56 protein-coding genes (2 of these 56 running past the window's edge) are annotated in these 56,167 nt (G+C 67.7%); 40 read left to right on the forward strand and 16 right to left on the reverse strand.

The window, feature by feature from the left end; genetic code table 11:
- A protein-coding gene (locus G6N59_RS26720; protein WP_407665787.1) for an RNA degradosome polyphosphate kinase crosses the window boundary here: on the reverse strand, positions 1-1,012 show its beginning. 1,181 nt of this gene lie to the left of the window's left edge; 1,012 of the gene's 2,193 nt are visible here — the first part of the coding sequence; the start codon lies at positions 1,010-1,012; the stop codon falls past the left edge of the window.
- A 77-nt stretch (positions 1,013-1,089) separates the two neighbouring features.
- On the reverse strand, positions 1,090-1,755 hold the full coding sequence (gene cofC, locus G6N59_RS26725) for a 2-phospho-L-lactate guanylyltransferase (RefSeq protein WP_170212378.1): 666 nt from the start codon (positions 1,753-1,755) through the stop codon (positions 1,090-1,092).
- Between the two features lie 44 nt (positions 1,756-1,799).
- Between cofC and G6N59_RS26730 the strand changes: the two genes are divergently transcribed.
- The 3 genes from G6N59_RS26730 to G6N59_RS26740 all read left to right on the forward strand — a co-directional run bounded on the left by G6N59_RS26730 (position 1,800) and on the right by G6N59_RS26740 (position 5,101).
- On the forward strand, positions 1,800-2,798 hold the full coding sequence (locus G6N59_RS26730) for an NAD(P)H-dependent glycerol-3-phosphate dehydrogenase (RefSeq protein ID WP_234884171.1): 999 nt from the start codon (positions 1,800-1,802) through the stop codon (positions 2,796-2,798).
- 3 nt (positions 2,799-2,801) lie between these two features.
- The gene (locus G6N59_RS26735; RefSeq protein ID WP_138229921.1) at positions 2,802-3,914 is read left to right on the forward strand and encodes a cystathionine gamma-lyase; all 1,113 of its coding nucleotides are present in this window, start codon (positions 2,802-2,804) and stop codon (positions 3,912-3,914) included.
- A gap of 77 nt (positions 3,915-3,991) precedes the next feature.
- Positions 3,992-5,101 carry a D-alanine--D-alanine ligase family protein gene (locus G6N59_RS26740; RefSeq protein ID WP_138229922.1) on the forward strand — a complete coding sequence of 370 codons (1,110 nt, stop codon included), beginning with the start codon at positions 3,992-3,994 and terminating at the stop codon, positions 5,099-5,101.
- On the opposite strand, the gene G6N59_RS26745 is transcribed toward G6N59_RS26740, so the two are convergent.
- Positions 5,098-5,661: a DUF3515 domain-containing protein gene (locus tag G6N59_RS26745; RefSeq protein ID WP_138229923.1), complete on the reverse strand. Its 564-nt coding sequence runs from the start codon at positions 5,659-5,661 to the stop codon at positions 5,098-5,100. The two genes, G6N59_RS26740 and G6N59_RS26745, sit on opposite strands and share 4 nt — an antisense overlap.
- Positions 5,662-5,815: 154 nt before the next feature.
- Between G6N59_RS26745 and G6N59_RS26750 the strand changes: the two genes are divergently transcribed.
- Both G6N59_RS26750 and G6N59_RS26755 read left to right on the forward strand, forming a co-directional pair.
- Positions 5,816-6,778 (forward strand): thiamine-phosphate kinase, encoded by a 963-nt coding sequence (locus G6N59_RS26750; protein WP_138229924.1) that lies wholly within the window; start codon positions 5,816-5,818, stop codon positions 6,776-6,778.
- Between the two features lie 31 nt (positions 6,779-6,809).
- Positions 6,810-7,493, forward strand: a complete 684-nt coding sequence (locus G6N59_RS26755) for a uracil-DNA glycosylase (protein WP_138229925.1) — start codon at positions 6,810-6,812, stop codon at positions 7,491-7,493.
- Positions 7,494-7,681: 188 nt separating this feature from the next.
- Here G6N59_RS26755 and rpmB read toward each other — a convergent pair whose 3' ends face one another.
- Positions 7,682-7,876 carry a 50S ribosomal protein L28 gene (gene rpmB / locus G6N59_RS26760; RefSeq protein ID WP_138229926.1) on the reverse strand — a complete coding sequence of 65 codons (195 nt, stop codon included), beginning with the start codon at positions 7,874-7,876 and terminating at the stop codon, positions 7,682-7,684.
- A gap of 249 nt (positions 7,877-8,125) precedes the next feature.
- Between rpmB and G6N59_RS26765 the strand changes: the two genes are divergently transcribed.
- Genes G6N59_RS26765 through G6N59_RS26775 form a run of 3 tightly spaced genes read left to right on the forward strand, consistent with a single transcriptional unit; the run spans position 8,126 to position 12,757 of the window.
- Positions 8,126-9,799: a fatty acid kinase ATP-binding subunit FakA gene (locus tag G6N59_RS26765; protein ID WP_138229927.1), complete on the forward strand. Its 1,674-nt coding sequence runs from the start codon at positions 8,126-8,128 to the stop codon at positions 9,797-9,799.
- A gap of 2 nt (positions 9,800-9,801) precedes the next feature.
- The gene (gene recG, locus G6N59_RS26770; protein ID WP_138229928.1) at positions 9,802-12,021 is read left to right on the forward strand and encodes an ATP-dependent DNA helicase RecG; all 2,220 of its coding nucleotides are present in this window, start codon (positions 9,802-9,804) and stop codon (positions 12,019-12,021) included.
- A gap of 28 nt (positions 12,022-12,049) precedes the next feature.
- Positions 12,050-12,757 carry an HNH endonuclease family protein gene (locus G6N59_RS26775; RefSeq protein WP_138229929.1) on the forward strand — a complete coding sequence of 236 codons (708 nt, stop codon included), beginning with the start codon at positions 12,050-12,052 and terminating at the stop codon, positions 12,755-12,757.
- Between the two features lie 339 nt (positions 12,758-13,096).
- On the opposite strand, the gene G6N59_RS26780 is transcribed toward G6N59_RS26775, so the two are convergent.
- The 3 genes from G6N59_RS26780 to G6N59_RS26790 all read right to left on the reverse strand — a co-directional run bounded on the left by G6N59_RS26780 (position 13,097) and on the right by G6N59_RS26790 (position 15,652).
- Positions 13,097-13,609 carry a hypothetical protein gene (locus G6N59_RS26780; protein ID WP_138229930.1) on the reverse strand — a complete coding sequence of 171 codons (513 nt, stop codon included), beginning with the start codon at positions 13,607-13,609 and terminating at the stop codon, positions 13,097-13,099.
- Positions 13,610-13,955: 346 nt separating this feature from the next.
- The gene (locus G6N59_RS26785) at positions 13,956-14,792 is read right to left on the reverse strand and encodes an aldo/keto reductase (protein ID WP_138229931.1); all 837 of its coding nucleotides are present in this window, start codon (positions 14,790-14,792) and stop codon (positions 13,956-13,958) included.
- A gap of 5 nt (positions 14,793-14,797) precedes the next feature.
- Complete coding sequence (locus tag G6N59_RS26790) at positions 14,798-15,652, reverse strand: aldo/keto reductase (RefSeq protein WP_407665913.1); 855 nt, start codon at positions 15,650-15,652, stop codon at positions 14,798-14,800.
- Here G6N59_RS26790 and G6N59_RS26795 point away from each other — a divergent pair.
- From G6N59_RS26795 to mutM, 10 genes are all read left to right on the forward strand, one after another.
- Entirely contained in the window at positions 15,645-16,796 is a 1,152-nt protein-coding gene (locus tag G6N59_RS26795) for an alpha/beta hydrolase (protein ID WP_138229932.1), read from the forward strand. The two genes, G6N59_RS26790 and G6N59_RS26795, sit on opposite strands and share 8 nt — an antisense overlap.
- A gap of 58 nt (positions 16,797-16,854) precedes the next feature.
- On the forward strand, positions 16,855-17,688 hold the full coding sequence (locus tag G6N59_RS26800) for a DsbA family protein (protein ID WP_138229933.1): 834 nt from the start codon (positions 16,855-16,857) through the stop codon (positions 17,686-17,688).
- A complete protein-coding gene (locus G6N59_RS26805; protein ID WP_138229934.1) occupies positions 17,685-18,290 on the forward strand; it encodes a vitamin K epoxide reductase family protein in 606 nt (201 codons plus the stop codon). The genes G6N59_RS26800 and G6N59_RS26805 overlap by 4 nt, the downstream gene beginning before the upstream one ends.
- A gap of 34 nt (positions 18,291-18,324) precedes the next feature.
- On the forward strand, positions 18,325-21,708 hold the full coding sequence (locus G6N59_RS26810) for a pyruvate carboxylase (RefSeq protein ID WP_138229935.1): 3,384 nt from the start codon (positions 18,325-18,327) through the stop codon (positions 21,706-21,708).
- Complete coding sequence (gene rsmD, locus G6N59_RS26815) at positions 21,705-22,262, forward strand: 16S rRNA (guanine(966)-N(2))-methyltransferase RsmD (protein ID WP_138229936.1); 558 nt, start codon at positions 21,705-21,707, stop codon at positions 22,260-22,262. Before G6N59_RS26810 ends, rsmD begins: the two co-directional genes overlap by 4 nt.
- Positions 22,263-22,299: 37 nt before the next feature.
- On the forward strand, positions 22,300-22,776 hold the full coding sequence (gene coaD / locus G6N59_RS26820; protein WP_138229937.1) for a pantetheine-phosphate adenylyltransferase: 477 nt from the start codon (positions 22,300-22,302) through the stop codon (positions 22,774-22,776).
- Positions 22,777-22,865: 89 nt separating this feature from the next.
- On the forward strand, positions 22,866-23,603 hold the full coding sequence (gene sepIVA, locus G6N59_RS26825; RefSeq protein WP_138229938.1) for a cell division protein SepIVA: 738 nt from the start codon (positions 22,866-22,868) through the stop codon (positions 23,601-23,603).
- A 56-nt stretch (positions 23,604-23,659) separates the two neighbouring features.
- Positions 23,660-24,232 (forward strand): YceD family protein, encoded by a 573-nt coding sequence (locus tag G6N59_RS26830; protein WP_179970242.1) that lies wholly within the window; start codon positions 23,660-23,662, stop codon positions 24,230-24,232.
- Entirely contained in the window at positions 24,229-24,960 is a 732-nt protein-coding gene (gene rnc, locus G6N59_RS26835) for a ribonuclease III (protein WP_138229939.1), read from the forward strand. The genes G6N59_RS26830 and rnc overlap by 4 nt, the downstream gene beginning before the upstream one ends.
- Positions 24,953-25,813 (forward strand): bifunctional DNA-formamidopyrimidine glycosylase/DNA-(apurinic or apyrimidinic site) lyase, encoded by an 861-nt coding sequence (gene mutM, locus G6N59_RS26840; RefSeq protein ID WP_138229940.1) that lies wholly within the window; start codon positions 24,953-24,955, stop codon positions 25,811-25,813. The genes rnc and mutM overlap by 8 nt, the downstream gene beginning before the upstream one ends.
- A gap of 9 nt (positions 25,814-25,822) precedes the next feature.
- Here mutM and G6N59_RS26845 read toward each other — a convergent pair whose 3' ends face one another.
- The 3 genes from G6N59_RS26845 to G6N59_RS26855 form a co-directional block, all read right to left on the reverse strand.
- A complete protein-coding gene (locus G6N59_RS26845) occupies positions 25,823-26,620 on the reverse strand; it encodes an Rv0361 family membrane protein (RefSeq protein WP_138229941.1) in 798 nt (265 codons plus the stop codon).
- 95 nt (positions 26,621-26,715) lie between these two features.
- Complete coding sequence (locus tag G6N59_RS26850) at positions 26,716-27,444, reverse strand: Rv0361 family membrane protein (RefSeq protein WP_138229942.1); 729 nt, start codon at positions 27,442-27,444, stop codon at positions 26,716-26,718.
- A gap of 85 nt (positions 27,445-27,529) precedes the next feature.
- The gene (locus G6N59_RS26855; RefSeq protein WP_138229943.1) at positions 27,530-28,276 is read right to left on the reverse strand and encodes an Rv0361 family membrane protein; all 747 of its coding nucleotides are present in this window, start codon (positions 28,274-28,276) and stop codon (positions 27,530-27,532) included.
- 100 nt (positions 28,277-28,376) lie between these two features.
- Here G6N59_RS26855 and G6N59_RS26860 point away from each other — a divergent pair, with 100 nt between their 5' ends.
- The 7 genes from G6N59_RS26860 (at position 28,377) to G6N59_RS26890 (ending at position 38,716) form a co-directional block, all read left to right on the forward strand.
- Complete coding sequence (locus G6N59_RS26860) at positions 28,377-28,784, forward strand: OsmC family protein (RefSeq protein ID WP_138229944.1); 408 nt, start codon at positions 28,377-28,379, stop codon at positions 28,782-28,784.
- The gene (locus G6N59_RS26865) at positions 28,781-29,059 is read left to right on the forward strand and encodes an acylphosphatase (RefSeq protein WP_138229945.1); all 279 of its coding nucleotides are present in this window, start codon (positions 28,781-28,783) and stop codon (positions 29,057-29,059) included. Before G6N59_RS26860 ends, G6N59_RS26865 begins: the two co-directional genes overlap by 4 nt.
- A 110-nt stretch (positions 29,060-29,169) precedes the next feature.
- On the forward strand, positions 29,170-32,757 hold the full coding sequence (gene smc / locus G6N59_RS26870; protein WP_138229946.1) for a chromosome segregation protein SMC: 3,588 nt from the start codon (positions 29,170-29,172) through the stop codon (positions 32,755-32,757).
- Between the two features lie 106 nt (positions 32,758-32,863).
- The gene (gene ftsY, locus G6N59_RS26875; RefSeq protein ID WP_138229947.1) at positions 32,864-34,198 is read left to right on the forward strand and encodes a signal recognition particle-docking protein FtsY; all 1,335 of its coding nucleotides are present in this window, start codon (positions 32,864-32,866) and stop codon (positions 34,196-34,198) included.
- A gap of 253 nt (positions 34,199-34,451) precedes the next feature.
- Positions 34,452-35,816, forward strand: a complete 1,365-nt coding sequence (locus tag G6N59_RS26880) for an ammonium transporter (RefSeq protein WP_235678700.1) — start codon at positions 34,452-34,454, stop codon at positions 35,814-35,816.
- A 54-nt stretch (positions 35,817-35,870) separates the two neighbouring features.
- Complete coding sequence (locus G6N59_RS26885) at positions 35,871-36,209, forward strand: P-II family nitrogen regulator (protein WP_138229949.1); 339 nt, start codon at positions 35,871-35,873, stop codon at positions 36,207-36,209.
- A 17-nt stretch (positions 36,210-36,226) separates the two neighbouring features.
- On the forward strand, positions 36,227-38,716 hold the full coding sequence (locus tag G6N59_RS26890) for a [protein-PII] uridylyltransferase (RefSeq protein WP_163911792.1): 2,490 nt from the start codon (positions 36,227-36,229) through the stop codon (positions 38,714-38,716).
- A 7-nt stretch (positions 38,717-38,723) separates the two neighbouring features.
- Here G6N59_RS26890 and G6N59_RS26895 read toward each other — a convergent pair whose 3' ends face one another.
- Positions 38,724-40,898, reverse strand: coding sequence for a molybdopterin-dependent oxidoreductase (locus G6N59_RS26895; RefSeq protein WP_138230078.1), 2,175 nt, complete (start codon positions 40,896-40,898; stop codon positions 38,724-38,726).
- A gap of 107 nt (positions 40,899-41,005) precedes the next feature.
- Here G6N59_RS26895 and ffh point away from each other — a divergent pair, with 107 nt between their 5' ends.
- Both ffh and G6N59_RS26905 read left to right on the forward strand, forming a co-directional pair.
- Entirely contained in the window at positions 41,006-42,577 is a 1,572-nt protein-coding gene (gene ffh / locus G6N59_RS26900) for a signal recognition particle protein (protein ID WP_138229951.1), read from the forward strand.
- Between the two features lie 40 nt (positions 42,578-42,617).
- On the forward strand, positions 42,618-43,676 hold the full coding sequence (locus G6N59_RS26905) for an amidohydrolase family protein (RefSeq protein ID WP_138230079.1): 1,059 nt from the start codon (positions 42,618-42,620) through the stop codon (positions 43,674-43,676).
- Position 43,677: 1 nt separating this feature from the next.
- Here G6N59_RS26905 and G6N59_RS26910 read toward each other — a convergent pair whose 3' ends face one another.
- Both G6N59_RS26910 and G6N59_RS26915 read right to left on the reverse strand, forming a co-directional pair.
- Entirely contained in the window at positions 43,678-44,526 is an 849-nt protein-coding gene (locus G6N59_RS26910; RefSeq protein ID WP_138229952.1) for a D-alanyl-D-alanine carboxypeptidase family protein, read from the reverse strand.
- Positions 44,527-44,622: 96 nt separating this feature from the next.
- The gene (locus G6N59_RS26915; protein ID WP_138229953.1) at positions 44,623-45,501 is read right to left on the reverse strand and encodes a D-alanyl-D-alanine carboxypeptidase family protein; all 879 of its coding nucleotides are present in this window, start codon (positions 45,499-45,501) and stop codon (positions 44,623-44,625) included.
- A gap of 72 nt (positions 45,502-45,573) precedes the next feature.
- Between G6N59_RS26915 and G6N59_RS26920 the strand changes: the two genes are divergently transcribed.
- The 5 genes from G6N59_RS26920 to trmD all read left to right on the forward strand — a co-directional run bounded on the left by G6N59_RS26920 (position 45,574) and on the right by trmD (position 48,169).
- On the forward strand, positions 45,574-46,005 hold the full coding sequence (locus G6N59_RS26920; protein WP_138229954.1) for a nuclear transport factor 2 family protein: 432 nt from the start codon (positions 45,574-45,576) through the stop codon (positions 46,003-46,005).
- A gap of 205 nt (positions 46,006-46,210) precedes the next feature.
- A complete protein-coding gene (gene rpsP / locus G6N59_RS26925; protein ID WP_138229955.1) occupies positions 46,211-46,693 on the forward strand; it encodes a 30S ribosomal protein S16 in 483 nt (160 codons plus the stop codon).
- Entirely contained in the window at positions 46,690-46,932 is a 243-nt protein-coding gene (locus G6N59_RS26930; RefSeq protein WP_003881089.1) for an RNA-binding protein, read from the forward strand. Before rpsP ends, G6N59_RS26930 begins: the two co-directional genes overlap by 4 nt.
- Positions 46,933-46,934: 2 nt before the next feature.
- Positions 46,935-47,462 carry a ribosome maturation factor RimM gene (gene rimM, locus G6N59_RS26935; protein WP_138229956.1) on the forward strand — a complete coding sequence of 176 codons (528 nt, stop codon included), beginning with the start codon at positions 46,935-46,937 and terminating at the stop codon, positions 47,460-47,462.
- A gap of 5 nt (positions 47,463-47,467) precedes the next feature.
- Positions 47,468-48,169: a tRNA (guanosine(37)-N1)-methyltransferase TrmD gene (gene trmD / locus G6N59_RS26940; protein WP_138229957.1), complete on the forward strand. Its 702-nt coding sequence runs from the start codon at positions 47,468-47,470 to the stop codon at positions 48,167-48,169.
- Between the two features lie 30 nt (positions 48,170-48,199).
- On the opposite strand, the gene G6N59_RS26945 is transcribed toward trmD, so the two are convergent.
- Complete coding sequence (locus G6N59_RS26945; RefSeq protein ID WP_138229958.1) at positions 48,200-49,123, reverse strand: serine hydrolase; 924 nt, start codon at positions 49,121-49,123, stop codon at positions 48,200-48,202.
- A 320-nt stretch (positions 49,124-49,443) separates the two neighbouring features.
- On the opposite strand from G6N59_RS26945, the gene rplS reads away from it, so the two are divergent.
- The 5 genes from rplS to G6N59_RS26970 all read left to right on the forward strand — a co-directional run bounded on the left by rplS (position 49,444) and on the right by G6N59_RS26970 (position 52,484).
- The gene (gene rplS / locus G6N59_RS26950) at positions 49,444-49,785 is read left to right on the forward strand and encodes a 50S ribosomal protein L19 (protein WP_020103768.1); all 342 of its coding nucleotides are present in this window, start codon (positions 49,444-49,446) and stop codon (positions 49,783-49,785) included.
- Positions 49,786-49,828: 43 nt separating this feature from the next.
- Positions 49,829-50,680, forward strand: a complete 852-nt coding sequence (lepB, locus tag G6N59_RS26955) for a signal peptidase I (RefSeq protein ID WP_138229959.1) — start codon at positions 49,829-49,831, stop codon at positions 50,678-50,680.
- Between the two features lie 8 nt (positions 50,681-50,688).
- Positions 50,689-51,372 carry a ribonuclease HII gene (locus tag G6N59_RS26960; RefSeq protein WP_138229960.1) on the forward strand — a complete coding sequence of 228 codons (684 nt, stop codon included), beginning with the start codon at positions 50,689-50,691 and terminating at the stop codon, positions 51,370-51,372.
- Between the two features lie 83 nt (positions 51,373-51,455).
- The gene (locus G6N59_RS26965) at positions 51,456-51,761 is read left to right on the forward strand and encodes a DUF2469 domain-containing protein (RefSeq protein ID WP_003893809.1); all 306 of its coding nucleotides are present in this window, start codon (positions 51,456-51,458) and stop codon (positions 51,759-51,761) included.
- 3 nt (positions 51,762-51,764) lie between these two features.
- Entirely contained in the window at positions 51,765-52,484 is a 720-nt protein-coding gene (locus G6N59_RS26970) for a trimeric intracellular cation channel family protein (protein WP_234884172.1), read from the forward strand.
- Here G6N59_RS26970 and G6N59_RS26975 read toward each other — a convergent pair.
- A complete protein-coding gene (locus G6N59_RS26975) occupies positions 52,475-53,674 on the reverse strand; it encodes a cytochrome P450 (protein WP_138229961.1) in 1,200 nt (399 codons plus the stop codon). The two genes, G6N59_RS26970 and G6N59_RS26975, sit on opposite strands and share 10 nt — an antisense overlap.
- Before the next feature lie 141 nt (positions 53,675-53,815).
- Between G6N59_RS26975 and G6N59_RS26980 the strand changes: the two genes are divergently transcribed.
- From G6N59_RS26980 to G6N59_RS26990, 3 genes are all read left to right on the forward strand, one after another.
- Entirely contained in the window at positions 53,816-54,349 is a 534-nt protein-coding gene (locus tag G6N59_RS26980; protein WP_138229962.1) for a TetR/AcrR family transcriptional regulator, read from the forward strand.
- Between the two features lie 60 nt (positions 54,350-54,409).
- Positions 54,410-55,075 (forward strand): PadR family transcriptional regulator, encoded by a 666-nt coding sequence (locus tag G6N59_RS26985; RefSeq protein WP_138229963.1) that lies wholly within the window; start codon positions 54,410-54,412, stop codon positions 55,073-55,075.
- Positions 55,076-55,276: 201 nt separating this feature from the next.
- Positions 55,277-55,663, forward strand: a complete 387-nt coding sequence (locus tag G6N59_RS26990; protein WP_138229964.1) for a DUF2237 family protein — start codon at positions 55,277-55,279, stop codon at positions 55,661-55,663.
- 72 nt (positions 55,664-55,735) lie between these two features.
- On the opposite strand, the gene G6N59_RS26995 is transcribed toward G6N59_RS26990, so the two are convergent.
- Positions 55,736-56,167: the 3' end of a 3-ketosteroid-delta-1-dehydrogenase gene (locus G6N59_RS26995; protein WP_234884180.1), read on the reverse strand. 1,233 nt of this gene lie beyond the right edge of the window; the window shows 432 of its 1,665 coding nt (coding positions 1,234-1,665); its start codon lies off the right edge, out of view — the gene reads right to left on this strand; the stop codon is at positions 55,736-55,738.

Consider the following 56,167-nt stretch of genomic DNA (forward strand, 5'->3'; position numbering starts at 1 on the left):
GAACTTCGATGACGTCGCCCGGGTGCACGTCCAGCTCGCGAAGGAGCAGGTCGAGCATGTTCTCGGTCATGTCGGTGGCGACTTCGAGACGCACCGGGGAGCCGAACCGGCGGCGCGCCAGTTCGCGTTCCAGTGCCTGCAGCAGGTCCTCGTCGCGGTCCTCTTCGACTTCGAAGTCGGCGTTGCGGGTGATCCGGAATGCGTGATGCTCGACGATCTCCAGCCCCGGGAACAGCACCGGCAGGAACGCGGAGATGAGTTCCTCCATGGGCAGGAACCGCACCCGCGGTTTGACGCCGTCGGCCGTCGCGCCGGGCTCGTGCAACTCCACGAACCGATCGACGTTGTCCGGCACCTTGATTCGGGCGAAGTGCTGGGTGCCGTCCTCGGGATTGCGCACCGTGATGGCGAGGTTGATGCTCAGGCCGCTGACGAACGGGAACGGGTGCGCCGGGTCAACGGCCAGCGGTGTCAGCACCGGGAACACCTGATCGTGGAAATACGTGGACAGCTTGGACTGCTCGCTCTCGTCGAGCTCGCTCCAGTTCACGATGGTGATGCCCTGCTCGGCCAGCGCCGGACGGACCGATTCACCGAACACCGCGGCCTGCCGGGACGAGATCTGCTGGGTGCGTTCACCGATCCGACGCAACTGCTCGCGCGGGGACAACCCGTCCGCCGACCGCACCGAAAGGCCGGTCTCGTCACGGCGCTTCAGCCCGGCGACCCGAACCATGTAGAACTCATCGAGATTCGACGCGAAGATCGCCAGAAACTTGGCCTGCTCCAACAGCGGCAGCGACCGGTCGGCAGCGAGCGCCAACACCCGGGCGTTGAAGTCCAGCCAGCTCAGCTCACGGTTGAGGTAGCGGTCATCGGGTAGCGCGCCGTCAGTCGGATCCGCGGTGGCCGCGGGCAGCGGCTCCGGCTCGGAGTCGACAGCCGCCCGCGCAGGCGGGCCGTTGACTGAGGTCAGCTCGGGCTGCATCGATCGGGTGTCGGCTTCGCTCACCCAGACGATCATTCCCTATCGGCAGGGTGCGGGCCACATGGTTGGTGATCCTGGACCGTCAGACCGGGCGTCTGCCCTCACCGCAGGGCGCCGACGATCCGGGTCGTCGCGGGACCCACGCCGAGCCCGCGCGCCGTCTCCAGATCGTCCGGGGTGTCGATGTCGCAGCGCAGTCCCGGCCATTCGCCCGACAGTTCCACCGCACCCGAATCGGCATGGCGCCGTGCGGAATCGACACCGAACTCCGGGCCGAGCGGGGCGCCGAAGGCGAACAGTGCCGCAGTGCCGGTGCGGTGCCGGTCAGCGATGAAACTGCGGGCATGCCGACTGGCCCCGGCGATGGCGTCGGCCAGTTCCGCCGTGCGCAGCGCGGGCAGGTCGCCCTGCAATACCGCGATGTTCGTCACCCGGTCCCGCAAAGCCAGCTCCGTGGCGGCGAGCGCGTTGTTCAGCGGATCGGGGTGGCCGGCCGGCGTGGGGTCCAGCAGGACATCGGCGCCGAGCTCGCGTACCGCGGCGGCGGCGTCCGCATCCGGGGTGACGACGGTCACGGAACCCACGGCCGGCACCGCCAATGCGGCGGTGATGGTGTCGAGGAGCATCGCCAGGACCACCCGCTCGCGCAGATCGCCGACGAAAACCGGGGCCAGTCGGGTCTTCGCCGCGGCCAGCCTTTTCACCGCGATGATCAACCCGATATCGGCGGCACCGCCGGCCGTCTCCGCACTCGGGTCGCCGCTCATGACCGCCATACTGCCAAAGCCCCGGCGGGGCTAGTGTTGACGCCGTGGTGGAGGCAGCGGTGATGGGTGCCGGCGCGTGGGGGACGGCACTGGCGAAAGTCCTGGCGGATGCGGGCAGCAATGTGAGGCTGTGGGCGCGCAGCGCCGAGGTGGCACGCGAGATCAACGAGACCCACCGGAACTCGAAATATCTCGGTGACCGGGAGCTCCCGGCGTCCATCAAGGCAACCGCGGACCCCGCCGAGGCGCTGACGGGTGCGTGCACCGTGCTGTTGGCGGTGCCGTCCCAGACACTGCGCACCAACCTGAGTGACTGGACCGGATATCTCGGTGCCGACAGCACGTTGGTCAGCGTGGCCAAGGGCATCGAACTCGACAGCCTGTTGCGCATGAGCCAGGTCATCGTCCAGGTGACGGGCGCCGATCCGAGCCGGGTCGCCGTGCTCAGCGGGCCCAACCTGGCCAGCGAAGTGGTCGACGAGCAGCCCGCCGCCACCCTCATCGCGTGCACCGATTCGGGACGTGCGGTGGCCTTGCAGCGCGCGTTCGCGACCGGCTACTTCCGGCCCTACACCAACGCCGACGTGATCGGCGCCGAGATCGGCGGCGCCTGCAAGAACGTCATCGCGCTGGCCTGCGGGATGGCGGCGGGTGCCGGGTTCGGTGAGAACACCGCGGCCGCGATCATCACCCGCGGCCTGGCCGAGATCATGCGATTGGGAATTGCCCTCGGCGCCAAGGGGGTAACGCTGGCCGGGCTGGCCGGCGTCGGCGATCTGGTCGCCACCTGCACGTCGCCACAGTCCCGGAACCGGACGTTCGGTGAGCGTCTGGCTCGCGGCGGCACCATCGAGTCGGCGCTGGCCGCGGCCGGCGGCAAGGTCGCCGAGGGCGTCACGTCCTGCCAGTCGGTGCTGGCGCTGGCCGAGAGCTACGATGTCGAGATGCCGCTGACCGACGCGGTGAACCGGGTGTGCCACAAGGGGTTATCGGTGGACCAGGCGTTCGCGCTGTTGCTCGGCCGCAGCACCAAGCCGGAGTGACCGGTGGACGGCCAGCTCGGCGATTCCACCCGTAGCGTCAAAGCGACTGCATCGCAACGGGTTCCGGGACAGCCGGTGGCGCCGCCACCGGTTCCGGTGGCGGCCTATCACCTGTCCGACGACGAATCCGACGGTCTGGACTTCTACGGCCGCAACTCCAATCCAGCCTGGCGCCAACTGGAATCGGCCCTGGCGGAACTGGAAGGCGCCATCGCGGCGCTGACATTCTCGTCGGGGATGGCCGCCGTTTCGTCCGCGCTGCGGGTGCTGGCGACCCCCGGGACCACCCTGGTGGTCCCCGCCGACGGCTATTACCAGGTACGTAGGTACGCGGCCGAGCATCTCGCCGGCCGCGGCGTCACCGTCGTCGAGGCGAGCGCGGCGGACATCTGTGACGTAGCCGAGCACATCTCGCAAGCCGACGTCGTGGTCGCCGAATCTCCGGTCAACCCGACGTTGGACGTCGTCGACCTGCACCGGTTGTCGACGATCTGCCGGTCCCGCGGCGCGACCCTGGTGGTGGACAACACCGCCGCGACCCCGCTCGGTCAGCAGCCACTGTCGCTCGGCGCCGATCTGGTGGTGGCCAGCGCGACCAAGGGGTTGTCCGGGCACAGCGATCTGCTGGCGGGCTACGTCGCCGGATGCCATCGGGAATTGATGGCCGCCATCGAGCGCGAGCGGCTGCTGTCCGGCGCGATTCTCGGGCACTTCGAGGCCTGGCTGGCCCTGCGCAGCCTGGGCACCGCCGGTCTGCGATTCGAGCGGCAGTGCGGCAACGCCCTCGCGCTCGCCATGGCGCTCGATGCCCATCCCGCCGTCCGGGCCGTCCGCTATCCCGGGCTGCCGACCGACCCCGCACACGCGGTGGCCCGGGATCAGATGAGGCGTTTCGGCGGTCTGGTCTCGATCGAGCTCGCGGACGCCGCCGCCGTGCACGACCTGGTCAACCGCAGTCAGCTGCTGGTCGCCGCCACCAGTTTCGGTGGCATCCACACCTCGGTCGACCGGCGCGCACGCTGGGGCGACGCGGTGCCGCCGGGGTTCGCGCGGATATCGCTCGGCATCGAGGACGCCGACGACCTCCTGGCCGACATCACGGGTGCGCTCGGGTAGTCAAGCGCACCCGCGATGGTGACCGCCGCGACACCGGAGTGCCGATCGACGTTGGTGAGGGCTAGCCTCTCTAGGTTGTGACTGCCCCTCATTCCTCAGGAGCCGCCGGCCGTACCCGGGTCGCCGTCGTTTACGGCGGACGCAGTTCGGAGCACGCCATCTCCTGTGTTTCGGCCGGAAGCATCCTGCGCAACCTGGATCCGGCCCGCTACGAGGTCGTCGCCATCGGTATCACCCCGGAAGGGTCGTGGGTGCTCGGCGACGGGCGTCCGGAGACTCTCGCCATCACCGACGGGCAGCTGCCCGGCGTCACCACCGCGTCCGGCACCGCGCTGACGCTGGCCGCCGATCCGAACCGCCGCGGCGAACTGCTGTCGCTGCAGGACGGTGTCGCGCAGGTCCTGACGGCCGTCGACGTCGTCTTCCCGGTCCTGCATGGCCCGTACGGCGAGGACGGCACCATCCAGGGTCTGCTGGAACTGGCCGGCGTGCCGTATGTCGGTGCGGGTGTGCTGGCCAGCGCGGCCGGGATGGACAAGGAATTCACCAAGAAACTGTTGGCTGCCGACGGTCTGCCGATCGGCGACCAGGTGGTGCTGCGGCCGCGCGATGTGACGCTGAGCCTGGACGACCGTGAGCGCCTGGGTCTGCCGGTGTTCGTCAAGCCGGCTCGCGGTGGATCGTCGATCGGCGTGAGCCGGGTCGCTTCGTGGGACGAGCTGGATCAGGCCATCGCCTATGCGCGCCAACATGATCCGAAGGTGATCGTCGAAGCCGCGATGCCGGGCCGGGAGGTGGAATGCGGGGTGCTGGAGTACCCCGACGGCCGCGTCGTGGCCAGCGAGCTGGGCGAGATTCGTGTGGGTGGCGGGTTCTATGACTTCGCCACCAAGTACCTCGAGGACGCCGCCGAGCTGGACGTGCCGGCCAAGGTCGATGACGAAACCGCCGACGAGATAAGACAATTGGCCATTCGTGCGTTCAAGGCGCTGGACTGCCAGGGCCTGGCCCGGGTCGACTTCTTCCTGACCGAGAACGGGCCGGTGATCAACGAGATCAACACCATGCCCGGCTTCACCACCATCTCGATGTACCCGCAGATGTGGGCCGCCAGCGGTGTCGACTACGCCACCTTGCTGAGCGTCATGGTGGATACGGCGGTCGGACGGGGGACCGGCCTGCGCTAGCGGGCCGGCGCCGGGTCCAGCGGGCGGGCCGGCATCACCTTCTCGATGAGCTCGGAGACGGTCTGGATCGGCGTCGGACCGGAACCCTGCGGCAGCGTCAGCGCCACGTAAGTCGCCTGCGTGCCGTGGTCGACGGCGTACCAGGTGCTGGCGCTCGGGCCGCTGGCTTCGAACCACGACACCGCGTTCACCATCTGCAGGGGTGCGCCGACCACGAAACCGTCGGGACGCTCGACACCGCAGCGCAGCACGACGGTGTCGATACCGGTCGGTCCCAGCCAGGCGGCGGCACCCGTAGGGGCCGGGACGGCGAGTGTCGCCCGCCGGAAGTCGCCCATGGTGTCCGGCAGCGCCGCCAGTAGTGCGCGGCACTGCTCGCTGTCGGCCTGCGGCGCCGGGGCGTCGGCCAGCGGGAGGGCAACTGGCTTGTCGGCCGGCGCCTGACGCAGCGCCGCGTACGCGAGCAACCCGATGATCGCCGCGACCGCCACCACGATGGCCGCGATGATGGCGCCGCGGGGCGGGCCATCCAGATCATCGAGGTCACCAGGTTCGGTCATGACGGCAACTCTAGAGCGCCGGTCGCCCCGACAGGCCGACGGCGGTCGGCCTGCATCATCGCCTTGCCGCATTCTCCCCCGCAAGCGGGAGGTACCCCCACAACGCGGCTCGTGCCTCGCCGCTTGATCGTCGTGCGGCCTAGACTCCACCACCATGAGCAGCGCCGAATCCGGGGAGACCCTGGCGGAGCTCGGCGAGTTCGCGGTGATCGGGCGCTTGACCGCCCGCCGTACCCAGCCCGCCGAGGTCGTCGTCGGTCCAGGTGACGACGCCGCGCTCGTATCCGTGCCCGACGGCCGGGCCGTGGTGTCCACCGACATGCTGGTGGAGGGTCGCCATTTTCGCCGGGACTGGTCCACGCCGCATGACGTGGGGCGCAAGGCGATTGCGCAGAATGCCGCGGATATCGAGGCCATGGGCGGACGGGCGTATGCGTTCGTCGTCGGCTTCGGGGCGCCGGTCGACACCACGGCCGCGGACGCGCAGCAGCTATCGGACGGAATGTGGTCCGAGGTAACGAGATTCGGCGCCGGCATCGTCGGCGGCGACCTGGTTGCGGCGCCGCAGTGGGTGATCTCGGTGACCGTGCTCGGGGATCTGGGCGGCCGTCCGCCGATACTGCTGTCCGGCGCGCAACCGGGGGACACCGTCGCGGTGGTCGGTGACCTGGGTTGGTCCGGTGCTGGATATGCCCTGTGGCACACAGGTATCCATGAATTCGACGAGCTGCGCCGACGACATCTGGTGCCGCGCGTGCGGTACGGGCAGGGGGCGGCTGCTGCAGCCGCGGGCGCGACGTCGCTGACGGACGTGTCCGACGGATTGGTCGCCGACCTCGGCCACATCGCGGCGGCCTCCGGCGTGGCCGTCGACCTGTCGACGGCGGCGCTCGAGGCCGACGTGGCGACGCTGACGCCGGCGGCCGCGATGGTCGGCGGCGACGCCCGCTCCTGGGTGCTCGGCGGCGGCGAGGACCACGTGCTGGTCGGCACCTTCGGTGGCGCACTGCCGGACGGGTGGCGGGCCATCGGGACCGTCCTGCCCGGTGCGCCGCGGGTGACCCTCGACGGCGCGTCGTGGGATGGAGTCGGCGGATGGGAATCGTTCGGTCAGTAGGGTGGCTACCCGTGAGATCTCAGGTGCCCGCATGACCGCCCGCCCGCTACCGGAACTGGTAGAGCCCGGCTGGGCCAGCGCGCTCGAACCGGTCGCCGAGCAGGTCGCCGCGATGGGTGAGTTTCTGCGCGCCGAGAACGCGGCCGGCCACGGCTACCTGCCGGCGGGGGAGAATGTGTTGCGCGCCTTTACCTTCCCGTTCGACGAGGTGCGGGTGCTGATCGTGGGGCAGGACCCCTATCCGACCCCGGGACACGCCGTCGGGCTGAGCTTCTCGGTGGCTCCCGAGGTTCGTCCGTTGCCGCGCAGCCTGTCCAACATCTTCACCGAGTACACCGCCGACCTCGGCTACGAGCCACCCGGTTGCGGTGACCTGAGCCCGTGGTCGAAGCAGGGCGTCATGATGTTGAACAGGGTGCTGACGGTGCGGCCGGGCAATCCGGCGTCGCACCGTGGAAAAGGCTGGGAGGCCGTCACCGAGTGCGCCATCAAGGCGCTGATCGCGCGGCCCCAGCCGCTCGTGGCGGTGCTGTGGGGGCGGGACGCGCAGACCCTCAAGCCCATGCTCACAGGCGAGCGGTGCGCGAGCATCGAGTCGGTGCACCCGTCGCCGTTGTCGGCGTCCCGCGGCTTCTTCGGGTCTCGTCCGTTCAGCCGGGCCAACGAGCTGCTGACGGGTCTCGGCGCGGACCCCATCGACTGGCGCCTGCCCTGATTCTTCTGCTTCGTGCGAACGTGCGTTGCTGTGCGCCGCCACGCCGATGTGGCGTGCACTCAGCGGCCGGTCGCGCGGGCCTCGAAGTCGGGCTGAAGACACACGAAAGCGCTGCGCGGGTTTCGCGCAGCGCTTAGGTGTACAGCTTCAGTTGTACGCGGAAGCAATCGGCCCCGGGGTAGCCGAAACTAGCCGCGGGTGACCTTGCCGGCCTTGATGCAGGAGGTGCAGGCGTTGACACGCTTGCGGTTGCCACCCGGACGGTCGGCGGCACGCACGGTCTGGATGTTCGGATCCCAGCGGCGGTTGGTCCGACGGTGGGAGTGCGAGACGGACATACCGAAGCCCGGTCCCTTTCCGCAGATGTCGCACACGGCGGCCATGAAGAACTCCTCGAAAATCAGTACTTGGGGTCTGAGTCCGACGGCCACAGACTTGCGCGGCGCGAACAGACAACCTGACCAGGATACCGGGCGTCCTGACGATCACCAAAATGGGTCTGGTGGCAGGGGTTCCATGGGAGTTGGTCAGCAGATTTGTCGGGGCCAGTGGCTAGGCTGACGGGCACCGAGGGGTACAGGGCGGGCGACTGGAGAGTCGGGGTGAACCCGGGTAGGCGCGATGGAGGTCACATGTCAGCTGACGTGGGTGGCACACCCCGTCCGCTGGATGGGATCGCGCTACGTGACTGGGCTCACACCGCGGTTCTGCATCTGATCGCCCACACCGATGAGATCAACCGGCTGAACGTCTACCCGGTCGCCGATTCCGACACCGGTACCAACATGTTGTTCACCATGCGCGCCGCCGCCGCACAGGCCGACGAGGCCGTGAAGGCGGCGGGCAACGACGTGGTGGCGGTGTCGGCCGCGGTATCGGCCGGGGCGTTACGCGGTGCCCGGGGTAATTCCGGGGTGATCCTGTCGCAGATTCTGCGGGGCATCGCAGACGTCACCGCTGAGGCCGCGCTGCAACGCGGCGAGGACAGGGAGTGTGGCGAGATCACCACGCCGGTCTTCACAGCGGCCCTCCATCATGCCCAGGTCCTCGCGGTCGCGTCGGTAGGGCAGACGGTGCCGGGGACCATCGTGTCGGTGCTGCAGGCAGCCGCATTGGAAGCCGAGAACCAGAACGGCGTGACCGACCTGGCGACCATGGTGGCCGCGGTCTCGGATGCCGCGGCGGTAGCGCTCGAGCGCACCCCCGATCAGCTCGACGTGTTGGCCGAAGCGGGTGTCGTGGATGCCGGCGGACGCGGGTTACTGGTCCTGCTCGACGCGCTGACCGCGACGCTGTCGGGTGCCTCGGCCCCGCGGCCCCAGTACCAGCCGGGTGCCGCGCACCCGCGCACGGACCACGACCACGGGCATCTTGAGATCAACGGCGCACCACCACAATTCGAGGTGATGTACCTGCTGGGTGACTGCCACCCGGACAGCGTCGAAGTGCTGCGCGCCCGGTTGCTGCGGCTGGGTGAATCAGTGGCCATCGCCGCCGCGATCGCGGGTATCCAGTACAGCGTGCACGTGCATGCCGACGATGCCGGCGCCGCGATCGAGGCCGCCCTCGACCTGGGCACTGTCAGCAGAATTCAGGTCACCGCGCTGATCGGGGCCGCCGGTGCCCGGCCGTCGGGCGGCTGGAGCCGGGACCGCGCCGTGCTGGCGATCGTCGACGGCGACGGTGCGGGGGAGTTGTTCGGCGGTGAAGGCGCGCACGTGCTGCGGCCGGACGGCGGGCCCGTCAGCGCACAGCAGTTCCTGGCCGGGCTGGTCGGCACCGGCGCCGCCCAGATCATGGTGCTGCCCAACGGTTTTCTCGCTGCCGAGGAGCTGGTGGCCGGCTGCGCCACGGCGATCAGCTGGGGCATGGACGTGGTGCCGGTACCGGCCGGGTCCATGGTGCAGGGATTGGCGGCGCTGGCCGTGCACGACCCCACGCGTCAGGCCGTCGACGACGGGTACACCATGGCACGCGCGGCGGCAGGTGCTCGGCACGGATCGGTGCGGATCGCCACCGAGGCGGCGTTGACCTGGGCCGGTAGATGTCGTCCCGGCGACGGTCTGGGCATCGCCGGTGACGAGGTACTGATCGTCGGCCACGATCTGGTGAGTGCGGCCAGCGGGCTGATCGACCTGTTGCTGTCCTCAGGCGGAGAATTGGTAACGGTCCTGACCGGCGCGGGGGTCGACGCCGAGGTGGGCGCCGCGCTGGCCGAACATGTGCGCCAGGAACATCTGGCTGCTGAGCTGGTGACCTATCACACCGGTCACCGTGGGGATGCGTTACTGATCGGGGTGGAGTAGCGGTGGTCGCGCTGACCGACTCGCTGGTGCACGTACTGGGCGCCAAATCCGCTGCGCCACTGGAAGAATTCTTCGGGATCCGCACCGTCAACGATCTGCTGCGGCACTATCCGCGCAAGTACAGCCAGGGTATGACGGTGCTCGGCGAGGACACCGAATTGCCGGAGGAAGGCGACCACGTCACGTTCGTCGACGTCATCACCAAGGCCGAGACGCGCTGGACCAATCGGGCGCCCAAGCGCGAATACCTGGTGGTCACCCTCGGCAACCGTAATCCGAAGGTCACCGCAACCTTTTTCAACGCCAAATTTCTCAAGAAATCCCTCGTCGAGGGCACCCGGGTGATGTTGTCGGGTGTCGTCGGATTCTACGGGCGCACAATGCAATTGACGCATCCCGCGCATCTGGTCCTCAATTCGGGTGCGGGCCGCACGTTCGGCTCGCCGGCGCTGAAGAAGATCGCCGACGCCTCCGAGAAAATGCATGGCGAACTGCAGATGTCGGCTTTCGAGCGGGAGTTCTTCCCGATCTACTCGGCCTGCGCCAAGGTGCAGAGCTGGGACATCTACGCCTGCATCCTGCAGGTGCTCGCCGTGCTGGACCCGGTGCCCGACCCGCTGCCGGAATCGATTCGGGTGCAACGCGGTCTGATCTCCGAGGATCAGGCGCTGCGCGACATCCACCTCGGTGAGCGGGAAGCGGACCGCGAACAAGCCAGGGAGCGACTGACTTTCGATGAGGCCGCCGGCCTGCAGTGGGCGCTGGCCGCCCGTCGGCACAGCGCACAGTCGCAATCCGGCCCGGCGGCGCCGCCGAGGGACGACGGTCTGGCCGTCGCGCTGCGCGACCGGTTGCCGTTCGAATTGACGGCGGGCCAACGTGATGTGCTCGAGGTGCTGTCGGCCGAGCTGTCCGAGTCCCGGCCCATGAACCGGATGTTGCAGGGCGAGGTCGGCTCGGGCAAGACCATCGTCTCGGTGCTGGCCATGCTGCAGATGGTCGATGCCGGCTACCAGTGCGCGCTGCTCGCGCCGACGGAGGTGCTTGCCGTGCAACATGCCCGGTCGGTTCGCGACGTCCTCGGGCCGCTGGCCATGGCGGGCCAGCTCGGCGCACCAGACAACGCGACCTCGGTGGCCCTGCTCACCGGATCCATGACGGCACAACAGAAGCGCCAGGTGCGTGAGGAAGTGTCGAGCGGCCGGGCCGGCATCGTCATCGGCACTCACGCCCTACTGCAGGACGCCGTGGAATTCGACCGGCTCGGCATGGTTGTGGTCGACGAGCAGCACCGGTTCGGTGTCGAACAGCGAGATCGGTTGCGTGCCAAGGCCCCTGACGGTCTGACACCGCATCTGTTGGTGATGACGGCCACCCCGATCCCGCGCACCGTCGCGCTGACCGTGTACGGCGATCTGGAGACCTCGACCATGCGGGAACTACCGCGGGGCCGCCAGCCGATCGACACCAAGACCATCTTCGTGTCGCAGAAACCGGCGTGGCTCGACCGGGCGTGGGCCCGCATCCGTGAGGAGGTCCAAGCGGGGCGGCAGGCCTACGTGGTGGCGTCGCGGATCGACGAGAACGACAAGCAGACCGAAAGCAAAGAGGCCGGACCGCCGCCGGTGACCGTCGTCGAGCTGTACGACAAGCTGCGCACCGGGCCGCTGAGCGGGCTGAAGCTGGGGCTCATGCACGGCCGGCTGCCCGGTGACGAGAAAGATGCCATCATGTCGGCCTTCCGGGCCGGGCAGATCGATGTGCTGGTGTGCACCACGGTGATCGAGGTTGGTGTCGACGTGCCCAACTCGACGGTCATGGTGGTGATGGACGCGGACCGCTTCGGGATCAGCCAGCTGCACCAGCTGCGGGGTCGCATCGGTCGCGGCTCGCACGCCAGCCTCTGCCTGCTCGCGACCAAGCTGCCGGAGGGCTCGAAGGCCGGCGCCCGGCTGCAGGCGGTAGCCGGCACCCTCGACGGTTTCGAATTGGCCGACCTGGACCTGCAGGAACGTCGCGAGGGCGATGTGCTGGGGCTCAATCAGTCCGGACGGGCCGGGTATCTGCGGTTCCTGTCGCTGGCCGACCATCAGGAAGTCATCGAGTCGGCGCGCACGTTCTGCCAGGCGGCCTACGCGCAGAATCCGGACGATCCGGGGATGTCCGCGCTCGCCGCCCAATTCGTCGACACCGATCGCGTCGAGTACCTGGACAAGGCGTGACCAGGCGAGCGAAGCGACGGGAGCTCTGGTGAAGCGCCTGCTGTGGCTGATGGCGGCGGTGGTGCTGGCGGTGGTCGTGGCCGTCCAGGTCGGTACGGCCGACGAACCCGCAGCGGTCGCCGACGGCCCTGACGGCGCCGTCACACCGACCGTCGCCCCCGGTACCGACATCCTGGCCGGAGTGGCTGTCATCCCGCGGCGCATGCGTGACCCCAACTACCGGCGCGCGGCGTTCGGCGAGCCCTGGACCGACGACAACTCGGCGCCCGACGGCCACAACGGCTGCGACACCCGCAACGACATCCTGAACCGCGATCTCACGGACAAGACCATCGTGTCGCTCAAGCGCTGCCCGCAGGCTGTGAAAACGGGAGTGCTGCGCGACCCGTATACCAACGACACCATCGCCTTCACGCGTGGCAACCAGGTCGGCGCGGCGGTGCAGATCGACCACCTCGTGCCGCTGGCACTGGCCTGGGACCTGGGGGCCCGGGACTGGCCACAGGACCAGCGGGTGCGTTTCGCCAACGACCCGGCGAATCTCCTCGCCGTGTCCGGGAAATCGAACCAGGACAAAGGGGACAAGCAGCCGTCGGATTGGATGCCGCCCAACCACGGGTTCTGGTGCCAGTACGCGGTGCAGTACATCGCGGTGCTGCGCGGCTACGGACTCCCGGTCGATGAGCCGTCGGTGCCTGTTCTCCGCGATGCCGCCGCGACCTGCCCGACAGGTTAGGCGCCGACAGCGCAGTTCTCCGGCAGCGATCGCCAGAACAGAATGAAATCTTCGGGCTTTTGTTGCCCACGGGATGACTCTGCACGAAAACAGGTGCTGATTTGTTTGCTGAAAGACCGCTGGATGGCGGCACCGCTAATTCGGGCCTGTCCTAGTCGATTGCGCAGAGTATTGGTTGCCGAGCTAATACATCCCGGCAACCAATACCTGGCCGCAGCATTGTGGCGAACGCGGCGAAATTACTGATAGCGGCTACCTGAATTCCGCCGACAGAATGGCGCCATTGAGTAATCGGCCGTATTGACCGCGCTCGGATATCGAATTCGCGCCTAAGCGCTGTCAGTGACGCCCAAAAAAACCTCCGATGGTCAACAACGTGCCGTTGAGGTCGCCCGCGAGGGTATTGGTGGTGCCGTTGAGGTCGCCGGCGAGGGTGTGGGTGGTGCCGTCGAGGTCGCCGGCGAGGGTATTGGTGGTGCCGTTGAGGTCGCCGGCGAGGGTGTGGGTGGTGCCGTCGAGGTCGCCGGCGAGGGTGTGGGTGGTGCCGTCGAGTGCGCCGGCCACGGTCTTGACCGTGCCGTCCAGTGCACCCGCGATGCCGGATACCGGGCTGGCCGCCGCTGCTGCCTTCGGCGTGGCTGCAAGTGCCTTAGGCGTGGCTGCTACTGCCTTGGGCGTGGCTGCTACTGCCTTGGGGGTGGTAGCAGCGGCTGCTTTCGGCGTTGATTTGGCCGCGCCGGCCTTGGCTGTCGTGCTGTGGGTGGTGCTTCCCGAATGGGAGGTGTCGGCATAGGCCGTGCCGGTCGCGCCCGAAACTATTAATGCGCCGAGCCCCATTGTTGCGGCGCCCAACGCCAAGCGCTTGGAGATGCCGGCAATTGTCGGTATCGTTAATTCTGAGGTGCTACCAAATAGACGAGCCATTTCCTTGAACCCCCTACTTTTAGGCTGCGTGGTCGCGTCGGATTGTGTGGACGCAATATCAAATTAACGCACCAGCGGTAATAGGGGGATAGTTAACACAAATGAATTGCTGCGAGTTGTTCGACAATTGACACATGCGACGCACTGGACACATCTGTGACAGCCAAGCGAGGGCGGGCTCCGTCGCTACCCGAACGCGTTCGTGCTAAACACAAATGGTCGTCCTCCCGATGGGAGAACGACCATTTGTGTCTGAGTAGGAACCGCAGGCGGGCTAGACGCCCGTGTAGGTGGCGGGGTCCGGGCGGTACCGGGTGCCGTTGTCCAGACCGCTCAGGGCAGCCATGTGCTCGGCGGCCAGTTCGAACCCGAACACATCGAGGTTCTCGGCGATGCGCTCCGGCGACGACGAGCGCGGGATGACGGAGTTACCCAGCTGCAGACTCCAGCGGATCAGCACCTGGGCCGGCGTCTTGCTGTATTCGGCGGCGACGGACTGCACGGTCGGGTTGGTCAGCAGGTTGCCGACGCCCAGCGGGCTGTAGGCCTGGGTGACGATGCCGCGCTCGGCGTGCACCGCGCGCAGCGCCGCCTGGTTGAGCAGCGGGTGCAGTTCGATCTGGTTGACCACCGGGCTGACGTAGCTCAGGTCGATGATGGTGGACAGGTCCTCGTCGGTGAAGTTGCAGACGCCGATCGACTTGGCGCTGCCGTCGTTGTGCACCTTGATCAGTGCACCCCAGCTGTCCACGTACTTGCTGATGTCGCCGGCGGGCCAATGGATCATGTAGAGGTCCACGTACTCCATGCCGAGCTTGTCGAGGCTGACCTTGAGGGCGTCCTGGCCGGCCTGGAAGCCCTGGTCGGCGTTGGCCAGCTTGGTGGTGACGAAAATCTCGGCGCGCGGGATGCCCGACGCGGCGATGGCCCGGCCGACGGCTTCTTCGTTGCCGTAGACGGCTGCGGTGTCGATCAGCCGGATACCCATCTCGAGCGCAGCCGAGACGGCGCGCTCGGTCTCGGCGTCCGACAGCTCGGCGACACCGAGGCCGAGCGCCGGAATCGTGTTGTCGTCGTGGAGCGCCACATTGGGAATCTCTGCGGAGGCCATGTCACCTACCCTGTGAAGTTGAATGTTCGTGGATCCGGGCCCAGGCGGGTGCCGTTGTCGAGGGTCGCGATGGACGCGATGTCCGCTTCGCTCAGCTCGAAATCAAACACGTTGAAATTGCTCGCAATCCGCTCTGGGTTCACCGATTTCGGGATGACGATATTACCCAGCTGGAGATGCCACCTAATCAGGGCCTGTGCTGGCGTTTTTCCGTGGCGCTCGGCGATGGAGGTGACGGCCGGGTCCTGAAGCAGGGATCCTTGCCCCAGTGGGCTCCAGGCCTCGGTGGCGATGCCGTACCGGGCATGGGTCTCGCGCAGCTCCGCCTGTGGCAGGCGGGGATGGAGTTCGATCTGGTTGACGGCCGGCACGATCCCCGTCGCATCGATGAGCAGTTTCAGATGCTCGGGTTCGAAGTTGCTGACGCCGATCGCGCGGATCCGGCCCTGGTCACGCAGGTGAGCGAACGCCTTGAAGGTGTCGACGAACAGGTTTTGCGCGGGCGTCGGCCAGTGGATCAGGTAGAGGTCCAGGTAGTCGAGCCCCAACCGCGCCATGCTGGCGTCGAACGCGGCGAGGGTCTTCTCGTAGCCCTGTTCGGAGTTCCACAGCTTGGTGACGACGAAGATGTCTTCACGTGCGACATCGGACGCGGCGATGGCCTGGCCGACCTGGGTTTCGTTGAGGTAGGCCGCGGCGGTGTCGATATGTCGGTATCCGGCGTGCAATGCTGCCGTGACGGCGCGTTCGGTGTCCTCTGCAGGTGTCTGCCACACTCCGAGGCCGACCACCGGGATGGACGTACCGTCGTTGAGCATCAGCGTTGGATTCGGAACACCTGAAGGATCAGCCATGACCATGAGCATGCCAGGCGATGCTGTGCAGTCCGCGGCGACAAATCACGCCGAACTGGTCGGCCGGCCGGAGCATCCGGTCGCGGGCCGTCCCAGCCCGCTGCGCTTGACGGTCATGACCAAGATCGGCGGCGTCGCCCTTCGGCTGCTGCCCAAGATCCCTGACTGGCTGAAGCGGGTCCTGCTCTGCGGGCGCCGGGTCACCATCGACGGAAACACCCTCGACACCACCCTTCAGCTGATGCTGGCGGCGCAGAACGCGAGCGGCGCCGGTGGCCTGGTCGTCAGCAGCGACATCGACGTCGCGCGAAAGCAGTTGACCGCGCTGTCGCGGTACCTCGACCCGGCCATCGCCGTGACGACGACCGACTTCGCCATCCCCGGTCCCGTCGAGCCGCTGCGCGCGCGGCACTACCAGCCAGACGTCACCGGCCCCGCCCCGATGCTGGTCTTCTTCCACGGTGGCGGATTTGTCGTCGGCGGCATCGAGTCGCATGACGGTCTGTGCCGGCTGATCTGTCGTGACGCCGGAGTGCACGTCGTGTCCGTCGAATACCGGCTGGCTCCCGAGCACCCGGCTCCGGCCGCCTCCGATGACTGCTACGCCGCCTACCTCTGGTGTGTGGAGAACGCCGCGCGTCTGGGCGCGATCCCGGCGAAGATCGCGGTCGGCGGCGACAGTGCCGGCGGCAACCTGGCGGCCGTCGTGTCTCAGCTGGCCCGCGACAACCACAAGCCGCGGCCGGCGTTGCAGTTGCTGATCTATCCCGTGACCAACTTCGCCGGGGACACCCGGTCGAAGGTGCTGTTCGCCGACGGCTACTTCCTGAGCAAGATCGACATGGACTGGTTCCAGGCGAACTACCTGGCCGAGTCGGCGCTCGAGCCGTCGGACCCGCGGGTGTCGCCACTGTTGGCCGACGATCTGTCGGGGCTGCCGCCGGCGCTGGTGCTCACCGGTGGCTTCGACCCGTTGCGCGACGAGGGCGACGCCTACGCCGCGGCGCTGGCCGCCGCCGGGGTGCCGGTCGATCACCGCAGGTACGGCTCGCTGGTCCACGCGTTCGCGAATTTCTTCCCGCTCGGCGGCGATAGCGCGACGGCGACCGCGGACTTCGTCTCCGCATTTCGGGCTCACCTCACCCGCTGAGGCCCGGTCCGGCGGGCTTCGGCAGGGTTTTCCCGATGGCGTCGGTACCCTTGACGCCGTGCCGTCGAAATCGTCGAAGTCATCGAAGAACGCCAGCTACGACCTGAAGGCCGCGGACCGGAAGCGGGACTGGGTGGTCAAGGGCGGGCTGACCGCGCTGGTCATCGTTTTCGCGGTGGTCCTGGTGGCGTACATCGTCATGAACGGCAAGCCCAAAGCCGACCCACACAAGGTGCAGGCCGTCCAGATCGCGGCCAGCAACGTCGTCACCAACCCCGGCACCAAGGACCCGAAGGTCACCCTCTCGATCTACGAGGACTTTCTCTGCCCGGTGTGCGGCGTCTTCGAAAAGACGTACGGCCCCACCATCGCCAAGCTGATCGACAACGGCGACATCGCTGTCGACTACAACATCGTCTCGATCATCGGCCGTGGCGACCCGAAGTCGTACTCGACCCGCGCGGGAGCCATGGCGTACTGCGTCGCCGACGAGGACAAGACCGCGTTCCGGCGCTTCCATGAGGCGCTCTACAAGAACCAGCCCGAGGAAACCGCGGCCACTTTCCCGGACAACGCCAAACTGCTGGAGTACGCGCGCCAGTCCGGCGTCGCCGTCGGCCCGAACGACCCGCTCAGCAAGTGCGTCGAGAACGGCGTCTACACCGAGATGGTCAACAACATGGCCCGCAACGCGCAGATTCAGGGCACCCCGACCATCAAGATCAACGGCACCGAGACCAGCCTGGTCCCGAACGGTGACCCGGCCAGCCTGATCGAGAAGATCAAGGCCATCGCGCCCGACCTGCCGAACCTGGCCACGGCATCGGCGGCCCCCGCCGCTCCCGCGCCCGGCGCCCCGGCACCGCAGCCCGCTCCGGCGCCGCACCAGTGACCGACGTCGAGACCTCCGAACGGCCGGCAGGGGTAGCGATCAGCCGCCCCGCCGCCGTCTGGGTTCTGCTCGCGGGCATCCTCGGCGAGGCCGCCGCGTTCGTGCTGTCGGTCGAGAAGATCCGGCAGCTGCAGAACCCGTCGTACGTCCCGTCGTGCAGCATCAATCCGGTGCTGTCGTGCGGATCGGTGATGCTGACCAAGCAGGCCTCGGTGTTCGGATTCCCGAACCCGCTCCTGGGCATCGCCGCCTTCAGCGTCGTGATCGTCACAGGTGTGCTGGCAGTGGCGGGGATTCGGCTGCCGCGGTGGTACTGGGCCGGTCTGGCCGGTGGCACGCTGCTCGGCGCCGTGTTCGTGCACTGGCTCATCTACCAGAGCCTGTACGAGATCGGCGCTCTGTGCCCGTATTGCATGGTCGTTTGGGTCGTCACCGTGGCGCTGCTGGTCGTGGTGTCGTCAATTGCCTTGCGGCCCTTGGCCGGTAGCAAAGCGTTGCACGCCCTGTACCAGTGGCGGTGGCCGCTGTACGCCGTGTGGGTCACCGCGATTGCGTTGCTGATCCTTGATCGATTCTGGAGTTATTGGTCCACGCTGATCTAGCGCGCCAGTTGGCCGTACCCGCTAGGGTCACTGGGTGATTTCCAAACTCCTGGTGGCCAATCGCGGTGAAATCGCGATCCGGGCCTTTCGCGCAGCCAACGAATTGGGTATCGCCACCGTCGCGGTGTACCCGTTCGAGGATCGCAATTCGCTGCATCGGCTCAAGGCTGACGAGTCGTACCAGATCGGCGAGAAGGGCCATCCGGTCCGGGCGTACCTGAATATCGATGACATCGTCGCGACGGCCGTGGCGTGCGGCGCCGACGCGATCTACCCAGGCTATGGCTTCCTGTCCGAAAACCCCGAACTGGCGGCAGCCTGTGCTGCCGCGGGCATCACATTCGTCGGACCTGGCTCCGACATCCTCGAACTGACCGGCAACAAGGCACGGGCCATCGAGTCCGCGCGCGCCGCGGGGCTGCCCGTGCTGGCCTCGTCGGAGCCGTCGTCGTCGGTGGATGACCTACTCGCGGCCGCCGAGCACATGCAGTTCCCGTTGTTCGTCAAGGCCGTCGCCGGTGGTGGCGGTCGCGGTATGCGCCGGGTGGCAGACCCAGCCGACCTCCGTGAGGCCATCGAAGCCGCGTCCCGCGAAGCCGATTCGGCGTTCGGTGACCCGACGGTGTTCCTGGAGCAGGCCGTCGTCAACCCGCGGCACATCGAAGTGCAGATCCTCGCCGACACCCACGGCAACGTCATGCACCTGTTCGAGCGCGACTGCAGCGTCCAGCGCCGCCACCAGAAGGTCATCGAGCTGGCCCCCGCGCCGAACCTGGATCCCGCACTGCGCGACCGCATGTGCAACGACGCCGTGGCCTTCGCCCGGCAGATCGGCTACTCGTGCGCCGGCACCGTCGAATTCCTCGTCGACGAGCGCGGCCAGCACGTCTTCATCGAGATGAACCCGCGCATCCAGGTGGAGCACACGGTGACCGAGGAGATCACCGCCGTCGACCTGGTCGCCTCGCAGTTGTGTATCGCCTCCGGTTCGTCGCTCGAGCAGCTGGGATTGAGCCAGGAGACCATGCAGGCCCGCGGCGCCGCGCTGCAGTGCCGTATCACCACCGAGGACCCGGCCAACGGCTTCCGTCCCGACACCGGCCGCATCACCGCCTACCGTACCCCGGGCGGCGCCGGCATCCGGCTCGACGGCGGCACCAACCTGGGCGCCGAGGTCTCGGCGCACTTCGACTCCATGCTGGTCAAATTGACTTGTCGCGGAAGGGATTTGACGACCGCCGTGGCGCGCGCCAAGCGGGCCCTGGCCGAATTCCGTATCCGCGGTGTCTCAACGAACATCCCGTTCCTGCAGGCGGTGCTCGATGACCCCGATTTCGTCGCCGGAAAGGTGACGACGTCATTCATCGACGAACGTCCGCAGCTGCTGACCGCGCGCAGCAGCGCCGACCGCGGCACCAAGATCCTCAACTACCTGGCCGACGTGACGGTCAACCAGCCGCACGGACCACGCCCGTCAGCGGTATACCCGCGCGACAAGCTGCCCGCCGTCGACCTCAAGGCCGCGCCGCCCGCGGGCTCGAAGCAGCGGTTGGTGGAACTGGGTCCGGAGGGCTTCGCGCGTTGGCTGCGCGACAGCCCGGCCGTCGGGGTCACCGATACCACCTTCCGCGATGCGCACCAGTCGCTGCTGGCCACCCGCGTGCGGTCCACCGGCCTGCTGGAGATCGCTCCGTACATCGCCCGGTCGACGCCGCAGCTGCTGTCGGTCGAGTGCTGGGGTGGTGCCACTTACGATGTGGGCCTTCGCTTTTTGAAGGAAGACCCGTGGGAGCGGCTGGCCGCACTGCGTGAGGCCCTGCCGAACATCTGTCTGCAGATGCTGCTGCGCGGCCGCAACACCGTCGGCTACACGCCGTACCCCGAATTGGTGACGTCGGCCTTCGTCGAAGAGGCCACGGCCACCGGCATCGACATCTTCCGCATCTTCGACGCGCTGAACAATGTGTCCTCGATGCGCCCCGCCATCGAAGCGGTGCGTGAAACCGGTTCTGCGGTAGCCGAAGTCGCGATGTCCTACACCGGCGACCTGACCAACCCGGGCGAGAAGATCTACACCCTGGATTACTGGCTGAAACTCGCCGACGAGATCGTCGACGCCGGCGCGCACGTGCTGGCCATCAAGGACATGGCCGGCCTGCTGCGGCCGCCGGCAGCGGCAAAACTGGTGTCGGCGTTGAAGTCTCGCTTCGACCTGCCGGTACACGTGCACACCCACGACACCCCGGGTGGGCAGCTGGCGACCTACATGGCCGCCTGGCAGGCCGGTGCCGATGCGGTCGACGGTGCCTCGGCACCGATGGCCGGCACCACCAGCCAGCCCGCGCTGTCGTCCATCGTCGCGGCGACGGCGCACACCCAGTACGACACCGGGCTGTCGCTGGCGGCGGTCTGCGACCTGGAGCCGTACTGGGAGGCGCTGCGCCGGGTGTACGCGCCGTTCGAGTCCGGCCTGCCATCGCCGACCGGTCGCGTCTACACCCACGAAATCCCGGGTGGCCAGCTCAGCAACCTGCGTACGCAGGCGATCGCGCTGGGCCTGGGAGACCGGTTCGAGGAGATCGAGAACGCCTACGCAGGTGCCGACCGGATCCTCGGCCGCCTGGTGAAGGTGACGCCGTCGAGCAAGGTGGTGGGCGACTTGGCCCTCTCGCTGGTCGGTGCCCACGTCACCGCTGACGACTTCGCGGCCGACCCGTCCCGCTATGACATCCCGGACAGCGTCATCGGATTCTTCCGCGGCGAGTTGGGCGACCCGCCCGGTGGTTGGCCGGAGCCGTTGCGCAGCAAGGCACTGGAGGGACGCGGCCCGGCCAGGCCGGAGCAGCAGCTGACCGAGGAGGACGAGGCTCAGCTGGCGGCGCCGGGTCCGGTGCGCCAGGGCGCGCTGAACCGGTTGTTGTTCCCCGGACCGACGAAGGAGTTCCTGGCGCACCGCGAGGAATACGGCGATACCTCGCGGCTCAGTGCCAATCAGTTCTTCTACGGTCTGCGCCGCGGGGAAGAGCATCGCGTGCAGCTGGAGAAGGGCGTCGAGCTGCTGATCGGCCTGGAGGCGGTGTCCGAGCCCGACGAGCGCGGCATGCGTACCGTGTTGTGCCTCATCAACGGTCAGCTGCGGCCCGTGCTGGTTCGTGACCGCGCCATCGCCGCGGACGTGCCGGCTGCCGAGAAGGCCGACCGCACCAACCCCGACCACGTGGCGGCTCCGTTCGCTGGTGTGGTCACGGTCGGCGTTGCGGTCGGCGACCAGGTGGATGCCGGCCAGACCATCGCCACGATCGAGGCGATGAAGATGGAGGCGGCCATCACCGCACCGAAGGCCGGCACTGTCGCGCGGATCGCCGTCACGCCTACCGCGGGTGTGGAGGGTGGCGATCTGCTCGTGGTGATCAGCTGACCCGGATCATCGGCGGCCGCCATGGCGGCCGCCGGATTTCGGTGCCCGCCAAAGGGACTCGACCGACGACGGATCGGGTGCGCGAGTCGCTGTTCAACGTGCTGGCGGCCCGGGTGGATTTCGATGGGGCCCGTGTGCTCGACCTGTACGCCGGGTCGGGAGCGCTCGGACTGGAGTCGCTGTCGCGGGGCGCGGCCTCGGCCTTGTTCGTCGAGTCCGACCGGCGCGCCGCGGCGGTGATCGCACGGAACATCGCCGAGCTGGGGGTCGACGGCGCGGCGGTGCGGTGCGCCACGGCGTCCAGTGTGGCGGGGACGTCCGCGACCCGGCCGGTGGACCTGGTGTTCGCCGATCCGCCGTACGACGTACCGGCCGCTGACGTGGAAGCCATTGTCGGACAGCTGGTTTCAGGTGGCTGGTTGGCGGCGGGGGCGATCGCGGTGATCGAGCGCCCGGCGTCAGGCCCGGCGCTCGTCTGGCCGGTCGGCTGGACCGTGCTGCGCGAGCGGCGGTACGGCGACACCCGGCTGGAGATGGCGGAGTGGGCGGGCTGAGCGCCGGCATTGCCCGGGCCTTGTACCGTCTTGGGCTATGAGCGGTGCGGTCTGCCCGGGATCCTTCGACCCGATAACCCTTGGTCACCTCGACGTCTTCGAGCGGGCGGCAGCCCAGTTCGACGAGGTGGTGGTGGCGGTGCTGGTGAACCCCAACAAGAAGGGCATGTTCACCGGCGAGGAACGCATCGCGATGATCACCGAGGCGACATCGCACCTGCCGAACCTGCGTGCCGAGACCGGATCGGGGCTTGTCGTCGACTTCGCCCGGGCGCGCGGGCTGACGGCCATCGTCAAGGGACTGCGCACCGGCACCGACTTCGAGTACGAGTTGCAAATGGCGCAGATGAACCGACACGTTGCCGGTGTCGACACCTTCTTCGTCGCCACCAAGCCGCAGTTCTCTTTCGTGTCGTCGTCGTTGGCGAAGGAGGTGGCGGCCCTCGGCGGCGACGTCACCGACCTGCTGCCGGCAGCGGTGAACGAGCGGTTGCAGGCCAAGCTGGCTGGATAGTTCTGCGCGACACACCGGCCGCCAAAGCGGAGTCACACGAGTAACACCAGGCACACTGGTAACAACAACTACGCCTGGAGGATGTTGCCGTGTACCGAGTATTTGAGGCGCTGGACGAGCTCGGCGCGATCGTGGAAGAGGCACGTGGAGTGCCGATGACCGCGGGCTGCATGGTGCCGCGGGGCGATGTCCTGGAACTTCTCGACGACATCAAGGACGCGATCCCGGGTGAACTGGACGACGCCCAGGATGTTCTGGATGCCCGCGACGGGATGCTGCGCGAAGCCAAGCAGCACGCCGACTCGATGGTGTCGTCGGCCACGGCCGAGGCGGATTCCCTGGTCAATCACGCTCGGTCCGAGGCCGACCGGCTGCTGGCCGACGCCAAGGCTCAGGCCGACCGCATGGTCGCCGAGGCGCGTGCGCACAGCGAGCGCATGGTCGGGGAGGCCCGTGAAGAGGCCAACCGGATCTCCGCCACCGCCAAGCGCGAGTACGAGGCCAGCACCAACCGGGCCAAGGCCGAGGTCGACCGGCTCCTGGAGAGCGGCAACCTCTCGTACGAGAAGGCCGTGCAGGAGGGCATCAAAGAGCAGCAGCGCCTGGTGTCGGAGACCGAGGTGGTCCAGACCGCCCACGCCGAGGCCACCCGCATGGTCGATTCCGCGCATGCCGAGGCCGACCGCCTGCGGGGCGAATGCGACATCTACGTCGACACCAAGCTCGCCGAGTTCGAGGAGCACCTCCAGGGCACGCTGCGTTCGGTCAGCCGGGGCCGGCACCAGCTGCGTACCGCAGCGGGCACGCACGACTACGCGCAGCGCTGAATCGGTTGGCGGGAATGGCGTCCGGTCGATGACCGGCGCCGACGTAGGATTGTCCAATGCCTGGCCCGAGACCGCTGACCATTGACATTGCGCGATTGGGCCGACGGCCCGGGTCGATGATTACGCACGTCGAAACCGTGCCCAGTCCCGAGCGGATCGGCCTGGATCTGATGGCGATCGAGGCCGGCGCGCCGATCGACCTCGATCTGCAACTGCAGTCGGTGTCCGAAGGCGTGCTGGTGACAGGGTCGGTATCCGCGCCGACCTCCGGCGAGTGTTCGCGGTGCCTCAACCCGCTGTCCGGGCATGTCACGGTCGACCTCACCGAGCTGTTCGCCTACCCCGACAGCACGACCGAGGCCACCACGGAGGAAGACGAAGTCGGTCACGTCGTCGATGACACCGTCGACCTCGGGCAGTCGATTATCGACGAGGTCGGGCTGACGCTGCCGTTCTCGCCGGTGTGCACCCCGGACTGCCCGGGCTTGTGCCCCGATTGCGGGGTGCGCCTGCTGGACGCCGAACCAGGCCATCACCACGACAAGATCGACCCGCGGTGGGCGAAGTTGTCGGCATTGATGCCGGACAGCCCCGACGCCGACGGTGCTTCGCCGGAGGGCGGTCTATGACGGTAGATCGTGCGCCGCTTCTCGCAGCGCTGGGCGTGCGGTTGCCCGACGATCTGCTGACTGTGGCTCTGACTCATCGCAGCTACGCGTACGAGAACGGCGGTCTGCCAACCAACGAGCGGTTGGAGTTCCTGGGCGACGCCGTGCTCGGTCTGGTGATCACCGCCGAGATTTTCCGCCGGTACCCGGACCGCAGCGAAGGCGAGTTGGCCAAGCTCAAGTCAGCGGTCGTCAACACTCAGGCACTGGCGGAAATCGCGCGGAACCTGCCCCCGGACGGGCTGGGCGGCTACCTGCTGCTGGGCCGGGGCGAGATGGCCAGCGGCGGTGCGCAGAAAGCCAATCTGCTGGCTGACGGACTCGAATCGTTGCTCGGCGCAACGTATGTCGAACATGGCCACGAGGTGGCCCAGGCCGTGGTGATGGGACTGTTCAGCGCCGCACTCGATACCGCGGCGAGTCTGGGCGCGGGTCTGGACTGGAAGACCAGCCTGCAGGAACTCTCCGCAGCCCGCCGGATCGGCGTCCCGTCGTACATCGTGACGTCCACGGGCCCGGAGCACGACAAAGAGTTCACCGCACGCGCGGTGGTCGGCGGCGTCGACTACGGCGAAGGCACCGGGCGCACCAAGAAGGAAGCCGAACAACATGCCGCCGCGGCGGCGTACCAGGTGCTGGAAGCCAGTCCCGAAGTCCACCCTGACTCTGACGCCGTCAGCAATGCCTGAACTCCCCGAAGTCGAGGTCGTCCGTCGCGGCCTCGAAACACATCTCGTGACAAAGGGTTTCACCACTGTCACGGTGTTGCACCCGCGCGCGGTGCGACGGCACGACAACGGTCCCGCGGATCTGGCGGGCCGGCTGGCCGGACGCCGGATCACGGGAACGGGGCGCCGCGGCAAGTACCTGTGGCTCACTCTGGACAGTGACGAGGCGCTGGTGGTGCACCTGGGGATGAGCGGCCAGATGTTGATCGGGCCTCCCGCGCGGCCGTCGCACCTGCGGATCACGGCCGTGCTCGACGACGGCACCGAGCTGAGCTTCGTCGACCAACGCACCTTTGGTGGTTGGCAGGTTTGCGACCTCGTCGAGGTCGACGGCAGCATCGTCCCGCTGCCCGTGGCGCACATCGCGCGCGATCCGCTGGATCCCGCATTCGATCCGGATTCGGTGGTGAACGTCTTGCGGCGCAAGGACTCTGAGATCAAGCGTCAGCTGCTGGACCAAACCGTGGTGTCGGGTGTCGGCAACATCTACGCCGACGAATCGCTGTGGCGAGCGCAGGTCAACGGCTTTCGGCCGGCTTCGGCGTTGGCCAGGCGCCGGCTCGGGGAACTGCTCGGCCACGCGGCAGATGTGATGAATTCGGCATTGGCGCAAGGCGGCACGTCGTTCGACTCGCTGTACGTCAATGTCAACGGCGAGTCCGGATACTTCGACCGGTCACTGGACGCCTACGGCCAGGAGGGTGAGCCATGCCGCCGCTGTGGCACGGCGATCCGGCGGGAGAAGTTCATGAACCGCTCGTCGTACTACTGCCCGAAATGCCAACCGCGGCCACGGATCCCGCGCGGGATCTGACGGTACCGGCTACTTCAGTCCGGGCAGACCTTTGAACTTCGGCGAATCCGTCATGCAGAACTTCCACTCGCCGCCTTCTTTACGCAGCGGGACATTCGTGGTGGTCCCGCTGGACGACTTGACGTCCACCGTCGCCCGATCGCCGTTGACGTTGATGTCGGTGATCTCGGCGCCGCCGGTCGGACCAGGGCTGTCGCTGCCTTTGTCGAACTTGCCTGCGATCGAGGGCAGCTTGTCGTAGAGCTTGACGTCATTGGCGCAGGAGTGCGCCTTGAAATCGTCGAAGGTGTCGATGCGCGCCGTCATGAGGTCGCGAATCTGATCCTCTTCCGACGCCGGGACGGCGGCCGTCACTCCGCTGTTGCCGGACGCCGACTGCGAGTCCGAACCTGACGTCGCGATGAGGATGACGACCACGACGACCAGGACGACGGCGAAAATCCCCGCACCGATGAGCGCGAACATTCGGTTCCGATTGGGCGGAGCGGGCGGCGGGAACCCGGGCTGGCCGGGGTATCCCGGACCCATCGGATACCCGGGGACCGGCCCGTAGCCGGGCTGGCCGTAGGCGCCGGGGTAGCCGTACTGCGGCTGGCCATAGGCAGGCTGCCCGTACTGTGGCTGGCCGTAGGTTGGCTGCGCGTACTCAGGCTGGCCGTAGGTCGGTTGTCCGTAGGCAGGCTGCCCATAGCCGGGTTGCCCGTAGACCGGTTGGCCGTACGCGGGCTGGCCGTATCCCTCGGGCGGCTGCTGTGGCGGCTGCCAGGGCTGAGCGCCCGGATCCGAGCCGGACGGGGGATAGGTCATGTCTGCGCGCTCCCTGTGAACTGTGCTTGGTGTCCAACGTAACACCAGCTTGACTGCCCGAAATGCCAACCGCGGCCGGGCAAGTTACAGGTCGGTCACTTCATGCCGGGCAGGTTCTGTAGCTGCTTCAGTTGCGGTGAGTCGGTGAAGCAGATCTTCCACTCACCGCTTTCTTTGCGGAAGTACAGCGTGCCGGAACGCTCGAGGCCGGTGCTCGACGTCGCGGTGACTTCCGCGGTGGCGGTATCACCGGTCACGTTGACACTGTCGACGGTCGCTTTGCTCTTGGCGCCGGTCGGGTTGGTGCCGGTGCTGTCAGCGATGCCGGGGAACTTGCTGAAGAACTTCTGGTCGTTGGCGCAGGCTCGGTCTTTGATCGACGACGGTCCGGAGCTCATCAGGCTGCGAATCTGATCTTCGTCAGAGTTGCCGCCCAGAGCGCTGAGCCCGCCACCGGAGTTCGAGATGAGCACCACGGCGAGCACGATGCCGATGACGATGATGGCCGCCAGGCCACCGATCAGCGCCCACTTCGGGCCATTCGATTTCGGTTGCGGTGCGCCGGGGAATCCCGGACCTACCGGGTAACCCGGCGGCTGTCCGTAGCCCGGTTGGCCGTACCCGGGTTGGCCGTAGGTCGGCTGCCCGTAGGCGGGCTGGCCGTACGTGGGTCCGGGTTGGGGTTGGCCGTATCCCGGTTGGCCGTAACCCGGTTGGCCGTATCCCGGTTGGCCGTAGCCGCTCGGCGGGAACCCGGGTGCAGGCTGCTGCGGCGGCTGCCACGGCTGAGAGCCTGGCTGCGGCCCGAGCGGGGGATAGGTCATATGTGGTCGCTCCCTGTGAACTGTGCTTGCCGTCCAACGTAACACCGCGGACCGCCTACCACCGGAAACGCCGGTCGGCCCGGCCCTACTTCATCCCGGGCAGCTGCTGAATCTTCTGCATCTCCGGCGAATCGGTGAGGCAGTACTTCCATTCGCCGCCTTCCTTGCGGAAGTAGATGGTGGTGGTTGTCTCCCTCCCACTTTCGGCATGCGTGGTGACGTTCACGGTGGCACGGTCGCCGGTTACGTCGACGCTGTTGACGGTGACCTTCACCTTGGGGCCGACGGGCGCTTTCTTCCCCGAGGCGTCGGCGAGGCCGGGATACTTGCTGAGGAACTTGTCGTCTGCTGCGCACCGGTGGTCCTTCAACGACGTCGGCGAGCTCATCAAGCTGCGAATCTGCTCCTCGTCGGAGTTGCCGCCCAGGGCGCTGAGCCCGCTACCGGAATCCGAGGTCCACACGACCACGCCGATCACGATGCCGATCACCGCCAACAAGGCCAGCCCGCCGATCAGCAGCTTCTTCTGATTATTCGGTTGGGGTGCGCCGGGATGGCCGGGCCCCATCGGATACCCGGGCGGCTGTCCGTAGCCGGGACCCATCGGATAGCCCGGGGCCTGTCCGTACCCGGGTGCCTGTCCGTACCCGGGTGCCTGTCCGTACCCGGGTGCCTGTCCGTACCCGGCCGGTTGCCCGTAGCCGGCGGGCTGTCCGTACCCGGCCGGTTGCCCGTAGCCCGGCGCCTGTCCATACCCGGCGGATTGTCCGTAGCCGGGTGCAGGCTGCCACGGCTGGGCCCCCGGCCCAGGGTTGGGCGGCGGATACGTCATGGCTGGTTCCCCCAATGAATTGTGCTGGCATTCAACGTAACACCGGCTCACCAGGGTCACCGGCAGCAAAGCGGCCCCCCGGGCACGGTACAAATGACGCATGACGGAACTGTGGGTCGAACGGACCGGGGTGCGCCGCTATACCGGGTACAGCTCGCGTGGAGCAGAGGTCCTCGTCGGATCCGAGGACGTCGAGGGCGTCTTCACCCCTGGTGAACTCCTCAAGATCGCCTTGGCGGCGTGTAGCGGGATGAGCAGCGACGCGCCGTTGCGCACCCGGCTCGGCGACGACTACGACGCCACCATCCGGGTCTCGGGACCGCCGGACCGGGAGAACGAGGTCTATCCGCTGCTGCAGGAGTCCATGGAACTCGACCTCTCGAGCCTGTCCGAGGACGAGGTCAAGCGATTGAAGATCGTCGTCGAGCGGGCCATCGACAAGGTCTGCACGGTGGGCCGCACGCTGAAGGCGGGCACCGAAGTCGCTTTCGAGTTCGCCGACAAGTGACCGAGGAAGTCCGGCTGTCGGCGTGGGTACACGGCCAGGTGCAGGGCGTCGGGTTCCGGTGGTGGACCCGGGCCCGGGCACTGGAGTTGGGCCTCACCGGCTACGCCAGTAACAAGCCGGACGGCCGCGTGCACGTCGTGGCGCAGGGTTCGCGCGCCGACTGCGAGCGGTTGTTGGAACTCCTGCGCGGTGGCACGACCCCGGGCACGGTGACCACCGTGGTCGACGACTGGGCCGCCGCGGGCGACCCGATCGACGGTTTTTCCGAGCGGTAGGAGCCCCGCCGTACGACGATCAAGCGGGGGCCACGAGCCGCGTTGAGGAGTGCGGCAATTAGGGCAGGGGTCCCCGGCATTTAACCGGCGCGACGGTAGGGTTTCACCCCATGCATCTGAAGAGTCTGACGTTGAAGGGCTTCAAGTCCTTCGCGTCGCCGACGACTCTTCGCTTCGAACCCGGCATCACCTGCGTGGTGGGGCCGAACGGTTCGGGCAAATCGAACGTGGTCGACGCCCTGACCTGGGTGATGGGCGAGCAGGGCGCCAAGACCCTGCGCGGCGGCAAGATGGAAGACGTCATCTTCGCCGGCACCTCGTCGCGAGCCCCGCTGGGCCGGGCCGAGGTGACACTGACCATCGACAACTCGGACAACGCCCTGCCGATCGAATACTCCGAGGTGTCGATCACCCGCCGCGTGTTCCGCGACGGCGCCAGCGAGTACGAGATCAACGGCAGCAACTGCCGGCTGATGGATGTGCAGGAACTGCTGTCCGACTCCGGTATCGGCCGCGAAATGCACGTCATCGTCGGCCAGGGCAAGCTGTCGGAGATTCTGGAATCGCGCCCCGAGGACCGTCGCGCCTTCATCGAGGAAGCCGCCGGCGTGCTCAAGCACCGCCGGCGCAAGGAAAAAGCGGTCCGCAAACTCGACGCCATGCAGGCCAACCTGGCCCGCCTCACCGACCTGACCACCGAACTGCGTCGTCAGCTCAAGCCACTGGGCCGGCAGGCCGAGATGGCGCGCCGCGCCCAGACCATCCAGGCCGATCTGCGTGACGCCCGGCTGCGGCTGGCCGCCGACGATCTCGTGACCCGGCAGGCCGAATTCGACGACACCAACCAGACCGAGACCGCGCTGCGTCGCGAGCACGGCGAGGTGACCGAGCGTCTGGAAGCCGCCTCAGCGGAACTGGCCGGCCACGAAGCAGCGGTGTCGGGCTTGTCCGGCCGTGCCGAGGCCGCCCAGCAGACCTGGTTCCGGCTGTCCGCGTTGGCGGAACGGGTCAGCGCCACCGTGCGCATCGCCACCGAGCGCACCACCCTGCTGGACTCCGATCCCGAGATGTCGACCGGGCCGGACCCGGATGCGCTGGATGCCGAGGCCGACGCCGTCGCGGAGCACGAGGAACAACTCCTCGCCGAGCTCGCCGAGTCACGGACCCGGCTGGAGGCCGCCCGCGGTGCGCTGGCCGAGTGTGAACGTGCCGCGGCCGACGCGGAGCGGGCCCAGATGGCGGCGGCGCGGGCCGAGGCGGACCGTCGTGAAGGACTGGCCCGGCTGTCCGGTCAGGTCGACACCATGCGCACCCGCATCGAGTCGATCGACGAGGGCGCGGTCCGGCTGACCGGCAGCATCGAGGAAGCCGCCGCCCGGGTCGAGCAGGCGAAGGCCGAGTTCGAACTTGTGCAGAGCAAGGTCGGTGAGCTGGATGCCGGCGAGTACGGGCTCGATGAGCATCACGATCGGACCATCACGGCCATGCGTCAGGCCGACGCACGGGTCGAGGAGTTGCAGGCTGCCGAGCGTGCCGTCGAGAACCAGGTTTCTTCGCTGCGGGCCCGCATCGAAGCCTTGTCGGTGACTCTCGACCTCAGAGACGGGTCCGCGTGGCTGCTGAAAAACCATGACGGCTCAGGGCTTTTCGGCTCGGTAGCGGAATTGGTCAAGGTGCGGCCCGGTCATGAGACGGCGATCGCGGCCGTGCTGGGTGCGGCAGCGGACGCCCTGGCGGCCGAGAGTTTCGACGCCGCCCGCGCCGCGGTGGCCGCGCTCAAGCAGGGCGACGGTGGTCGCGCGGCCATTGTGCTCGGCGATTGGCCCGGTGAAACCGCTTCGCCGCGTGGGGAATTGCCGTCCGGTGCCCAGTGGGCGCTGGATCTGGTCGAAGTGCCGTCCCGGCTCGCGGGCGCGATGAGCGCGATGCTGGCGCGCGTTGCGGTGGTCGCGGATCTGCCGGCGGCGTTGGAGCTCGTCGCGGCGCGCCCGGAGCTGCGGGCCGTGAGCGCGGACGGCGACCTGGTCGGCGCCGGCTGGGTCAGCGGCGGGTCGGACCGTAAGCCGAGCGCGCTGGAGATCACATCCGAGGTCGAGAAGGCACGCGCCGCGCTGATCGACGCCGAGCGACAGACCAGCGAGTTCGGTGCCGCGTTGGCGGGCGCGCTCGCCGAACAGTCGGCTCGGCGGGATGCCGTCGAACACGCATTGGCCGCGCTGCATGAATCTGATGCCACCATCTCGTCGGTCTACGAGCACCTGGCTCGGCTGGGGCAGGAGGCCCGGACCGCCGATGCCGAATGGCAGCAGTTGATTGCGCAGCGCGACGAGTTGGAAGCCGGCCGCGGCCGCACGCTGGCCGAGCTGGCCGAGCTGGAAGACCGCTTGCACAACGCCCAGCAGGAGCCGATGTTCGACGTCGAGTTCGTCGACCGCTCCGAGACGACGGCGGCCGCCGAAGAGGCGCGAGCGGTCGAGGTCGAGGCCCGGCTGGCGGTGCGGACCGCTGAAGAACGAGCGAATGCCGTTCGCGGACGGGCAGATTCATTGCGCCGAGCCGCGGCGGCCGAACGTGAGGCCCGGGCGCGGGCGGCGCGGGCCCGGGAAGCGCGGGAGAACGCGGCGAAGGTCGCCGCCGCGGTTGCCGACTCCGGCCGGCTGGTTGCCGAAAAGCTCGCTGCGACAGTGGCGTTGGCGGCACGCAAGCGCGACGCACTGGCCACCGAGCGAGCCCAGCGTTCAGAGGGATTGACGCGCGTCAGGGCGGAAGTATCCGAACTCAGCGCCCGCGCGGGCGCGCTGACCGAGGCGTTGCATCGCGACGAGGTCGCGAAAGCGCAAGCGGCCCTTCGCATCGAGCAGCTTGAGCAACAGGCGCTCGAGCAGTTCGGGATGGCGGTGGCCGACCTGGTCGCCGAGTACGGCCCGGATGTGCCGCTGCCGCCGACCGAACTGGAGATGGCCGAATACGAGCAGGCCAAGGAACGCGGCGAGCAGGTCACCGCGCCCGTGCCGATGGCGTTCGACCGGCCCACCCAGGAGCGGCGCGCGAAGAAGGCCGAGAAGGAACTGGCCGAGCTCGGCCGGGTGAACCCTTTGGCACTCGAGGAGTTCGCCGCGCTTGAGGAGCGCTACAACTTCCTGTCCACTCAGCTGGAGGACGTCAAGGGCGCGCGCAAGGACCTGATGGACGTCATCGCCGATGTCGACGAGCGCATCCTGCGGGTGTTCACGGAGGCCTACACCGACGTCGAGCAGGAGTTCACCCAGGTGTTCGCGACGCTGTTCCCGGGCGGCGAGGGCCGGCTGCTGCTGACTAACCCCAGCGACATGCTCACCACCGGCATCGAGGTCGAGGCCCGTCCGCCGGGCAAGAAGGTCAAGCGGTTGTCGCTGCTGTCCGGCGGTGAGAAATCGCTGACTGCCGTCGCGATGCTGGTCGCGATCTTCCGGGCACGCCCGTCACCCTTCTACGTCATGGACGAGGTCGAGGCCGCGCTGGACGACGTGAACCTGCGCCGTCTGATCAGCCTTTTCGAGCAACTGCGGGAGAAGTCGCAGCTGATCGTCATCACGCACCAGAAGCCGACCATGGAGGTCGCCGACGCGCTGTACGGCGTCACGATGCAGGGCGACGGCATCACGCAGGTGATCTCGCAGCGCATGCGCGGCCAGGAGTTGGTCTCCAAACCCTCGTAAGGGTTCCCCCGGCGTCCAGTGCGGCGGCCACTCACACTTCCCCGGCCACTACCGCAGAGTCAGCGCCACGCGCGGGCAGCTACGGTGCGGCTGACAGAATGGCACGGTGTCGGAAGGTCTCTGGATCGCGCTAGCGGTCGTCGCAGTTCTCGTTGTCACTGCCCTGGTCGTCGGATTCGTCCGCTACCGGCGCAGCCGCATCTCGCTCGCCGCGCCGGAGGAGACGCCGAAGCTGGACCGCTCCGGCGGCTACACGGCGTCGTCGGGCATCACGTTCAGTAGTTCCGACACCGCGGAGAAGTTGCCGACCGTCGGCGACGACGCCGAGATTCCGCGTGATTCGCGCAAGCGGACCATTGCCGATGTCCAGCTCCCGGAGCCGGAAGTCGTGGCAGAGCCGGAAGTCCTGGCCGAGCCGGAGCCGGACATCGTGGCGGCGCCGGAGCCGACTGTCGCTCCCGAACCCGAGGCTGCACCCGAACCCGAACCCGAACCCGAGGTCGCCCCGCGCGACGAGATCGCGCCCACTGCCGGCCGGTTGGAGCGGCTGCGGGGCCGCCTGGCCAAGTCGCAGACCACGCTGGGTCGCAGCATGCTGGGCCTGCTGGGCGGCGGCGACCTGGATGAGGACTCCTGGGAGTCCATCGAAGACACCCTGCTGATCGCCGACCTGGGGCCGGTCGCCACCGAATCGATCGTCGCCGCGCTGCGCAGCCGGATTGCCGAGGCCAACGTGCGCACCGAGGCCGATGCCCGCGCGGTGCTGCGCGAGGTGCTGATCAACGAACTGCGGACCGACCTGGACCGGTCCATCAAGGCACTCCCGCACGCCGACAAGCCGTCGGTGCTGCTGGTGGTCGGCGTCAACGGAGCCGGCAAGACCACCACCGTCGGCAAACTGGCCCGGGTGCTGGTCGCCGACGGCCGCCGCGTCGTGCTCGGGGCGGCCGACACCTTCCGCGCCGCTGCTGCCGACCAGCTGCAGAGCTGGGGCGCCCGCGTCGGCGCCGACATCGTGCGCGGTCCCGAGGGCGCCGATCCGGCCTCCGTGGCGTTCGACGCCGTCGACAAGGGCATCGCAGCGGGTGCTGATGTGGTCGTGGTCGACACGGCGGGCCGCCTGCACACCAAGACCGGCCTGATGGACGAGCTGGGCAAGGTCAAGCGCGTGGTCGAGAAGCGCGCCAAGGTCGACGAGGTGCTGCTGGTCCTCGACGCCACCATCGGACAGAACAGCCTGCCGCAGGCCCGCGTCTTCGCCGAGGTGGTCGACATCACGGGCGTGGTGCTCACCAAGCTCGACGGAACCGCAAAGGGTGGCATCGTGTTCCGGGTGCAGCAGGAGCTCGGTGTGCCGGTCAAGCTCGTCGGCCTCGGCGAGGGGCCGGACGACCTGGCGCCCTTCGAACCCGGGGCATTCGTCGACGCCCTCTTGGGATAACCGAACCCCCGCGAGCTGGGGGCGCCGCCCGCTCGCGGGGGAGAGTGAAAACCCCGTATTTCCCGCGAAATTGGAGGTTTTCGCGTCTGCTCAGCAGGCGTGAGAGGTGTCATTAACCGCGCCGAAACGTAACTGGTCAATCCGTTCACATATGTGAAACGCGCGCGCGCTGTCGGCGAAACAACCGATGCGCAAAGTTCTGGCCTAGGTCATTGGCATCCGCCCGTGACATAGGTGAAGGAGGAAGCGGCCAGTGGATGGATTCCCGATAATGGGTGTCCCCAATTCCGGGGACACGGCTTGGATGCTGGCCAGCAGCGCACTTGTGCTGCTGATGACGCCAGGCCTGGCGTTCTTCTACGGCGGTATGGTGCGTGCCCGTGGCGTGCTCAACATGATCATGATGAGCATCAGCGCTATGGGCTTGGTGACGGTGTTGTGGGTCCTATACGGCTTCTCGATGTCGTTCGGCAATGACACCAGCAATCTGTTCGGCAACCCGGCTCAGTTCTTCGGGCTGAAGGGCATGTTCACTGCCGTCAACGGTGCCGCGGCGGTAGCCGCCGTGCCCGCCAGCGGCAGTGTTGCGGCAGTCGCCGCCGTACCGGAAGTCGACATCCCGCTGTTCGGCACTATCCCTGCGCTCGTTTTCGTCATGTTCCAGCTGATGTTCGCGATCATCACAGTCGCCCTGGTCTCGGGCGCGGTTGCCGATCGGCTGAAGTTCAGCAGCTGGTTGGTCTTCGCAGGACTGTGGGCGACGGTCGTCTACTTCCCGGTTGCGCACTGGGTGTTCGACTTCGACGTGAAGGATGCCGCCGGGAAGGTCATCCATCACGGTGGCTGGATCGCCAACAAGCTCAACGCAATTGACTTCGCCGGTGGTACCGCCGTCCACATCAACTCGGGCGCTGCCGGTCTGGCGCTATGCATCGTGTTGGGCAAGCGCAAGGGCTGGCCGACCACCAAGATGCGGCCGCACAACCTGCCGTTCGTGATGTTGGGTGCCGGCCTGCTGTGGTTCGGCTGGTACGGGTTCAACGCCGGTTCGGCGCTGTCGGCAAATGCATCGGCTGCGGAAACCTTCACCACCACGACCATTGCCACCGCTGCGGCAATGTTGTCCTGGCTTCTCGTCGAGCGGATCCGGGACGGACATGCCACTACGCTGGGTGCCGCGTCGGGCATCGTCGCCGGGCTGGTGGCCATCACGCCGTCCTGTTCGTCGGTGAACGTCGTCGGTGCGCTGGCGATCGGCCTGATCGGTGGTGCGGTGTGTGCCTTGGCCGTCGGCCTGAAGTTCAAGCTCGGCTTCGACGATGCGCTTGACGTCGTGGGCGTGCACATGATCGGTGGTCTCACCGGCACGCTGTTGATCGGTCTGTTCGCCACCGACGAAGCGCCGGCTGCGGTCAAGGGCTTGTTCTACGGTGGCGGCTGGGCCCAGCTGGAGAAGCAGGCCGTCGGCGCGTTCTCCGTGCTGGCGTACTCGTTCACTGCCACGCTGATCCTGGCGTTGATCATCAAGTACACAATCGGGCTGCGGCTGAACGAGGAAGATGAGGCGAGTGGTATCGACGAATCGCAGCACGCGGAAACCGCTTATGAACTCGTGTGATGATCGGGAAGAATTCAAGATGGCAGCCACGGGTATTTGGAAGGAATTGATCAAATGAAGTTGATCACGGCGATCGTCAAGCCGTTCACGCTCGAAGACGTCAAGACCGGCCTGGAGCAGATGGGCGTCCTCGGGATGACCGTCAGTGAGGTGCAGGGCTACGGGCGGCAGAAGGGCCACACCGAGGTCTACCGTGGCGCCGAGTATTCGGTGGACTTCGTGCCGAAGGTGCGGGTCGAGGTCATTGTCGACGACGCGTCCGTCGACAAGGTCGTGGATGTCATCGTGCAGGCCGCGCGGACGGGCAAGATCGGTGACGGCAAGGTGTGGGTCACGCCCGTCGAGACCGTGGTGCGCGTCCGTACGGGCGAACGGGGCAGCGACGCCATCTGACGGCAGCTGACCACCAGATGACCATGCAGACACCAGATTCCGCTGCCGGGGCCGACGACACTTCGGTTTCGCAGGCTTCGGCAGCGGGATCACCCCGTCCGGCAAGCGACCTGAGCGCCGCTGTCGAGCAGCTGCTCGCCGGCGGCGCGCGCCGGCTCGATTCGGCGGCGTTGCGCGAAGCTCTGGTTGATCTGTACGAATTCTGGCTTGCCGCAAAGGCAACCGAGATCGGTATCACCGAGACCAGCGGCTTCGCCATCGTGGCGACCGGCGGGCTCGGACGGCGGGAAATGCTGCCGTACTCGGACCTGGATTTGATGCTCTTGCACGACGATCTGCCGAAGGACGTCGTCACCGAGGTCGCCGAGGCGCTCTGGTACCCGTTGTGGGACGCCAACATTCATCTGGACCACAGCGTCCGGACCGTGCCGCAGGCACTCAAGACCGCGGCCGGTGACATCTCCGCGGGGCTGGCCATGCTCGATGCGCGGCACATCGCCGGCGATTCGGATCTGTCGTCCCTACTCGTCGGCGGTGCCCGGCGGCAATGGCGGACCGGGATCACGTCCCGTTTCACCGAACTGATCGAGCATGCCGCGGCGCGGTGGGAGCGTTCCGGTCAGATCGCGCACCGTGCCGAGCCGGATCTGAAGAACGGCCGCGGCGGCCTGCGTGATGTGCAGCTGTTGAACGCGCTGGCCATGGCGCAGCTGGCCGATGTCTACCCGAGCCGTTCGGTGGCATCACCGATCGGCACTCTGGGCGAGGCGCATCTGGCCCTGCTCAACGTCCGCACCGAACTGCATCGCGTTTCGCACAAGGGACGCGAGATGGTGCTGGCCCAGTACGCCGACGAGGTCGGCGGCGCGCTGGGCATCGGTGACCGCTTCGATCTCGCGCGGATGATCAGCGATGCTGCCCGAACCATCAGTTTCTACGTGGACGCCGGTGTGCGTACCGCGGGGAATGCCTTGCCGCGCAGAGGCTTCGCAGCCCTCAAGCGACCGGTACGACGGCCGCTCGACGAGGGCGTGCTCGAGTTCGGCGGTGAGGTCATCTTGGCTCGCGACGCCAAGCCGCAGCGCGATCCGGGCCTGATCCTGCGAGTGGCCGCGGCGGCGGCCACCAACGGACTGCCCATCGCGGCCTCGACGCTGGCGCGGCTGGCCGAGTCGGCGCCCGAATTGCGGGCCCCGTGGCCCAAGGAAGCACTCAACGACCTCCTGGTGATGTTGACGGCCGGGCCGGGCGCGGTGGCCACCGTCGAAGCCCTCGACCGGACCGGGTTGTGGGGCCGGTTGTTCCCGGAGTGGGGCGCGATCCGCGATCTACCGCCACGCGACGTCGTCCACATCTGGACCGTCGACCGGCATCTGATCGAAACCGTCTCCCGGGCAAGCGCTTTCACCACCCGGGTGGACAGGCCCGATCTGCTGGTGTTGGGCGCGCTGCTGCACGACATCGGCAAGGGGCGGGGCGGCGACCACAGCGCCATCGGTGCCGAGCTGGCCAACCAGATCGGTCTCCGACTGGGCCTCTGGCCGGCGGACATCGAGGTGCTGGTCAAGATGGTCCGCTACCACCTGCTGCTGCCGGATACCGCGACCCGTCGAGACCTGCAGGACCCCAAGACCATTGCCGCGGTGGTCGACGCGCTCGGCGGCGACCCGCTGCTGCTGGAGTTGCTGCACGCGCTGGCCGAGGCAGATTCACTGGCCACCGGCCCCGGTGTGTGGGGCGACTGGAAGGCTTCTCTGATCGGCGATCTGGTCCGGCGGTGCCGGCTGGTGATGGCGGGGGAGAGCCTGCCGCACCCCGACCCCATTGATCCGCAACTACTTTCGCGGGCCAACCAATCCGGTGTCCATGTCGAGCTGGCGGTGGCCGACAGCCCACACCTGTTCAACGTCACGATGATCGCTCCGGACCGGCGCGGCCTGCTGTCCAAAGCGGCCGGGGTCCTGGCGCTGCACTCGCTGCGCGTGCACTCGGCGTCGGTCAACAGCCACGAGGGGCTGGCAATCAACACGTTCGTGGTGTCGCCGCACTTCGGCTCGCCACCGGCCGCCGAACTGTTGCGCCAGCAGTTCATCTTGGCGCTCGACGGTGAGCTGGACGTGATCGCCGCGCTGGAGCAGCGCGACGAGGAAACACCTGCCCCGACCCGGCGCGCCGGTGAGATTCCGGCAGCCGTGCCCGGCTACCACGCGATCGCGCCGCCGCGCGTGCGGTGGTTTGCAGGCTCCTCGGCTGGTGAACTGGTGGTACAGATTCGCAGCGCCGACCGGCCCGGCCTACTCGCCCGGCTGGCCGCCGTGGTCGAGCACAAGGACGTGGACGTCGCCTGGGCGAAGGTGACGACGCTCGGCGCGACCGTCGTCGACGCCTTCGGTCTGGCGGTTCCCGAGGCCTTCACGGCCGCCGAGGCCCGGACCGCGTTCGAGCAGGATCTGTATGCGGTGCTGCCCGCCCCGCCGCCGGTCAAGCCCGCAACAGCCGCCAGCTGAGACCGGTTCAGCCGGCGCTCACGTTGACCCAGGTGTTGTTGACGGCCGCCGTCCCGGTGAAGGGGTCTACCAACGCCGGATCGTGGAGGTCGTTCACATTGGCGCCGGGCAGGCTATCGGCATGGCGCCAGCCGGTGTTCGTGTGGCCCCAGCCGTGCGGAACCGCAACGGTGCCCGGGCGGATATCGTCGCTGAGGTCCAGCGGCAGCTCGATGCGCCCGACCGCCGAGGTGATCCGGACCATGTCGCCTTGCGTGAGCCGGCGCGCATCAGCATCGGAGGGATGCATCAGCAGCGTGCACTTGTTGGAGCCGCCTGTCATCGACGGCAGATTGTGCAGCCAGGAGTTGTTGCTGCGCAGTTGACGCCGGCCGATGAGCTGCAGATCGCGGCCGGAGTCGTCAGTGTTGTTCGCCGCCTTGTCGAGCAGCTGGACGGCGGCCGCCACGAACTCGGGAGGCGCCAGGGCCACCTTGCGGTCGCGGGTGGCGATCACCTTGCGCAGCCGCGGATGCAGTGGACCGAGGTCCAGGCCGCCGGCGCTGGACCGCAGGTCGTCCATTGACTTTCCCTTGCGGCCCTTGCGGATTCGCCCATAAGGTCCGGTTGCCAGCGCTACTGCGGCCATCCGCATCGGGTTGGCGAACTGGATCAGCGGGGTGCGCAGCGGCGCGGTCAATTGCCGTAGCGGAGCCGGGAGGAGTTCCATGGTCAGGCGACTGAGGATTTCCCAGTCCTCCAAAGCGCCTGCGGGCGGGTCGAAGGACCGGTGTTGGTAGCGAATGTTGTTGCGCACGCTGAAGATCGTGGTCAACAGCCCGACGTCTTCGCGCTCCAGCGGTGACACCGGCGGCAGGATGAAGTCCGCGTGCCGGGTGGTTTCGGTGACGTACATATCCACTGCCACATACAGATCCAGCGATGCCAGCGCCTCGCCGAGTCGGCCCTTCTGTGGGACGGACGACACCGGGTTGCCGGCGTAGGTGATCATCGCGCGGATCTGGCCGTCCCCGGGGGTGAGGATTTCGTCGGCCATCGCGACGGCGGGCAGCTCGGCACGGAAGGACTGGTAGCGGCCGGACCGGTCGGTCCACGCCCCGTGTCCCACCGGGACATACTTGGCCAGCCGTGGCAGGTCGGCGATCGGCGTGGAGAACATGGTTCCGCCCGCGCGGTCCAGGTTGCCGGTGACCGTGTTGAGGACCATGACCAGCCAGCTCACCAGGGTCCCGGTCTGTTGTTGGCAGATCCCGATCCGGGCGTAGATCGCGGCCGATTCCGCGGCTGCATGCTCGCGCGCCAAGGTGCGGATCGTCTCCGCGTCCACCCCGGCGCGCTGTGCGACAGCCTCCGGACTGGCGCCGCCGACCAATCCCTTGAGTTCGTGCCATCCGGTCGCGATCTGATCGAGAGCCGCTGTATCGCAAAGGTTTTCATTGATCAGCACGTGCAGCATGCCCAGCAGCAGGTACGCGTCGCCGCCGGGGCGCACCGACACGTGCTGGTCGGCCATCCGGGCGGTCTCGGTCCGGCGGGGGTCGATGACGACGACGGTGCCGCCGCGTTCGCGGATCGCCTTGATGCGGCGTTTGGCGCCCGGCATGATCGACATCGAACCGTTCGACACCGCGGGGTTGGCGCCGAGAATCACCAGCCGCTGGGTGCGGTCGATATCGGTGATCGGGACCAGGACGTTGGAGCCGAAGACCCGCCACGCGGCATATTCGTGAGGCATCTGGTCGAGCGTGGAGGCCGAGAAGAAGTTCGGGGTCAGCAGGGCCGCCCGCAACATCAGGCCGTAGAACGCGCCCGAACTGTGCGCTGCCGGGTTGCCCAGGTACATCCCGGCCGAGCGGACCCCGTGCTCCTTGCGGATGCGACGCAGTCGGGCCCCGATCTCGGCGAAGGCCTCGTCCCAACTCACCGGCTCGAAACTGTCGCCGACCCGCCGCATCGGGGTGCGCAGCCGGTCGGGATCGTGGTGGAGGGCACCCATAGCGGTGGCCTTGGGGCAGATATAGCCCTTCGAGAAGACGTCGTCGGGGTTGCCCTCGATGCGGCTGACCTTGCCGTCGGTCACCGTGACGTGGATTCCACAGTGCGCCTCGCACAGCGTGCACTGGCTGACGTGCGTGGTGGCGACCACATCGTCTGTAGCGCGGTGTACTCCGGGCAGGGGCATGTCGATCGCTGTCACAGGGCCTCCGGGACGATCTGGCTACGTGCGTGACCAGACTATCCACGACAGTGCGCTCCAGGCCAGACCCAGCCGCCCGTTAGGCTTGTCCCGTGTTTGAATCCCTGTCCGACCGGTTGACCGGTGCGCTGTCGGGTCTGCGCGGCAAGGGCCGGCTGACCGACGCCGATATCGACGCCACGGCCCGCGAGATCCGCCTGGCACTGCTCGAAGCCGACGTGTCGCTGCCGGTGACGCGCGAGTTCATCGGCAGGATCAAGGACCGCGCCAAGGGCGCCGAAGTTTCCGGTGCGCTGAACCCGGCGCAGCAGGTCGTCAAGATCGTCAACGAGGAGCTCATCGGCATCCTCGGTGGTGAGACGCGTCAGCTGGCATTCGCCAAGACCCCGCCGACGGTCATCATGCTCGCGGGTCTGCAGGGTTCCGGTAAGACCACCCTGGCCGGCAAGCTGTCGAAATGGCTTGCCGAGCAAGGACATACGCCGCTGCTGGTGGCCTGCGACCTGCAGCGCCCCGGTGCGGTCAGTCAGCTCCAGATCGTCGGTGAGCGGGCGGGCGTCAGCGTCTTCGCCCCGCACCCGGGAGTGTCGCCCGGCGGCGTGACCATCGATCAGATGACCACCGGTGACCCGGTTTCGGTGGCCGCCGCGGGTCTGGCCGAGGCCAAGGCCAAGCACTTCGACGTCGTGATCGTCGATACCGCCGGCCGCCTCGGTATCGACGAAGAACTGATGGCCCAGGCCGCCGCGATCCGCGACGCCGTCAAGCCTGACGAGACGCTGTTCGTCCTCGACGCGATGATCGGTCAGGACGCCGTCACCACCGCCAACGCCTTCCGTGAGGGCGTCGGCTTCACCGGTGTCGTGCTGACCAAGCTGGACGGCGACGCCCGCGGTGGTGCCGCGCTGTCCGTGCGTGAGGTCACCGGCGCGCCGATCCTGTTCGCCTCCGCCGGCGAGAAGCTCGAAGACTTCGACGTCTTCCATCCCGACCGCATGGCGTCGCGCATCTTGGGCATGGGTGACGTGCTCACGCTGATCGAGCAGGCCGAGCAGGTCTTCGACCAGAAGAAGGCCGAAGAAGCCGCGGCCAAGATCGGTTCCGGCGAGCTCACGCTCGAGGACTTCCTCGAGCAGATGCTGATGATCCGCAAGATGGGTCCGATCGGAAACCTGCTGGGCATGTTGCCCGGTGCCGGTCAGATGAAGGAAGCCCTGGCAGCTGTCGACGACAGCCACCTGGACCGCATTCAGGCCATCATCCGCGGTATGACCCCCGCTGAACGATCCGACCCGAAGATCATCAACGCCTCGCGGCGGCTGCGCATCGCGAACGGCTCCGGCGTGACGGTGGCCGACGTCAACCAATTGGTCGACCGCTTCTTCGAGGCCCGCAAGATGATGTCTGCGATGGCCGGTCAGATGGGAATGCCGTTCGGCCGCAAGAACACCCGCAAGGCCGCCAAGGGCAAGAACAAGCAGGCCGGCAAGAAGAAGGGCGGGCGGGGGCCGACGCCGCCGAAGGCCGCCAACCCGTTCGGCCTCGATCCCAGCGCATTGCCGGGCGGCTTCCCGGACCTGTCCAACATGCCCCAGGGGCTCAACGAGCTGCCGCCGGGCCTTGCCGATTTCGATCTGTCGCAGCTGAAGTTCCCGAAGAAATAGCGTGACCGCAGCGGCTTCTCCCGTCGCTCCGCTCGCCCCGATGCACGTGCGCGGTCGAGGCTTGCCCGACGGCGACGAGGTGCAGTGGTGGATACACGGCGGGGTGCTGTCGGCCGAACCCGTCGCCGGCGCGGAGACGATCTTCGACGGTGGCTGGATCATCCCCGGCCTGGTCGACGCGCACTGCCACGTGGGCCTCGGTCCGGGCGGCGCCGTCGAGCTCGACGAGGCAGAGCGCCAGGCCGAGACCGAGCGGCAGGCCGGGGCGTTGCTCCTGCGCGACGCCGGTTCGCCGGTGGACACCCGCGGCTTCGACGACCGCGATGACCTGCCACGGATCATCCGGGCGGGTCGGCACCTGGCCCGGCCCAAACGCTACCTGCCGGGGCTGCCGATCGACATCGAGGACGAGTCGCAGCTGCCGCAGTACGTCGCCGAACAGGCCCGTCGTGGTGACGGCTGGGTCAAGCTCGTCGGCGACTGGATCGACCGGGGAGTGGGCGACCTGGCCCCACTGTGGTCCGACGGCGTCCTCAAACAAGCCATCGAGGCCGCGCATGCCAACGGCGCACGGGTGACGGCGCACGTATTCGGTGAGGAGGCGCTGCCGGGGCTGATCAACGCCGGCATCGACTGTATCGAGCACGGCACCGGGATCACCGACGCCACCATCGAACTGATGCTGGCCCACGGTACGGCGCTGGTGCCGACCCTGATCAACATCGAGAATTTCCCCGGCATCGCGGAGAAGGCGGCCAAGTTCCCGGCCTACGCCAAGCACATGCGCGATCTGTACGCGACGTGCCCGCAGCGCGTCGGGGCCGCGCACGAGGCCGGGGTGCCGATCTATGCGGGCACCGACGCGGGCGGCATGATCGCCCACGGCCGGATCGCCGACGAGGTCGCCGCCCTCGGCCGCGTGGGTCTGAGCTCGACGGAAGCGCTGGGGGCGGCCAGTTGGGACGCGCGAAAGTGGTTGGGGCGTCCGGCACTTGAGCACGGCGCACCGGCCGACCTGGTCTGTTACGCCGACGACCCGCGGGTGCCGGGGGTGCTCGACCACCCCGCGCTGGTGATCCTGCGCGGCCGCGTCTACTGACTCAGGTGTATTGGCTGAAACCCCAGTCGAACAATTGCGTCGCCTGTCCGTAGAGATCGCCGGTGCCGTACATCTGCACCACGATCAGCCGGTGATTCCCGCGCTGTGCCGCACCGACGTACGTCTTGCGGGCGAGGTCCGTGTAGCCGGTCTTGCCGGCGAAATCGCCCGGGTATCTGGTCAGCAGCTCGTTCTGTCCGGTGAGGGTCCGGCCGGGGAACTCGGCGGACGTCTGCCGGAAGATTTCGGCGATCACCGGATAGGTCAGCGCCGCGCGGTAGATCACCCCGAGGTCGCGCGGTGTGGTGATCGATTCCCACCCGGGTCCGTCGAGCCCGGACGGCGAGCCGGCCCGTGTGCCTCGGGCACCGAGCGAAGCCGCCTTGCGGTTCATGGCGGCCACCGTGACGCGCTGCCCGCCGAGCATGTCGGCCAGCATGTTGGCGGCGTCATTGCCCGACACCATCAGCAACCCGTCCAAGAGCTGGCGCACGGAGTACACCTGGCCGGGTTTGAGCCCGACGCACGAGCACTCGACCTTGGTGTGTGACTCGTTGGCCCGTCCGAGCGCATCCGGACGCAGGTTGTCCAGCACGACCATGGCCAGCAGTGGCTTGATGGTGCTGGCCGGGGCGTACGAGCCGCCCGGGTCTTGGGACGCCAGTACCTGGCCGGTATCCAAGTCGGCGACCAGCCACGCTTTGGCAGGGCCATTGGCCAGCGCCTGCGCGCCCGCAGGCTGCACGGAGGGTTCGGCTGCCGCCCGATAGTCGGCACCGCCGACGCCGGCGATCGGGGTCGCCAGTGCCGTGCTGAGGGCCAGTACGGCGGCCGTGAACAGTCTGCGCACGAGCGCCGACGCTACGGACCGCAGGCTGCGATGAGCTCGCGCCGAGATTCCGGTCGGGTATCAGTTACCCCGGGTGATCCCCGTCGCTTCGCTCGTCTACAGCGAACCGACGCTGACCGAGCGGTCCTGCGCGAAGCCCCAGTCCAGCAACTGCGAGGCCTGATCCCAGTAGGTCGGACCGCCCTCGTGCACCATGCCGTACATCATGGCGATGACCAGTCGGCGTCCGCCGCGGTCCGCGCCGGCCACGTAGGTCTTCTTGGCGGCGTCGGTGAACCCGGTCTTGCCACCGATGGTGCCCGGGTACCGCTGCAACAGCTGGTTCTCGTTGACGATCTGCTCGTTGCCGTTCTTTCCGGGGAACGTCGCGGCGGGCTGCGCGGTGATCTGCGCGAAGTAGGGGTTGGCCATGGCGGCGCGGAAGATGATCGCCAGGTCGCGGGGCGTGGTCCAGCCCGAGCCGCCGGCGCCGTCCAGCCCGGACGGGGTGGCCGCGTGGGTGTCGACGGCGCCGATGGAGGCGGCCTTCGCGTTCATCTTGGCGACCGCGACGTCGTAGCCGCCGATCATGTCGGCCAGGGCGTCGGCGGCGTCGTTGCCCGATGCGAGCAGCACCGCGTCCAGCAGCTGGCGGGCGGTGTACACGTGGCCGGGGACGATGCCGACGCAGTTGCACTCCACCTGGGTGTCCGCGACGGTGCCGGTCACGGTGGCCTCCAGGCTCGGCAGCTCACTGAGCGCGGTCAGCGCCAGCAGCGTCTTGATGGTGCTGGCGGGCGGGTGCCGCAGGTCGATGTCGCGGCCGGCGAGAATCTGGCCCGAATCCATGTCGGCGACGATCCAGGCCGGGGCCGGCCCTGCCGGGATCGGCACGGTGCCGACCGGCTGGATGTCGGGATCAGCGGCCGCCAGCGGCGGCGCGACCAGGACCACGAGCGTCAGCGCGGCCATGACGGCCGTTGCGAACCTTCCCATGGAGCCAGCAGCCTACTGGCCGAACCTGGACTGTGCCGTCTCAGCGGCGCCCCGGTGGTGTTCAATCGGACCATGTTGAGTCTGGAAGAGATCTCGGACCGTCTGGAAATCCAACAACTGTTGATCGCGTACTCGACGGCCATCGACATCCGCCGATTCGATGATCTGGCACAGGTTTTCACGCCCGACGCCTACATCGACTACCGGGCGATGGGTGGTATCGACGGGCATTTCCCCGAGGTCAAGGAATGGCTGTCCCAGGTGCTGCCGAATTTTCCCGCCTATGCGCACATGCTCGGTAACTTCGACGTCACCATCACCGGGGACACCGCGAAGTCGCGGACCATCTGCTTCAACCCGATGGTGCTGCCGGCGGCGAACGCGGACACGCAGAGTCAGGTGCTGTTCTGCGGTCTCTGGTACGAGGATGAGTTCCTCCGCACGGCGGAGGGCTGGCGCATGACGCGCCGGGTCGAGACGAAGTGCTTCGACCGCGTGGTCTGATCGCGCACCTCGCGCCGAGCGGCCGCCCGGCGGGTCACCGCGGGATTTGGGCCGGTCGCAGCTGCTCTGGCAGAATGGTCGGCTGTCTGTCGGCGACTCGTTCAATGCGTCGCGCGGCGGTCACACACGTGAGGCAAGACCGGACCGGGCAATCCGCCTGAGTCGCTGAATTGCAGCGTGGCAATCATCAGGAGAAGTGCAGAACATGGCTGTCAAGATCAAGCTCACCCGGCTTGGCAAGATCCGCAACCCCCAGTACCGCATCATCGTCGCCGACGCGCGCACCCGCCGCGATGGCCGCGCCATCGAGGTCATCGGCCGGTACCACCCGAAGGAAGAGCCGAGCCTGATCGAGATCGATTCGGAGCGCGCGCAGTACTGGCTGGGCGTCGGCGCGCAGCCGACCGAGCCGGTCGCCGCCCTGCTGAAGATCACGGGTGACTGGCAGAAGTTCAAGGGCCTGCCGGGCGCCGAGGGCACCCTGAAGGTCAAGGAGCCCAAGCCCTCCAAGCTGGACCTGTTCAACGCCGCGCTGGCCAACGCCGACGCCCCTGCCGGTGGCGAGGCTGTCACGCTGAAGAAGCGCAAGGACAAGAAGGACGAGGTCGTCGAGGCCGCCGCCGAGGCTACAGACGCTGCCGGCGAGGCTGCTACCACCGAGGCCGAGGCCGAAGCGCCCGCCGAATGAGCAGCGTCGTCGTCGACGCCGTAGAGCACCTGGTCCGCGGGATCGTCGACAACCCCGACGATGTCCGGGTCGACATGGTGACCAGCCGCCGCGGTCGCACCGTCGAGGTGCACGTGCACCCCGACGACCTGGGCAAGGTCATCGGGCGCGGGGGCCGCACGGCCACCGCGCTGCGGACGCTGGTCGCCGGTATCGGCGGCCGGGGCATCCGCGTCGACGTGGTGGATACCGACCAGTAAATATGGACCTCGTGGTCGGCCGCGTCGTCAAGGCGCATGGCATCAGCGGCGAGGTTGTCGTTGACATACGTACCGATGATCCCGGTGAGCGTTTCTCGCCGGGATCATCGTTGCGTGGTAGGCCGGGGGCCCGTAATCCCGGCCCCGAACGCACCTACGTTGTTGAATCGGCCCGGGAGCACGGCGGCCGGCTACTGGTGCGGCTCGATGGCGTGGCCGACCGCAATGCCGCAGATGCGTTGCGCGGCACGCTGTTCCTGGTGGATTCCGCCAGTCTGCCGCCCATCGAAGAGCCCGACGAGTTCTACGATCACCAGCTCGAGGGGCTGAAGGCCCGCACCGTCGACGGCGTCGACATCGGTGTGGTGACCGAGGTGCTGCACACTCCGGGCGGCGAACTGCTGTCCATCCGAACGGAAGCCGGTGCCGAGGTACTGGTGCCGTTCGTCACCGCTATGGTGCCGACGGTGTCGCTGGCCGACGGTCTGGTGGAGATCGATCCGCCGGACGGCCTGCTCGAGTTGGATTGACGCCCATGCGGATTGACGTCGTCACCATTTTCCCGGCGTATCTCGATGCGCTGCAGCAGTCCTTGCCGGGCAAGGCGATCGCCAACGGCACCGTGCAGCTGGGCGTCCACGACCTGCGGAACTGGACGCATGACGTCCACAAGTCGGTCGACGATTCCCCGTACGGCGGCGGGCCCGGCATGGTGATGAAGGCGCCGGTCTGGGGTGCCGCGCTCGACGAAATCTGTACGCCGGAAACCGTTTTAGTGGTCCCGACGCCGGCGGGCCGGTTGTTCACCCAGGAGCATGCGCACCGCTGGACGGGCGAGCCGCACCTGGTGTTCGCCTGTGGTCGCTACGAGGGCATCGACCAGCGGGTCGCCGATGATGCCGCGCGGCGGATGCGGGTCGAAGAGGTGTCCATCGGTGACTACGTGTTGCCCGGCGGCGAATCCGCGGCACTGGTGATGATCGAAGCCGTGGTTCGGTTGCTGCCCGACGTCCTGGGCAATCCGGCGTCGCACCAAGATGATTCACATTCCGCGCACGTCGGGGGAGTGCTGGAGGGGCCGAGCTACACGCGGCCACCGGTCTGGCGGGACCTCGAGGTGCCTCCGGTGTTGTTGTCCGGCGACCATGCCAAGGTTGCGGCGTGGCGTCGCGAACAGGGGCTGCAGCGCACGCGCGAGCGCAGGCCGGACCTGCTGAACCCGGATCGCTCGGGCTAGGACGGATTCCCGTCGCTTCGCTTGCCCCGGCTAGCTGATTCGCCCGCCCGGGAACATCGTCTTGACGGCGTTGGTGATCGTCGCGCGGGCCGTGGCGTCATCAGTGGGCTGCAGCGAGCCGATGGCCATGACATAGCGCCGGTCCGCGCCGATCACGCCGGTGGACATGTGCATCCAGTTGTTGCCGTTCCATTCCGGCATCCAGCCCTGCTTCACGGCAACCGGTTCGCCGTACAGACCATCCGGGATGCCGAAGCGCTGCGGGTAGCCGTCGGCGCCGGAGGGCGTGGATGCGGCCAGATCGGCCAGGATGATGCCGGCCAACTCTGGGGGCAGCCCACCGGAGCCGTTGAGCAGCTCGTCGTAGTAATGCACCAGGTCGGTAGGGGTGCTCATGGTGTTCCACCACTTGCCGTCGTAGGGCACCGAGGTTCCGGTCAGACCGTAGCGGGCTGCCACGCGGGTGATGACGTTGTTGCCGCCGCTGCGGTTCCAGAAGACCTCGGCAGCGGAGTCGTCGGACGACCGCAGCATGGTGTCCAGCGACTGGCGGTCGGCCGCGGTGAGCTCGATCTGGCCCTTGGCCTCCTGCAGCAGGAGATCGTCGGCGATGAACAGCTTGGCCACCGACGCGATGGGCATCGCGGACCCGTCGCCGGTGGCGATCACCTGGCCGGTGTTGCGATCGAGCACCGCGGTGCTGATCGACGCCCCGGCTGCCGAGGCATCGGTGGTGGCACTGCGTTCGCGGGCATCGAGGCCTGTCATGGCCGCAGCGGGTTCGGCGGCCGGAGCTTCCGGCATCTCCAGCGCGCTGACCACCGGTACGACGGTCAGCGCGATCCGGTTCTGCGGCGGCGCTCCGTACACCTTCGCCTCGCAACCAGCTGTGAGCATCACCGCTGCTGCCGCGGCAGCGGTGATGCTCAGCAGCTTCGACGGCTGCGGGCGCATGGTTCTCCTAAACCTCACGACGGATAAAATTCTGGTTGATCAGCGTAACGGGTAAAGCTGTGTTGGGTGTGGCGTCTGTGACAGCGCAGAGTGTGATGTCTGCTGCACCAGGCCCGGTGGGGTCACGATTTCGTCACCCGGCGGCTGTCTGGCACAATTGAGCAGTTGTCCGCGCTGGGCGCGGGGTCGGCGTCTGTTTCGGATGTGTCCCCGCCCGCTGCGGCATCCGCCCAAGTACGTCCGTAAAGAGAATGGCTTTTCCGTCGCGCCGCATGGCGTCCGGCGGCTGTAGCCCGCGAGTTAGCAAGGAAGTGTCACCGATGAAAACGCTGGACTTCGTCGATCAGGCGTCGCTGCGCGACGACATCCCGGCCTTCAACCCCGGCGACACCCTCAATGTGCACGTCAAGGTCATCGAGGGCAACAAGCACCGCATCCAGGTGTTCAAGGGCGTCGTGATCCGTCGCCAGGGTGGCGGTATCGGTGAGACCTTCACCGTCCGCAAGGAGAGCTACGGCGTCGGCGTCGAGCGGACCTTCCCGGTGCACTCGCCGAATATCGACCACATCGACGTCGTCACCCGCGGCGACGTGCGTCGCGCCAAGCTGTACTACCTGCGCGAGCTCCGTGGCAAGAAGGCCAAGATCAAGGAAAAGCGCTGAGCTTGTTCGGCGACCTCGCTGCCGAACTGACTAGCCTGGTGCCGTGACCGGCCCAAGCGAAGACAGCACCACTCCGGACAGTCCGACGACGGACGACGCCGACACCACTGCGACCGCCGACTCGGCCGGCAAGGCTGACGAGGCCGGCGAGAAGCCGAAGTCGAAGCTGGCCGCGCTGCGCGAAGGCGTTGTCCTCGTCCTCACCGCGGTGCTGCTGTACTACGTCGTGCTGACATTCGTCGCGCGGCCGTACCTGATTCCCTCGGAGTCCATGGAGCCCACGCTGCATGGCTGCAGCGGCTGCGTCGGCGACCGGATCATGGTCGACAAGTTGACCTATCGGTTCGGCGCGCCCGAGCCCGGCGACGTCGTGGTCTTCAAGGGCCCGCCGAACTGGAACATCAGCTACAAGTCGATTCGCTCGGACAACCCGACCATGCGCTGGATCCAGAACGCGCTCTCGGTCATCGGCTTCGTGCCGCCTGACGAGAACGATCTGGTGAAGCGCGTGATCGCGGTAGGCGGCCAGACGGTGCAGTGCCGCAACTCGACGGGTCTGACGGTCGACGGCAAGAAGCTCAAGGAGCCGTACCTGGATCCGGCGACCATGATGGTCGACCCGGCGACGGACCCGTGCCTGGGCAACGAGTTCGGCCCGGTGAAGGTGCCGGACGGCCGGCTCTGGGTGATGGGGGACAACCGCACCCACTCGGCCGACTCGCGCGCCCACTGCACGAACACGCCGGCCGACGCCATCAACGCGCTGATGTGCACCGGTGACCCGATGGCGGGAACCGTGCCGGTAGCCAATGTGATCGGGAAGGCCCGGTTCATCGCGTGGCCGCCGTCGCGCTGGGGCGGTGTGGTCACGGTCAATCCGCAGACCGGTCAATAGGTTTTGCCGTGCCGGTTTGGCCACCTCGCACGGTGATCCGCAAGTCCACGGGCCTGCGCACCTTGGAGTCCGCGCTGTACCGCGGCGGGTTGGGGCCCGTGGCCGGGGTGGACGAGGTGGGCCGCGGGGCCTGTGCAGGCCCGCTCGTCGTCGCAGCTTGTGTGTTAGGGCCGAATCGGCTGGAAAGCCTGGCGGCCCTTGATGATTCGAAGAAGCTGAATGAAGCCGAACGTGAACGGTTGTTCCCGTTGATCCGGCGCTACGCCCTCGCGTACCACGTGGTGTTCATTCCCTCGACCGAGGTGGACCGGCGCGGGGTGCACATCGCGAACATCGAAGGCATGCGCCGTGCTGTCGCGGGGCTGTCTCTACGGCCGGGCTACGTACTCTCTGACGGGTTCCGGGTACCGGGCCTGCCGGTGCCGTCGCTGCCGGTGGTCAGCGGGGACGCCGCGGCCGCCTGCATCGCCGCGGCCAGCGTCCTGGCCAAGGTCAGCCGCGACCGCCTGATGGTCGAGATGGATGCCGTGCATCCGGGCTACGGGTTCGCGGTCCACAAGGGTTACAGCACCCCCGCGCACACCGCGGCACTGGCGCAACTTGGGCCGTGCCTCGAGCACCGCTTCTCGTTCGCCAATGTGCGCAAGCTGGCTGCCAACCCGGCGATAGGGCAGCGCTGCCGATCCGGGTGAGGAAAAATGGGAACTAGTCGCCAATCCGAAGAAGACATGGCCCGCAAGAACCGAAGGACCGCTGAACCGATGAGTCTGTGCCGATGAGTGCCGAGGATCTCGAGAAGTATGAAACCGAGATGGAGCTCTCGCTGTACCGCGAGTACAAGGACATCGTCGGGCAGTTCAGTTACGTCGTGGAGACCGAGCGCCGCTTCTACCTGGCCAACAGCGTCGAGCTGATCCCGCGCAACGCCGACGGCGAGGTCTATTTCGAGCTTCGGCTGGCCGACGCCTGGGTCTGGGACATGTATCGGCCGGCGCGATTCGTGAAGCAGGTCCGGGTCATCACCTTCAAAGATGTCAACATCGAAGAGGTCGAGAAGCCCGAACTCCGCCTGCCCGAATAACCCGTGTCGACCATCGGCGAGCTGTTCGCCGTCATCGACCTGGCCGGCGTCCTGACCAACGCGATCCTGGGTGGGATCGTCGCCCGCGACGAGCGCATGGATCCCATCGGCTTTCTGACCCTGGCGTTGCTCTCCGGGCTCGGCGGCGGCATCATCCGCGACACCCTGTTGCAACACGGACCGCCGGTGGCGCTCACCGACTTTCGTTACGCACTGTGTGCGGTGATCGGTGCCGCGATCGCGTTCCTGATGCCCATCGGCGGTCGCGGCTGGCGTGCGGTGTTTCCCTACGTGGACGCACTGGCCCTCGGTTGCTGGGCGACCGCCGGCGCACAGAAGACATTGGCGCTCGGCCTCGGCTGGGTGCCCGCCCTGCTGCTGGGCACCATCACCGCGGTCGGCGGCGGCGCGCTGCGGGACATCACCACGCACCGGGTGCCACAGATTTTCGGCGGCACCACGCTCTACGCCACCAGTGCCCTCGCGGCCAGCGCGGTGGTTGCCGGGTTCTGGTACGCCGGGCTGGCGCAAACCGGCGTTCTGGTCGGCACGACGGTCGGCGCGGGCCTGTGTCTGATCTCCCGCCGCCGCGGCTGGCAGCTCTGGAGCGGTTTGTCGTGGGAATACAGCTTCACCCGCAAGCCGGGGCAGCGGCTGCCACATGTCTCGGTGCGCATGTTGCGTGACGGTGCCGCCGACGGCACCGGTGACGGTCAGCGGTAGCGCAGTTCCAGGCGCCGGTGCCGGCGCACCATGAGGCTGGGTACCCATTCGGCGTCGGCCAGCTCGAACCAGTCGGTGGCCTCCAACAGCATGGTGATCCCGATGCGGGCCTCGGTGCGGGCCAGTGCCGCCCCGACACAGAAGTGCAGACCTTTCCCGAACGCCAGATGATTGCGCAGATTCGGCCGGCCCAGCTGCAGCAGGTCGGGATCGGCGAAAACCGCGGGGTCGCGATTGGCCGAACCCCAGAGCAGCAGCAGATGCCCGTCCTTGGGCAGTGGTACGCCGGCCAGCGTGGTGTCTCGGCGGATGTGCCGGTGATGGTTGCGGAAGGGCGACTCCAGCCGCAGCGTCTCCTCCAACAGGGCGGGCACCAGCCCGAGGTCGCCCCGTACCTGCTGCTGGACGTCGGGCAGGGTCGCCAGCAGCCGGGTGGCGTTGCCCATCAACCCGGCGGTGGATTCGCCGCCGGCACCCACCAGCTGCACCAGCATCAGCACCGCCACGTTGTCTTCGATGGTGCCGTCGGCCACCGCGCGGGCGAGGTCGCCGAGCAGGTCGTTGCCAGGGTTCGCCTGCGCCTCGGCGAATTTCGCGTACAGGTAGCAGGCCAGCTGCGTGGAGGTCTCGACCGCGGTGCTGATGTGTTCGAGATCGAAGACGCCGCTGAGCAATTCGGTACTGCCGTACCCCCACTGCACCAATTGCGGCACATCGTCATCGGGGAGCCCAATCAGCCTGGCCACCAACGTCATCGGCAATCGGTCGCCGATGGCGGACATCCACTCGATGCGGCCGTCCGCCGCCGCATCGCGCCACAGTCGTCGGGCAACGTCGGCGATCACCGGCTCAAGAGCCCGGATTCGTTTGGCCACCAGGGCCGGCAGCACCAGCTTGCGTTCGTGCGCGTGCCGCGGGTCGTCGCCGGTGGCCAGGACATGTCCAGCGGTGTCGACGGCTCCCATGCCGAAGGTCGACGGCCGCGTTCCCTCGGTCACCAGCGTGGCGGTCAGATTCGACGAGAAGTCGTCCGGGCGGCCGGCGGCCTCCTGGACGGCGTCCCAGGTGGTGGCCAGGTAGAAGTCTGTGCCGGTAACCCGGTGCACCGGACCGGCGAGTCGGAGCTGCGCGTAACAGGCATACGGATCGTCCAGCGTGGACGGGCTGAGAAGATCTGAAACTAGTTGCACGCCTTGAGTTTTGGGCTCAGGAATCGGCATGTCAAGGGTGATTCTGGGCTGTCTCACGCACAGTCCGCGAGCTGCGCTGATGCGGACGATTCCGGAAATATTGTCTCGGTGTGAGACATAATCGTCGATTAGTATCAAGGAATGGACTGGCTGATCGGCGCCGAGCGCCGCGATGCGGGTATCGAACGCATCTATGCCGCCGCGGCGGCCAGTGCGGCGGCCCGGGGTCTGGACCGGTTGAACATCGACGAGGTCGCCGCGAGCGTGGGCTGTTCCCGCGCGACGGTGTACCGGTACGTCGGCGGCAAACAGGCGTTGCGGGACGGAGTCTTGGCCCGCGCCATCGCTCGGGTCGGTGAGGAGATCGCCGAGGCGGTGTCCGGGTGCACCGGGCCGGAGCGGATGGCGGCGGCCGTACTGTCCGCCGTCCGGGTGGTCCGGGCCGATCCGGTGGCCTCGAATCTGGTGCGCACCGGTGCCTTGGCCGACTTCGACTCGCCCCGGCTGGCGCAGACGGCGGGCGAACTGTCCGGGACCGCAGATCCGCTGCTGGCGGACTGGATTGTGCGGGTTGTCCTGTCGTTGCTGTGTTGGCCATTGGCCGACGAAAGAGCCGAAGAGCTGGTGGTACGCCGGTATGTGGCCGCGACAGCAGGGCCGGTGGGCCGCCCATGACCATCCCGACAGGCGGTCATGACTGGGGTGTTTGCGACAACCGATTGTTAGGCTGAACAGATGGCAGGCAAGCCGCAGAGCAAACCGTCGCTGGCAGCGACGAGTTGGACGCTGCTCGGCATGTTGTCGTATGAAGAAGAACTCAGCGGCTATGACATCAAGAAGTGGATCGACTGGAGCGTCGGGTTCTATTACTGGAGCCCGTCCTACAGCCAGATTTACACCGAGCTGAAAAAGCTTGAGGGACTTGGTTATCTGGAGTCCCGCGTCGAGCAGGACGAGGGTCTGCGCTCTCGCCGCCTCTACAAGATCACCGAGTCCGGCATGGCTGCGGTGACCGACTGGACCAACAACGCGCCCGTCGACCCTCCGGTGCTCAAACACAGTGTGCTGCTGCGGGTTACGTTCGGCCACCTGAGCAACCCCACCCGGCTGCGGGAGCTGCTGGAGCAGCACGTCGCCTACTGCGAGGCCATGGCGCGTCAGGCTGCCGAGGACTCCGACGGCGCCAAAGCTCAGCCGGTGTGGGCGTATTCGGTGATCGCGCTGCGGTGGGCGGCCAAGTACTACGCCGCCGAGCGGGAACTGGCGCTCGAGCTCATGAAGGACATCGACGAGGCCGACGCGGTGCTGCGGACCGCGGCGAAAGGTGTTGCGGGCATGCCGCGTTCGACGCCGGGCCTGTGGCGTGACGTCGAACGTGAGGTGCAGGGGCGCCACGAGTAATCGCGACCTGCCACGAACCCGGCTCCCGCCGCCAGAGGCGGCTATGGAACGGGTGCCGGAGAACGTGACTCCGTCCGACGTGGTTACCTTGGGCGGGGACATCGATTCTGGTGCACGCCTGTCACCGCGAACCATCCTCGCGGTGACGGGGGCGTGCCGGGTCAAGGATCGTGTGAACCCTGGACACAGAAGGAGTGACCGATGGCTGACCGCAATGTGCTGGGTGCTCCGCTGGAACCGTGCGGCGTCGAGCCGCTGACCGGCTTCTACCGCGACGGCTGCTGCTCGACCGGACCCGAGGACGCCGGTCTGCACACCATCTGCGCGACTGTGACCGCCGAGTTCCTTGAACACCAGCGCTCGATAGGCAACGACCTATCCACGCCGATGCCCCAATATCGGTTCCCCGGTCTGTCTCCGGGCGACCGCTGGTGCGTGACCGCGGTGAACTGGCTTCGGGCTCACCGCGACGGATGCGCAGCACCGGTGGTGCTTGCTGCCACCCATGAGCAAACCCTCGAAGTCGTGGCCCTCGAGGTGCTGAGGGCATACGCCGTCGATGTGCCCGACGATCTCGGTGGCCTCTGAGTCGACTGGTGGCGAGCCCAATTCGGCTGCCCGCCGCGCAATCCCGGTCGGAGGCGCCTCGCGGCGGGCGGTCTACAGCTTTCCGGCAGCATCCTGTCCGGCGATGTAGCCATACACCAGGCCCTGCGCGATGGTCGCGCCCGCGCCCGGGTACACCGCACCGAAGGCGTTGGCCGCCGTGTTGCCCAGTGCGTACAGCCCTTCGATGACGCCGCCGTCCTCGCGGTGCACGCGGCCACGTTCGTCGGCCACCACGCCGCCGCAGGTGCCGAGGTCGCTCAGCGTCATCTTGACCGCGTAGAACGGGCCTTTGGCCAGCGGGCGCAGGTTCGGGTTGGGAGTGACCGTGGGGTCTCCGTAGTAGCGGTCGTAGGCGCTGCGGCCGCGGTTGAAATCAGGATCGATGCCGGCGGCCGCGCTTTCGTTGAACCGTGTCATGGTCTGCTCGAAATCGGCGAGCGGGACGCCCATCTGCGCCGCCAGCCCGGCGAAGGTGCCGGCTTT

It is taken from the genome of Mycolicibacterium aubagnense (genome assembly GCF_010730955.1).
Lineage (GTDB): Bacteria > Actinomycetota > Actinomycetes > Mycobacteriales > Mycobacteriaceae > Mycobacterium > Mycobacterium aubagnense.

What these genes read in the sequence shown, in the direction of transcription:
- G6N59_RS26830 (WP_179970242.1), top strand. Translation starts at nt 23,660, where the DNA reads ATGCCTGGCCCGAGACCGCTGACCATTGACATTGCGCGATTGGGCCGA.
- rnc (WP_138229939.1), top strand. Translation starts at nt 24,229, where the DNA reads ATGACGGTAGATCGTGCGCCGCTTCTCGCAGCGCTGGGCGTGCGGTTG.
- cofC (WP_170212378.1), bottom strand. Translation starts at nt 1,755, where the DNA reads ATGAGCGGCGACCCGAGTGCGGAGACGGCCGGCGGTGCCGCCGATATC.
- rpmB (WP_138229926.1), bottom strand. Translation starts at nt 7,876, where the DNA reads ATGGCCGCCGTGTGCGACATCTGCGGAAAGGGACCGGGCTTCGGTATG.
- G6N59_RS26920 (WP_138229954.1), top strand. Translation starts at nt 45,574, where the DNA reads ATGTTGAGTCTGGAAGAGATCTCGGACCGTCTGGAAATCCAACAACTG.
- G6N59_RS26915 (WP_138229953.1), bottom strand. Translation starts at nt 45,501, where the DNA reads ATGGGAAGGTTCGCAACGGCCGTCATGGCCGCGCTGACGCTCGTGGTC.
- G6N59_RS26795 (WP_138229932.1), top strand. Translation starts at nt 15,645, where the DNA reads ATGACCATGAGCATGCCAGGCGATGCTGTGCAGTCCGCGGCGACAAAT.
- G6N59_RS26905 (WP_138230079.1), top strand. Translation starts at nt 42,618, where the DNA reads ATGCACGTGCGCGGTCGAGGCTTGCCCGACGGCGACGAGGTGCAGTGG.
- G6N59_RS26765 (WP_138229927.1), top strand. Translation starts at nt 8,126, where the DNA reads ATGTCAGCTGACGTGGGTGGCACACCCCGTCCGCTGGATGGGATCGCG.
- G6N59_RS26990 (WP_138229964.1), top strand. Translation starts at nt 55,277, where the DNA reads ATGGCTGACCGCAATGTGCTGGGTGCTCCGCTGGAACCGTGCGGCGTC.
- rimM (WP_138229956.1), top strand. Translation starts at nt 46,935, where the DNA reads ATGGACCTCGTGGTCGGCCGCGTCGTCAAGGCGCATGGCATCAGCGGC.
- G6N59_RS26755 (WP_138229925.1), top strand. Translation starts at nt 6,810, where the DNA reads ATGACCGCCCGCCCGCTACCGGAACTGGTAGAGCCCGGCTGGGCCAGC.
- mutM (WP_138229940.1), top strand. Translation starts at nt 24,953, where the DNA reads ATGCCTGAACTCCCCGAAGTCGAGGTCGTCCGTCGCGGCCTCGAAACA.
- G6N59_RS26930 (WP_003881089.1), top strand. Translation starts at nt 46,690, where the DNA reads ATGAGCAGCGTCGTCGTCGACGCCGTAGAGCACCTGGTCCGCGGGATC.
- G6N59_RS26850 (WP_138229942.1), bottom strand. Translation starts at nt 27,444, where the DNA reads ATGACCTATCCCCCGCTCGGGCCGCAGCCAGGCTCTCAGCCGTGGCAG.
- smc (WP_138229946.1), top strand. Translation starts at nt 29,170, where the DNA reads ATGCATCTGAAGAGTCTGACGTTGAAGGGCTTCAAGTCCTTCGCGTCG.
- rplS (WP_020103768.1), top strand. Translation starts at nt 49,444, where the DNA reads ATGAAAACGCTGGACTTCGTCGATCAGGCGTCGCTGCGCGACGACATC.
- G6N59_RS26945 (WP_138229958.1), bottom strand. Translation starts at nt 49,123, where the DNA reads ATGCGCCCGCAGCCGTCGAAGCTGCTGAGCATCACCGCTGCCGCGGCA.
- G6N59_RS26965 (WP_003893809.1), top strand. Translation starts at nt 51,456, where the DNA reads ATGAGTGCCGAGGATCTCGAGAAGTATGAAACCGAGATGGAGCTCTCG.
- G6N59_RS26785 (WP_138229931.1), bottom strand. Translation starts at nt 14,792, where the DNA reads ATGGCCTCCGCAGAGATTCCCAATGTGGCGCTCCACGACGACAACACG.
- trmD (WP_138229957.1), top strand. Translation starts at nt 47,468, where the DNA reads ATGCGGATTGACGTCGTCACCATTTTCCCGGCGTATCTCGATGCGCTG.
- G6N59_RS26890 (WP_163911792.1), top strand. Translation starts at nt 36,227, where the DNA reads ATGACCATGCAGACACCAGATTCCGCTGCCGGGGCCGACGACACTTCG.
- G6N59_RS26750 (WP_138229924.1), top strand. Translation starts at nt 5,816, where the DNA reads ATGAGCAGCGCCGAATCCGGGGAGACCCTGGCGGAGCTCGGCGAGTTC.
- G6N59_RS26790 (WP_407665913.1), bottom strand. Translation starts at nt 15,652, where the DNA reads ATGGTCATGGCTGATCCTTCAGGTGTTCCGAATCCAACGCTGATGCTC.
- G6N59_RS26985 (WP_138229963.1), top strand. Translation starts at nt 54,410, where the DNA reads ATGGCAGGCAAGCCGCAGAGCAAACCGTCGCTGGCAGCGACGAGTTGG.
- G6N59_RS26895 (WP_138230078.1), bottom strand. Translation starts at nt 40,898, where the DNA reads ATGCCCCTGCCCGGAGTACACCGCGCTACAGACGATGTGGTCGCCACC.
- G6N59_RS26860 (WP_138229944.1), top strand. Translation starts at nt 28,377, where the DNA reads ATGACGGAACTGTGGGTCGAACGGACCGGGGTGCGCCGCTATACCGGG.
- coaD (WP_138229937.1), top strand. Translation starts at nt 22,300, where the DNA reads ATGAGCGGTGCGGTCTGCCCGGGATCCTTCGACCCGATAACCCTTGGT.
- G6N59_RS26855 (WP_138229943.1), bottom strand. Translation starts at nt 28,276, where the DNA reads ATGACGTATCCGCCGCCCAACCCTGGGCCGGGGGCCCAGCCGTGGCAG.
- G6N59_RS26845 (WP_138229941.1), bottom strand. Translation starts at nt 26,620, where the DNA reads ATGACCTATCCCCCGTCCGGCTCGGATCCGGGCGCTCAGCCCTGGCAG.
- G6N59_RS26980 (WP_138229962.1), top strand. Translation starts at nt 53,816, where the DNA reads ATGGACTGGCTGATCGGCGCCGAGCGCCGCGATGCGGGTATCGAACGC.
- G6N59_RS26885 (WP_138229949.1), top strand. Translation starts at nt 35,871, where the DNA reads ATGAAGTTGATCACGGCGATCGTCAAGCCGTTCACGCTCGAAGACGTC.
- rpsP (WP_138229955.1), top strand. Translation starts at nt 46,211, where the DNA reads ATGGCTGTCAAGATCAAGCTCACCCGGCTTGGCAAGATCCGCAACCCC.
- G6N59_RS26745 (WP_138229923.1), bottom strand. Translation starts at nt 5,661, where the DNA reads ATGACCGAACCTGGTGACCTCGATGATCTGGATGGCCCGCCCCGCGGC.